Source organism: Serratia sp. JSRIV006, assembly GCF_019968685.1.
In the GTDB taxonomy this organism is placed as follows: Bacteria; Pseudomonadota; Gammaproteobacteria; order Enterobacterales; family Enterobacteriaceae; genus Chania; species Chania fonticola_B.
In genome coordinates this window covers 2,815,645-2,873,315 of sequence record NZ_CP074137.1, presented here as the reverse complement: position 1 = coordinate 2,873,315, position 57,671 = coordinate 2,815,645, and the positions used below count along the sequence as shown (strand labels likewise).

The following is a 57,671-nucleotide window of genomic DNA, read 5'->3' as shown; positions in this document are numbered from 1 at the left end:
CTACGTGGATGAACATAATGCCTCGCAGATCACCCCTTACCAACTGGCGTTCTCCTATGGCATCGTCGAGTTTGATCCCGCCACGCCCCATAGCTTGGAAACCTTGCTGGCAGAAGGGGACTCCACCATGTACCGGATCAAGAAATCCAAGTGTATGCGGAGTTAATCGGCAAGTTATTCGCCGCACCAAAATGATGTACAGACCGCAGACAGGGGAGACAGATGTTCAAGGACATGGTGAACACTTTTCTTGCGAGATGAAAAGCCCAGACTCGGTACGTACAGCGACATGCGGCGAGAGCCCAGCCCGCAAAACCGATGCCTATGGGGCATCCAAACACTCTACTCTGTAGATCTCAGAAATCACCTTCATCGTTGCGTCTTCGATCGTTCCTTCATTTCGGCATAAAAACCAGCCGTTATCTGCAATTTCTCGCTCGAACGCCTTGGTACAAGCGACATGATCTTCCAGCTTATAAATCACAGTACTACTTAGCCCACGCGGTCGGGCCGCGGCCCTTGCCCATGAAATATCAGCCGCAGTAACAACCCCGACATGCAGGTCTGGTGTTCGCACGTTTCGTTCAATGTTAAGCTGTAAAATCTCTGCAAATGGAACCATCCGGCGAAACGCCGCATCCGATGGGTACCAGCGATCCATCAAGATAATGCTGTCCGGTGGCTGTTTAGTCAGGACTTGCTGGGAAATCCAGGCACGGCTATCAGCAAAGCGCTCACAAACCTCCAATTCTAAATCCAGGGTGGGATTTCTGGCGAGCTTGTTAACGAGGGCCATTGTTTCCCTCCTGTAGGGATCGCTTTTTTTCTCGCAAAGTCGGATCACCTTCTTGTTGTCTGCCCTTAGTACTTTCGTAATGGCCTCCAAAAGTGTGGTTTTACCGGCTCCCTTGGGCCCATCCAGAGAAATAAATAGCTGACGACTCATTCTTTAAATGACGATGGATATACGGTTTTTGTAAAGCTTGAATCTGGCAAAAGCATCTTACATTCCTTCGTATGAATAACGCGCCTCTTCTCGTTCGTCGGAGCCGCCTGGCGCGTCAGCGCGAACCGAATAGAGGGCTCTTATAAACAGACACTGAAGAACCTTCTGGCAATGATTTTAACTCACGGGTCTAAAACCCAGGATTACAGCCGTTTTATGGTCATTGCCCATATGTTGTGACCTGTGCGGTGTAGTTTAAGGGATCCGCTTAGAAAACGGAAAACATCCCACGTTAAGCCTGTTTTTAAGCCGATAGGCGTTGACGGGCCGCTATGAGCGAACAGCGGACGCTTGTACTTTTGCCCTCCCCATAAACTGACAACATAATGGCGGCATTTCATTCTTGCTAATGATCATTTGCCCGTTGACCCAACAGAAGTTGGATCACCGGGAGATTCTTGGTTTTCTTGTAGATCAGGTAAGGTTTTGTTCTTCTGATGGAATGTGTGCTGAAAAGCGAATCTTCGAGACCAAGCTTTGCTATCCATCCATGAAAAATACGGCTGTATTGTCGGGTTGAGATATGTTGGCAAGAACCGACCCGTGATTGGAACAAGTAGTCTTTACTGTGCAAATTGCCTAGCTTAATCAATGCTGCAACTGCTTCTCTTGTCCCTTTGGTTAACTCAAACTGGACAGGGCTACCGGTCTTTTGTTGTAACACCGTTGCTCTGCTTGAAACAGAACCGCTATATGCAACATCCGATACTTTAAGCTTAACCAGATCGCAGCCCCGAAGCTTACTATCCAAAGCCATGTTGAACAGAGCCAAATCGCGCGTTTTACCTTCCAGCTCAAGTCTGATGCGGATCCCCCAGATTTGGGATATCTGAAGCGGCTTTTTTTGGCCGATGATACGATTTTTGTTCCACGGTGACGTGTTCATAATCAAACCTCCTGAGGTGTGGGAGATTTGATTATGGCTGTCCCTCGAGAGCGAATTGCTACCTTTGACAGTTGTCCCCACTCTAAAGCCCTGAGCTACTGAAAATAGGGGAATGGTGGACGACCTTGATCATGATATCCTATTCTAGGAATAGCTATCGCAAGCAGTGTGCTCCCTGTGGTCGCGGGACACACAAAACGCTGCGCTTATTTGGTCGGCCCTGTTGCCGGTGTTATAACTCTGAAGAGGAATCTATGATCCAATATTTTTCTGAAAAAAATACCCTTGAGAATAGAGCATTACAAATATGGCAAATTCTTATCGGATTCGCTTATGAGCGTAAGATAACTACATATGGAGAGATTGCTGATATTCTTGGTTATAAAGGTGCAGGTACAATGGATCGTCAACTAGGTCATATTCTTCACTTTTGTGCTCAAAACAAATTACCACCATTAAGTGTATTGGTTGTAAATTCTGAGACAGGATTGCCTGGAGATGGGTTTGATACGATGGGTGATTTACATAAACAGAGAGAAAAAGTATTTAATTTTCACTGGTTTGATATTATTCCACCAACGCCAACTGAGTTGGCTTCAGCGTGGAAAATAGCAGAACAAAATGGCTTTCGTGTCCAGTTATAATAACCCAATGCAATTGACGGTAATGCTCCCAACCTACTGATTAGCTGTGTCATGTTAGATTTAAGCTGACAGGTTTAGTAGATAGAACACCATCAAACCTGACAGTCTGGTGTGAGCGAAGTAGACTTTCTGGCATATGGTGATTGTCGTCATATGCCAGGGAAAATATGATTGTTAAAGGTTGTGGAGGTATCAACCTGGAGCTATAGATGGCGGATTTTCATAGCTCAATGGACATATCCATGCAGCGTAGATCTGTTTGAGCATGTCTTGATGGACATGTACTTTGCTTAATCCTACCCATCGTAGTTACCTCAAATCATCTCTGGGAAGATCGGCGGTATTTCAATCAGTTGCTTTTCTTGGGAGTTGGCATCGATCAGCGCAAACGCCGCCTGCAACATCTTGTTGACGTCCTGCTTCACCATCACGATGTCATGGCCTAACAGCAGTACGAAAGGGTCCCAGTCAAAGCAGCCCATCACTGGCTGCTTATCACCGCGATAGCCAGACGCCACCAACCAGCGCATCACGCCTTCGAGCGAGATCGTCGAGTTGACGAATAGCCCGGTTTGCAGATCGCCGCCTTGAGCCATAAAGGTCTTCATCGCCAGTTCGGCCTTGTCTGGGGAATAGCCGCAGGCCAACAGGTTCTCTTCGATGACCTCAACGCCTAACTGCCGGTGGGCATCTCTGAAGCCGCGCAGGCGTTCCGTGGTGTTATGGTCAACCCCGCGCCCGCCAACAAAGATCAGTGGCTTGAGGTAGCCCAGCCGTTTTTCACAGTTGGCCAGAATTCGTAACGTCAGCTCTTTGGCACCGGCATAGTTATCGGTGATCACCGAAGGGGCGAGGGTGCCTGGCAGATCGAGATTCAACGTTGAAATACCGGAAGCAGCGCAGATCTCGGTGATATTGTCGGGGGCGGTGGCACCGGTGGAGATGATCCAGTCAACCTGATAGGAAAGCATGGTGCGCGCCGCTTCGATTTCCAGTTCAGGATCGCGGCTGGTGCAGGTAATCACCGGGAACAGGCCGCGTTCACGGGCCATCGATTCGAATAGCTCGACGATCGAACCGAAATAACGGTTGTCATACTTGGGGACGATCATGCCGATCATGGTTGATTTACGGCGGCGCAGCAGGCTGGCCTGCTGATTGACGGTATAGCCTTGTTCTTCGGCCAGGCGCAGGATTTTATCTGCCAGTTGGGCGCCAATGCGGCGCTTTTTCCAACTGCCATTGAGCACGGCGCTGACCGCACTTGAGGAGGCTCCGGCTAGTTCGGCCAGATCGTAAATCGTCGTTTTTTTTGCTTTGAACCCAGTCACAAATTTCGCTCCCCAATTTTCTATATCTTGACAGTAAAAATAAAAAGTAGCAATTATGCTCAATCGATTGAGCGTCGTGAGCAAAGAGTATGACACGGTGCGTAAACGTCCCCTCACCCCAACCCTCTCCCACAGGGAGAGGGGGCTGGCACGGCGTTAAGGTCAGGTGCGGAAGTGCGTTTCCAACCCTTGCAAATATCAGGCTGGGTCAGGAAAAGGGGTACGTTTTAGCCCTTGCGATTTAGGTGCTGAAGTTAGGCTCGATAGATAATCCGTGGCACGTTCGGTTCCCACAGGGAGAGTGGGCGGTACGGCGTTGAGGTCAACGGCGGTGGTGCGTTTCCAACCCTTGCAAAGATAAAGCCGGGTAAGGAAAAGGTACGTTATAGCTCTTGGTACGTTATAGCTCTTGCGAGTTCGGTGCTGAAATCAGGCACGGGAGCAAATCCGTGGCACGTTCGGTTCCCACAGGGAGAGTGGGCGGTACGGCGTTGAGGTCAGCGGCTGTGGTGCGTTTCCAACACTTGCAAATATCAGGCTGGGTCAGGAAAAGGGGTACGTTTTAGCCCTTGCGAATTCGGTGCTGAAGTTAGGCTCGATAGCTAATCCGTGGCACGCTCGGTTCCCTCTCCCTTTGGGAGAGGGTTAGGGTGAGGGGCAATATTGACAGCCAAATTTCTTAACTCGATGAACTCACACGCGGTGACTTCGTCGTGAAAATTTGATCTCTTGTTTAATAAAGGAACCCAACCATGACAGATTTCACCCAATTGAATTTCTCCCTCAAAGGTAAGGTCGCGGCGATCACCGGCGCGGCCTCGGGTATCGGCCTGGAGTGTGCGCGTATTTTCCTGCAGGCCGGGGCTAAAGTGGTGCTGATCGACCGTGACCAGGAAAAGCTGCAACGCCTGACCGATGAACTTGGCGAAAACGCGTATCCACTGGTCATCGATTTGCTCAACCCGCAGCAGGTTTCCGGCATGCTGCCCGGTATTTTAGCGGCGGCCGGGCGACTCGATATTTTTCACGCCAATGCCGGCGCCTATATTGGCGGCCCGGTGGCAGAAGGGGATCCGGACGTTTGGGATCGCGTGCTTAATCTCAATATTAACGCCGCGTTCCGTTCTGTGCAGGCAGTGCTGCCGCATCTGATCGAGCAAAAGTCTGGCGATATTCTGTTTACCAGTTCGATTGCCGGGGTCGTCCCGGTGATCTGGGAACCGATTTATACCGCCTCAAAATTTGCCGTTCAGGCATTTGTGCACTCCACACGCCGACAGGTGTCCCAATATGGTGTGCGGGTTGGCGCCGTGTTGCCGGGGCCGGTGGTTACCGCGCTGTTGGACGATTGGCCAAAAGCCAAGATGGAAGAGGCTCTGGCCAACGGCAGCCTGATGCAGCCAAGGGAAGTGGCCGAAGCGGTATTGTTTATGGTAACGCGCTCGAAGCATGTCACCGTACGTGATCTGGTGATCCTGCCAAATAGCGTCGATCTCTGATAGGTGAAAATGATGAACAATCAACAGCAGGTCGTTATTGGTGTCGATGTGGGTTCAGGCAGCGCACGGGCAGGGGTTTTTGATCTCTCGGGTACCATGTTGGCGCATGCCAGCCAAGAGATCACCCTGTTCCGCGGTCCGGAAAATTATGTTGAACAATCCAGCCGTGAGATATGGCAAGCGGTGTGTGCCAGCATCAAGCAGGCGGTTGCCGCATCCGGTATTGCCCCAGACAATGTGGCAGGCATCGGCTTTGATGCCACCTGTTCCCTGGTGGTACTCGATGCAGACGGCAACCCCCTGGCAGTAGGGCCATCTGAAGATCCCGACCGTAACATTATTGTGTGGATGGACCATCGGGCCACGGAGCAGGCCGAGCGGATCAACGCCACCGGACATCCGGTGCTCAACTACGTTGGCGGTAAAATCTCCCCAGAAATGGAAACGCCCAAGCTGCTTTGGCTGAAGGAGAACCGTCGTACGGTCTACGATAGCGCCTGGCAGTTCTTCGATCTGGCCGATTTCCTGACCTGGCGTGCCACTGGGGACTTGGCTCGCTCCGTCTGTACGGTGACCTGCAAATGGACCTATCTGGCCCATGAGAAACGTTGGGATCCGGACTATTTCCGTACCATCGGCCTTGAAGAGTTGGCAGACGAAGCGTTCCGCCGTATTGGGGATCGCATCCAAGAGCCCGGTACGCCTTGTGGCGAAGGCTTGACGACAGAAGCCGCCAAAGAAATGGGATTAGTAGTGGGCACGCCCGTCGCCGTGGGCTTGATTGATGCCCATGCTGGCGGGATTGGTACCGTCGGTGTCGGCGGTGGCGTCACCAATAACCTGGCTTACGTGTTTGGCACGTCGTCCTGCACGATGACAACCACGCAAAACCCGGCCTTTGTTCCAGGCGTTTGGGGGCCATATTACTCTGCAATGGTGCCGGGATATTGGTTGAATGAAGGTGGGCAGAGCGCGGCGGGGGCGGCGATCAAGCAGTTGGTTTCGTTCCACCCCGCGGCACCAGAGGCAACGGAGCAGGCTAAGGCATTGGGTATTTCACTGCCAACCTTGCTGGCCGATTTGGCGCTGACCAAAATGGTTTCTGCGTCGGAAGCGGCAAAACTCGCCAATGGCCTGCATGTGGTTCCCGAGTTCCTTGGCAACCGCGCCCCCTTTGCCGATCCCCATTCCCGTGCCGTGGTTGCCGGGTTGGGTATGGAAAGCAATCTCGATAATCTGGTGGCCCTGTATGTTGCTGGCATTTGCGGGATTGGCTATGGACTCAGGCAAATCCTCGATGCCCAGTCTCAGATGGGCGTCACCGTTGAGCAGATCGTGATCAGCGGCGGGGCTGGCCGTCATCCGTTGGTGCGGCAGTTGCTGGCGGATAGCTGTGGTTGCGCCGTGCTGACAACCAAGGCGGAAGAACCGGTATTGCTGGGGTCGGCTATCCTGGGTGCTGTGGCGGGGAAGGTTGCCGCCTCGGTGGAGCAGGCGATGGCGCAGTTTTCCGAGTTGGATAGCCAATATCAACCGAATGCGGATTTCCACCCGTTGCACGCTAACCGCTATGAGGCCTATAAGCTGTTGCAAAGCGCGGCCAAACGGATCCGTGAGGAGCTGCAATAAGTCTGGAAACTCGAGGGGCGCAGCCATGCTGCGCCCCTACGTATTATCTTCTGCCGCTTCCTTCAGTAACCATTCGCTAAATATTTCCATCGCCGGGGTCATTGCCTTCGATTTTAAATGGGTTAACCAATAACTGCCCATGTTGATTTCGGTAGCAAAAGGGCGCACCAACTGTGCGGTGGCGAGCTCCCGGGCAAACATTTTCGCTGGGGCTAACGCCACACCACCGGAATGGATGGCGCTCTCGATCATCAGACGGGATGAATCAAAGATGGCGCCATTCACTCTCACCGCCTGCAGGCCAGCGGCGGCAAACCAGTTTTCCCACTCTTCAGCACGGTAAGAACGCAGCAAATCCTCCTGCAGCAGATCGGCAGGGGTAACGATCCGCTTAGCCGTAGCGGGGGTACACAACACGGTCAACGGAGCATCAAACAGCATTTCGTTATGGGTTGATGGCCACAAACCGGTACCAAAACGGATGGCGAAATCCAGCCCTTCGGCGGCCAGATTGACGACGTTATTGTTGGTGCGCAACCGCAGTTCGACAAAAGGATGCTCTTGCCTGAACCGATCAAGACGCGGCAACAGCCAGCCCACGGCAAAGGTGCCAACGGCGGCCACGGTGAGCACCTCCTGGAATTGTCCCCCTTCAAACTGCCGGAAGGCTTTTTCAATATGACCAAAGGCGTCGGTTAACACGGCAAACAGCGCCCGTGATTCCTCCGTCATTTCTAAACCACGGGGTAAGCGTTTAAACAGCACCATGCCCAGGCGTTCTTCAAGCAGCCGCACCTGTTGGCTAACGGCGGCCTGGGTAACATAGAGCTCCAGCGCTGCCCGTGTGAAACTCAAATGTCTGGCAGAGGCCTCAAAAGCACGTAGGGCATTCAGGGGAAGATTAGAGCGCATGGGTATTATCCAAAAGATTTTCTTTATGCTAGAGAAAATTCTTGTCGCTTGTCAATAACGGCCTAACAGAGGATATTTCCCGCCATCCGAAAAGAACTCCGCTGCGTTAATCCATTTTATGTGAGGCAAAACATGGTTAGAAATACATTACGTCAAACCACCCTGATGGTCGCTACGGTTATGCCGTTGCTGTTCGGTAGCGCACCGTTATGGGCGCAACCCGCTAATGCCAAGGCCAATATTCAGCAGCAACTGTCTGACCTGGAGAAAAACTCCGGTGGCCGCCTGGGCGTGGCGCTGATCGATACCGCCGATAATTCGCAGATCCTGTATCGTGGGGATGAACGTTTTCCCATGTGCAGCACCAGCAAGGTGATGGCAGTGTCGGCGTTGTTAAAACAGAGCGAGACGGATAAAAATCTTTTGGCTAAGCGGATGGAGATCAAACAATCCGATCTGGTCAACTACAACCCGATCGCCGAAAAACACCTGGATACCGGGATGACCCTGGCCGAGTTCAGCGCCGCCACTATCCAGTACAGTGACAACACGGCGATGAACAAGATCCTTGAGCATCTTGGCGGCCCGGCAAAAGTGACAGAATTTGCGCGTACTATCGGCGATAAAACCTTCCGTCTCGATCGTACCGAACCCACTTTAAATACCGCCATCCCGGGTGATAAGCGTGACACCACCTCGCCGCAGGCGATGGCAATAAGCCTGCAAAACCTGACCTTGGGCAAAGCGCTTGCTGAACCACAGCGTGCTCAACTGGTTGAATGGATGAAGGGGAATACTACCGGCGGAGCCAGCATTCGCGCAGGTCTGCCAACCACGTGGGTGGTCGGTGATAAAACCGGCAGCGGTGATTACGGTACCACTAACGATATCGCCGTGATTTGGCCAGCTAACCACGCACCGTTGGTGTTGGTGACCTATTTCACGCAGCCACAGCAGAATGCCGAAGCCCGCAAAGACGTGTTGGCTGCGGCTGCTAAAATTGTCACCGCAGGACTTTGAATCGGGGATATTCATCGCGTAGATGCGCAGTGATTTTTTCAGCATAAAAAAGGCCGGAAAATCCGGCCTTTTCCGATCACGCCTGGCGATTAGTAATCAATGGCATCGCGGATAATCGGGCAGGTCATACAGTGGCCGCCGCCACGGCCACGGCCCAGCTCACTACCGACAATCTCAATCACCTCAACCCCTTCTTTACGCAGTTGGGTATTGGTTTTGGTATTACGGTCGTAAGCCAGCACCACCCCAGGAGAGAGCGCCACCATGTTGTTGCCGCTGTCCCACTGTTGGCGTTCGGTGTCGTAGTCGTTGCCTTCGGTTTCCACCACCCGCAGTTTTTTCAGGTTCAGTGCTCCGGCAATGGCTTCAACAAAGGTGCCTTTATCGCGGCTCAGCTTCATGCCGGTTGGGCCAGAATCCGGGCGCAGCGAGAAGGTTTTGATCTGATTGACGATAGCCGGGTAGAGCGTCACTACATCGCGGTCGCAGAAGGTAAAGACCGTATCCAGGTGCATGGCGGCACGCAGTTTCGGCATGGCGGCAATCATCACTCGTTCAACGCCGGAATGTTTGTTGGCAAACAGCGCGGCGGCCAGCTGGGTGATCGCCTGATGCGAAGTACGCTCACTCATCCCAATCAGCACCGTTTTGTTGCCGATCGGCATCACGTCCCCACCTTCGAGCGTGGCGGTACCGTGGTGCACCGTTGGGTCCCCCCACCAGACGTTAACATTGGCTTCGCCAAAGTCTGGGTGGAACTTGTAGATCGCCGTGGTCAGAATGGTTTCTTCGTGACGGGCAGGCCAATACAGCGGGTTCAAGGTCACGCCGCCGTAGATCCAGCAGGTGGTATCACGGGTATATAAGGTATTCGGCAGCGGTGGCAGCAGGTATTCGGTAATGCCTACCGCTTCGCGGATCAGTTTCAGCTCTTCGTGGTCGGCATAGCCTTCTTTGGCCAGCTCGGTAGTGGAAAGGCCACCGATCAGCACCTCCGCCAACGCCCGTGGTGCCAGGCCATCAAGGAAGCTGCGGGTTTCATTCAAGATCCCCAGTGACACTTCATTAGGCACAATCTGCTGATCCAGGATCCACTTTCTGGCTTCGGGCAGCGCCAGGGTTTCAGCCAGCAGGTTGTGCATTTCCACCACGTCCACGCCGTGTTCACGCATCTTGGTCATGAAGTCAAAATGGTCACGCTTGGCGCGCTCAACCCACAGCACGTCATCAAACAACAGCTCATCACAATTACTCGGCGTTAGCCGGTTATGCGCCTTGCCAGGGGCGCAGACCATGACTTTATGTAATTTCCCTACTTCTGAATGAACACCAAACTTGGACTGCGTCTTTTTTTTAGTCGACATAATGACTTGCCTCGATCAGATTGTGATAACGCCAGTGGCAATGCTGTAGATTGCAGCAACGGCGGCGACCATAACGATTACAAAGAGCCCCATCTCGGCCGGGGTGAACACTTTTGCGTGCTGTTCACGTTTGGCCATAATGTATAGCAGCGTGCCTGGGCCATAGATGATGGCGGAGAGCAGCAGATACTTCATACCACCGGCGTACAGCATCAGCAGTGCGTAGAAGGTGGCGATCAGCGCGAAGATCAGATCCTTTTTATGATCGCGTTTGTCGGTTTCGTAGGTTTCGCCGGTCATGGCCAGCTTCAGCCCATAGGCACCCACCAACAGGTACGGGATCAGCGTCAGGGAACTGGTCAGTTCGAGCGCCAGTTGGAAGGCGTAATCACTAAACAGCGTCAGGATTAAGAACACTTGAATGGTGATGTTGGTCAGCCAGACGGCAGCAGAGGGCACCGCATTGCTGTTTTCGGTAGCGAATACTTTCGGCATACTCTTGCTTTTCGCGGCGGAAAACAGCACTTCTGCCGCCAGCAAAGACCAGGAGAGATAAGCGCCCAGTACCGAAACAATCAGGCCCACGCTGATGAAGATCGCCCCCCAGCGCCCAACGATAGCTTCCAACACGCCCGCCATCGAAGGTTGGCGCAACGCCGCCAGATCGGGACGGAGCAGCACGCCGTAAGACAGCATGGTGATCAGCACCAACAGGCACAGCACCCCGATGAACCCCAACACCGTGGCAATCCCCACGTGGCTGCGTTCTTTGGCATAGCGGGAATAGACGCTGGCACCTTCAATCCCCAGGAAGACGAATACCGTTACCAACATGGTGCTGCGCACCTGGCTGAACAGGGATTCGGGTTCCGCGGTCGGGACGATGGCGGCGGCGGCATGACCTACATAGCCGTAGTCGTTAAGGTGAGAGAGATCGCCCACGCTTGCCAAAGAGGCTGCAGAGGCTGCGGTCTCTGGTGTTCCCCAGAAGTTGAGTGCAAACACGTCACTTTTGAAGGCAAAGATCAGCACAATGATAAAGATGAGGATCGGCAGGATTTTGGCGATGGTGGCAATGGTGTTGATCGCCGCAGCGCTTTTAACCCCGCGCAGTACCAGAATGTGGAATCCCCAAAGAATGACCGAGGCAAACAACACCGCGGGAATAGTATTGCCGTCGCCAAATATCGGGAAGAAGGCCCCCAGGGTAGATTTGATCAGCACAAAGTAAGAGACGTTACCAATACAGGTCCCGGCCCAGAAGCCAAGTGCAGAGGCAAATCCTAGATAATCACCGAATCCGGCTTTGGCATAGATAAACACGCCGGAATCGAGATCGGGTTTACGTTGCGCCAGCGTTTGAAACACAAAGGCCAGCATTAACATCCCGCCGCCCGCAATACACCAGGCGATAATGGCACCAAACCCTCCCGTAGCGCGTCCAAAGGTAGCCGGTAAAGAAAATATACCGGCCCCTATCATGGAGCCCACTACCAGTGCGGTGAGTGACCATAGGGACAGTTTATTCGTTGATGAGCTCGTCATGGTTTTCCTTACTGACACCAAGTCAAATAAAGTATTGCGTAATTAAAGGATAACGTTACCAACCGACTTACGATTAAATCATAGTCATAACCGGCAAATTTTCCTGTCGCAAATAACTTTTTTCTTCAACATCAGCACTGTTGATTCCGATTGTAGGTGAAATGCTGTCGCCTGACGGAATAAAAAACCAATCACGAGAATATTCTTGATTAACAATCCTTTAAAGCTAATGAAATTAATGATAATGCTTTATTTTGGCGGGTTGTAACTTGCAGATATGATTGTATTTGTCATTTTTTTAAATAAAATCAATCACATAATAAAAAGTAGCGGGTTGTTACTGGCTTGGGGGCAATGTATTTCAAGCATAAAAATGCAGGTTGTATAAAAATAGTTAATATATCAAAACCTGTCTATCGGATTCTAGGAAAACTCCTATGATATGAGTAGTCATTCGGATCATGGTTAAAGATGCGCGTTGTGCAGTGAGTGTTAATGTACTAAGATTATTTTTATAAAAAACAGTAGGGTGTGTCACGTCAACCCGGTGATGGATGGAAAACCATGATCAACAATGTCAGCCAGCAGGCATTAAAGAGTTTAAGTTGTTTTGCCGCCGTCACCTTCTTCTCGACCAGCCAAATGTGTGCCTTCGAGTGTTTCCTCCATGCGAATACCATGGGCGTATTGTACTTTGTATCTATTATCGCCAAGCCGTTGTTTTTTATCATTATCGGTTATATGGATGAGGTGGAGAAACTCACCAGACAAGAAATCATGGTGAAAATAAAATCCATTATCCTGATCATGATTTTCTGGAACATTGTTTCATCCTTGATCAAAACCCAATACATTCATCAGGGATATATTCTACAAAATGGCATATTACTCAACATGGGGATCATCTATTTAATTTACCCCATCATCCTTAAGGGTATTAAACATTTGAAAATCACTGCGGCCGTGTTTGCCGGGCTGGTTGCCGTTATTGCCCTGTTGGACATTTTCAGCCCGTTGGATACCCAAGATGACCCGCTGTTTATCTCCAGTTATTCGTTTATTTGGGTCTGGGGCGGCTACTACATTATTGGCCATGTGCTGGGGGAAGCACCGGGTCGCAGGTTCACCAAAAAACCCAGCGTGCAGTGGGCCGCCAGGCTGCTGGTGATCCCCATCGGTATCTCCATGTATTTCTACGAACTTTACCTATCAACCCATACCCAGATCAGCGTCGCCGGCTGGTTTGTATTGGAGCACTTGCACCTGTTGGGCATGAGCCTGGCGCTGTTTATCCTGTTTGATAATATCGCCATCAAGAGCCGATTGCTTACCCGCGTCGTGGAGTTTATCAGCCCAGCGATGGTGGGCGTCTATATCGTTCACTACAGCGTGTTCTATTTCATTACTACGCTGTATGACTTTAATGACGCCACGCTTAAATTTACCTTACTGGTCCTGGTTTTTGTGGCCTCGGTATTGGTTTCACGGTTGTTGTTACTCAACCGCTTTACGGCTCGGATTATCTCCTTCTGACGGGGCAGCCACCGAGATATGGCGAATATTAAAGCCGGTGATGCCTAGTGCCAGAGTGATCAGCGGTGCGGCAATATTAAAGATGGCAAACGGCATGTAGGCCATGGTCGAGACACCCAGTACCGCAGCCATATAAGCGCCGCAGGAGTTCCAGGGGATCAGCGGTGAGGTGACAATCCCGGCATCCGAAACGATGCGCGACAGGTTCTCAGGGGCCAGCCCCCGCTTGGCAAATTCGGCACGGTACAGCCGGGTAGGTAGCAGCAGCGCAATATACTGATCGCCCGCGGCAATATTCAGCCCAATCGCGGTAGCAACCACCGAGGTAAACAGCTTGCCCACGGTTCTGGCCCGCAGCAGCAGCGGCGTAACCAGTTTGTTCAGCAGGCCGAAGTCATCCACCATAATACCAAACGTCACCGCGCCGATAATCAGCCAGATCGTAAACAACATGCTGTCCATACCGCCGCGTGACAGCAGGGCATCAATCTGTTCTATACCTGAGTTCTCCTGGAAGCCGGTCGCCATCGCCAGCCAGGCCGCCTTGATGGCCAACAGCGGGCTGGCAAGACCGGGTTCGACAATAAAGCGTTCGATCACCTGCGGTTGCATAAAGGACGTCATGATCCCCGCCATCAAGGCCGAGCACATGATGGCTAACGGGGCGGGCACCTTGGCTACCGATAATGCCAACAGGAAAACCAGCGGCAACAGGTTCCACGGGGTGATGTGGAACAGTTCGTTAAAACGGGTCAGTTCGTTGTTGGTGATGGTGGCATCAAAGGCACTGTGCTGATTTAGCCCTAACAGAATAAAACCGATCAGGGCAATGACCGCCGCCGGAATGGTGGTCCAAAGCTGGGCGCGAATATGTTTATACAATTCGACGCCGTTGAGCTGAGCGGCCAATACGGTACTTTCAGACAGCGGCGAGATCTTGTCACCCACGTAAGCCCCGGAAATTACGGCACCAGCCGTAATTTCTGGTGATATCCCCAGCATATTGGCCAGCCCAACCAACCCGACTCCCAAGGTGCCCGCCGTGGTCCAGGAGCTGCCAATACTTAAAGAGACGCCAACGCAGACCAAAAAGGCTATCGGGTAGAACCAGTTGGGGGTGATCATGATAATGCCGTAATACACCATGGTAGGAATGGTGCCGGACATGTTCCAGGTGCCAATCAGCGCCCCAACGGAAAACAGGATAAAAATGGCCCCCGAGATGGTGGCAATACCTTTGCGGCCAGACTCGGAAACCTCCTCCCAGCTATGGCCATTCTTCAGGATGACCATAGCGGTGATCATGGTGCTTAGGATGATGGCCACCTGCAAAGGACCGTTGACGGCTTCAAGTCCAAACAGAGCAACGGAAGATCCGACCAGCAAAATCAACGTCACTATCGGCAGTAGAGCATCCAGATAGCTTGGGGCTTTAACAGGGCGGGGAGTTTTAGCTGATTTGCTCATGGGCACGGCTCCACAGACAGTTAAGACAGGACAGTTCAGGCAACGGCGATACCTGCGGTAGCTACTGCGGTAAGTATAGCCATGGGCGGCATAGGGCAATGATTATTTTAATTATTGCGGGTCAGCGTTGAAGCTTTGTAAACGTGCAACGATCTGCCGATCCAGTGGCAGACAGCGGAAATCGGTCATGATCTGCAGCTCTGCCGCCGAATTGATGGCGGTAAGGTAGCTTTTTCGGAACTCGGTTGGCGTCATGCGGCAATATTTGTTAAAGGCAAAAATCAGCTGTTTATGGCCGCTGAAACCGCAGGTGTAGCTGATGTCGGTGATCGGGATATTGGTGTCTTTCAGCAGCAGTTTGGCCTTATTAATTCTGATCATGGTCAGATATTCTTTAAAATTGTAGCCGCTGATCTTTTTGAAGATACGGGAAAAGTGGTGGTAGCTGACGCCAGCGTGCTCGGCAATGGTGGCCAGGTTGAGCTCATCGTCAAAATGCTGGTTGATAAACTCAATACCGTATTTGACCAACTGTTGGTCTTTTTTCCTGACGCCAACCTGCTGTTGATCTGCCTGGTTTGGCGCTGCGGCGGCAAGCGTGCCCAACAGATGATAAACCAGGGCAATGCGGGTAAACGAGGGGGGTGCGGTGACCAGGTTATCGAGCAGGGCGATCACGGCATTGCTAATTTGCCGCTCTGTTGCGCGGTCGCCCTGATTAAATATCAGCGGGGCCGGATGGGTTTCATCAAACAGATGGGGGGAAAACTGGATGGTCAGCAGTTGGCTGTTTGGGGCGCGAGCTTCAAGAGAATGAATTTCATCCGGGTTGATATACAACATGCTGCCCGCACTGGCTACCGAGGTGGCATGGCCTAGGGTCACGGAAAACTCGCCGGACAAGATGCAGATCAGCTCAGGGGCAGAGTGCCAATGGGGTTCGCAGTAGTAAACCTCGGCGGCGAAAACGTTGAGCTTTTCGGCGTCAAACGAGATCAGTTCATAGCCGCTGCCCTCATGGATCGCTGCTTGCGCCTGCGGATGGGATTGCGGCTTGGGTTGCCGGGTGACAGAGAAAGGAAACATCGGCTTATTTATCCCCAGAGGCTGGTGATGAAAATACGGGGGTGGGATCTTTCTCCCTCACCCTAACCCTCTCCCCAAGGAGAGGGGACAGCCCGTGCCACCGTGTGATCCCTGTGTTCAACCTTTGCATCGAACCAACACCTCATACCTATCGCTCTTAACCAAATTACATCACCGTACCAGCTCCCTCTCCCTGTGGGAGAGGGTTGGGGTGAGGGGCTGGCGGCTCAATGGCTCCCAGCAGGCTCCGCTAATACAGCCTCCAACTCCTGCTGAGTAATAGCAATAGCCAGGAACTCCGTCAGGGCGATAAACAGGCCGCAGAACAGATCCGGAGCAATCGCGATGAGCTTTTCGCGCATCAGCGCCTCCGGCATGCCGTTTTTGCTGACCAATAACTTCACCACGCGGTCAAAAGCCGGCGGGGTAGCGATCAGCTGTTGCAACGAATTATCCACCTTTAGCGGTAAATAATAGGGCTTGGCGCACAGCTTGACCACCGTGCTCAGTGCAATATCCCGCGAAGAACGCGCTACGTGAAGCTGGTACTCGCCAGGATCGACCACCCAAGCGGCCATGCCTGGATGGAAACAGGCAAAGTCCGGCCATTCGAGCGTCATAGTCACCATTTTGCTTTCACCCGCCTCAAGGTGCACTTTGGCAAAGGCTTTCAACGCCAGGACTTCACGTGCCAGATCTCCCTGCGGTGCAGTCAGGTAAAGCTGTACGATCTCTTTACCGGCCCGATCGCCACGGTTGGTCACCTCAACGCTGACGGTTAAGGGCTGCCCCTCCTCAAGTTCCGTGACCGAAGTCGCCAGCTTGGCATAGCTAAACTGGCTATAGCTCAGGCCAAAACCGAATGGGAACTGCGGCGTCAGCTTACGTCGGTCGTAGTAGCGATATCCGACATACAGCCCTTCGCTGTAGTGATGGCGCAGGTTTTCACCTGGGTAATCGAGCCAGGCCGGAGTTTCTTCCAGAGTGTTAGGCACCGTAACCGTCAGCTTGCCACAGGGGTTGGCCCGGCCAAATAGAATATCCGCCACCGCACGGCCCATGCCCTGGCCCGCAAAGAAGGTCTCCAGCAGGGCTTTGCAGTCTGATAGCCAAGGCATCACCACCGCATCGCTGTTAGCCAAAACGACCACCACATTAGGCTGCCGTTTGGCTACCGCACGGATCAGCGCTTCATGGCTAGGCAAGATATTCAGATCCCGGCGATCGCCGTTTTCGCCATCTTCGCCAATGGCAGTGCTGACGAACACCACGGCAACGTCCGCCTTGCTGGCTAGCTCAACCGCATGTGCCTGCGCTTGCGGGTCGACGTGATTATCATCGGGTGTGCCGATGGCATAATCGATCTGGAAGTCGTTACCAGCCACCTCGAAAATTTCATCCAGCGGACGATCGAGCATGTAAGGCACGGTGGTAGCACAGCCCGAACCCTGGATCACCGGCTCCTGCGCCGGTTTACCCAATACGGCGATGGTGGTTTTCTTGCCGGCTTGCAGCGGCAGGATATTCCCTTCGTTTTTCAATAACACCATCGATTCGACAGCCAACTGTTGTGCCAAGCGATGATGTTGCGGGTAATCGGCCTTGGTGCCCGGCTTGCGGTGGCGCTGCACCTTGTCGAGCAGGGTTAACATCCGCAAGCAGGCAGTATCGAGAACCTCTGTAGGGATCTCTCCGCGTTCGATCGCCTGCAACAGCTCCTGTTTATCACGCTGGGTTTCCGGCATGGCCAAATCGTTACCCGCCAGCAAAGAAGCGGGGCGGTCTTTGATGCCGTACCAGTCGGACATCACCAGCCCATCATAACGCCACTCATTGCGCAGTACCTCGGTCAGCAACCAGTGGTGTTGCGAGGTTTGCACGCCATTGAGCCGGTTATAGGACGACATCACCGTCCAGGGGTTGGATTTGTCGATTGCCCGCTTGAATCCCGAGAGGTAAATCTCCCGCAGCGCCCGTTCTTCCACCACCGAATCCATTTCGGTACGGCGGTATTCTGAGTTGTTGGCGGCAAAGTGCTTCAGGCTGGCACCCACGCCACCGTCCTGCAGTCCGTTGATCAGAGCTGCGGCCACGTCACCGCTGACCACCGGATCTTCCGAGTAATATTCATAGCCACGGCCTGCCAAAGGCGTGCGACGAATATTGATCCCCGGCCCAAGCAGAATCCCTACGCCCATCTCCTGGCACTCTTTGGCCAACGCCTCACCCATTTGGTACACCAGATCCACGTCCCAACTGCAGGCGAGGGTTGAACCATTCGGGAAGCAGGTGGCCGGTTTGGATTTGCTGAACAGCGCCTCAGAGCCACCTTTTTGTTCTTCCTGCTCTACCTCGCCTGCGCTTTGGCCAATCACGGCGAGGAAATCGCTAATGTGCCAATTTTCCCCCTGTTCGATCTGGCTGGTGCTGTAACGGACGCCGTAGGTGCCATCCGTCATCACAATGTCGCTAATGCCATGCTGCGGGAAACTGGCTGTGCGCCACAAACCGCTACCGCTGAGCAGCGCCACTTTCTCTTCGGCAGTCATGGCGGCAATGATGGCGTGGAAATCTTTTTTCATAGGGATACCTGCTGGTTACTGCGCGCTCGCTTTGCGCAATTCAATGTCTTTGATGATATTTCGGTAGGTGTGCTCATCCAACTGGTAGAAGAAGATAAACAGCATCCCCAGGGCAAACATCAGGCCGGGGAACAGCGTCATCATCATATTGATGCCGTTGAGCGCGTTGGCGCTGATATGCTCGGACGAATAGTCAAAGTAATCGAGCATCAAGCCGGCACAGCCGCCGCCAATCGCCATGGCAATTTTGGTGATGAAATTAAAGAAGCCATAAATTGCCCCTTCGGTACGTACGCCGTGTTTCCATTCGGCATACTCAACGGTATCGGCAATCATCGACCACATCGCGACAAAGCCCATCCCCAGAGTAATGCTGTACAGGCACACGCCGGTCATAATCAGGTAGGCGTTATCTCCTGCCAGGAAGTATTGGAACAGCAAGCCGACAATCCCGATCAGCAGCCCCAACTGGACCATTTTCTTTTTGCCCATCAGGCTGATGATTTTTTCTGAAATCACCGTCCCCACCACATAGGCCGCAGATTGGATGATGAAGAATTTGGCGGTAAAGCTTTCATCCCCCAGGGTGTATTTGATGAAGTAGATCGCAATGGCCATCCATACCGTATAGGCGATATAGAAAAACACCGTGAACAGGGAAAGATGGATTAACGGCAGGTTGCCGGAAACGGCGGTGATCATCTCTTTAAGCGTGGGAGCCTGTTGATCTGGCGGGCTTTTCACCCGCTCTTTGGTCATGCCAAAGCAGGCCAGGAAGAAAAAGGTGGCCAACAGGCTAAAGCAGCTGACGGCAAACACATAGCCCATCTTCTGATCGGTAAACTGTGAAATCAGCATGTCGGCAGTGGTCGAGACAATCAAGTAACCCACGATGGCCAACACAAAGCGGTAAACCGACAGCGAAGCCCGCGAGCCTTCGTGCTGAGTCAGCATATTGGTCATGGCCGAATAGGGCGTGTTGACCGCCGTGTAGGCCAGGCAATAGAGGGTTTAGGTGATCAGCGCGTAATAAAATTTATAGTCACTGTCGAAGGTGCTGAAACACAGGACCGTCAAGATCCCCAAGGGCACCGCGCCGTACAGCAGGTAAGGGCGCAGCTTGCCGTGCCGGGTTTGGGTTTTATCAATAAAGTAACCGACAAAAATATTAAAAATCGCATCCAGTACACGGGCGATCACAAAGATCAGGCTCGCCTGTACCGCGCTGATGCCGTAAATATTGGTATAAAAAAACAGTAAGAACAGGGAGACAAAGCCAAACGATAGGTTGGAGGCCAGATCGCCGAAGCCATAGCCCATCTTTTCCCGTACGCCGACCTTCACATAACTGTCTGAGACGATTTCTGTTGTTTTCATTTTACTTACTCACTCAGGTTGATTCGCCTTGAGTATACCGAGAGCGCCAAGAGTGGCTTGCCAGCGGTTGTTTATACAGTTCCTATTTTTTGCTCGCCCCCGGCTTTGTCACGGAGTTGTGAGAATGCTCACAGGTATTGCTAAATCGAACATGTTCTATCGTAGGACGCACGCTCTTACACATGGCGTTTAGTGCACTTATAAACTGCATACCCTGCGTCTTCCGCCATGTCATGGTTTGCCCTAGGCTGACTGAAAATTTACTCAGGAGCCCAACCACCATGAAAACCGACGCACCAAACGTCCTATCTCTTTCACCCTCAGCCCTGCGTGGCGGGTTAATCAGCCTGGCCTTGCCAACGCTGCTTTCCTCGCTAGGCAGCAGCATCACCAACGTCAGCCTACCCACATTAGCGCAGGTGTTCGGCGCTTCGTTTCAAGATGTGCAGTGGGTGGTGATCGCCTATCTGCTGGCGATCACCACGCTAATTGTGGGCGTCGGGCGGTTGGGGGATATCATCAGCCGTCGCAAGTTGTTACTGGTCGGACTGGGCCTGTTGATGCTCGCCTCGCTGGGTTGTGCTGTCGCTCCGACCATCTGGTGGCTGATTGCGGCCCGCGTTGCGCAAGGGGTAGGGGGAGCAGTGATGATGGCCATCACCTTGGCGCTAGTTGGTGAAACCATCAGCAAGGATAAGGTCGGACGGGCTATGGGGTTGCTTGGCACCTTGTCCGCAGTGGGGACCGCGCTTGGCCCTACGCTGGGTGGCGTTTTGATTGCCGGGTTCGGCTGGCAGTCAATTTTCCTGATCAACCTGCCGCTGGGGGGCGTTGCGCTATTTTGCGTTTATCGCTATCTCCCGCAAACCGATCCGCAGCAGGTAACAAAACAGAGGAGCTTTGATTTCGTTGGAATGGCCTTGCTCGGTTTGACGCTGGCGCTATTTTCGCTGGCCATGACGTTAGGGCACGACCATTTCGGCTCGCTCAATAGCCTGCTGCTGTTGGGAACCGCCGTTGCGGCCAGCGCGTTCGTCTGGGTTGAGAGAAAAGTGGCAAGCCCGCTGGTCCAACTGGCCCTGCTGCGTCAGCCAATCCTGAACAGCGGCCTGCTAACCAATATGCTGGTGAGTACGGTGATCATGACGTCCTTCGTGGTAGGGCCGTTCTATCTTGCACACGGGCTAGAGTTAGCGCCACAGCAGGTTGGCTTGGTAATGTCCGCCGGGCCGCTGATCGCCGCATTGGCGGGTGTGCCATCGGGATATCTGGTCGACCGCTTCGGAGCACCGCGGATGATTAGCCTGGGATTACTTGGAGTTTGCCTGGGAGCATTAACCTTATCGATGGTGTCAGCCAGGCAGGGCGTTTTGGGCTATATCTTGCCGATCTGCCTGATCACCGCAGGCTATGCCTTGTTCCAGGCGGCCAACAACACGGCGGTGATGAAACAGGTTAACATCGAGCGGCGTGGGGTGGCTTCCGGTCTGTTAAATCTGGCGCGCAACCTTGGCTTTATCATCGGGGCTTCCGCCATGGGGGGCATATTCGCCTTGGCCTCGGCAGCCAGCGATATACGGTTGGGGAGCGCGGCAGGTTTACAGCTGACCTATCTGGTGGCCGCCGTTTTAGCGGGGCTCGGGTTGTTGATGGCGCTGTGGAGCCAGTTTTATTGCAAGGGGCAGCCTGCCACGCAAGAGTGACGTTGTCACACATTCTGCTGCCACTAACATCTCTTTCACAATAGTTCGCGGCTGCGCTACGATAATGTATCTGGCCCAGACTAACGTTAAGAGAGAAATGATGAACCAACCAATTGCCACCGTGGCCTTGGAAAAGGCCTATCGTTTGCTTAACCACGGCCCAACGGTGTTGGTATCCGCAGGCCACGACGGTGTTATTGACGTGATGGCCGCCGCCTGGGCCTGTGCGCTGGACTTCTCGCCGCCGAAGCTGACGGTTGTGCTGGACAAGATGACCAAAACCCGTGAGCTGATCGAGCAAAGTGGGTGCTTTGTGATCCAGATACCCACTGCGGCTCAGCTACAGCTGACCTATGAGGTCGGTAACCGCAGCCTGCATACCGAACCCGACAAACTGGCAAACTGTGGCGTCGAGTTGTTCAGCTTTGACGATCGGCCACTGCCTTTTGTGGCCGGATGCTCCGCCTGGCTGGCGTGTCGGCTGATCCCGGAGCCCCATAATCAGCAGGCCCACGATCTGTTTATTGGCGAAGTGACCGGTGCCTGGTCCGATACGCGGGTATTTAAAGATGGCCACTGGCATTTTGACACCGCCGAACCAGCACTGCGAAGCCTGCACTATATTGCCGGCGGGCAGTTCTACGCCATCGGTGAATCACTGATGGCCAAGGTGAAGTGACCCTTGCGAGAGGCATTAACAACGATTAAGCGGGTCATACAGTTGCACTGTTATCTTTAAGAGGGGCCGTGGGCGCAGCATGTGTGCGCATCGCTTTGTCATCAATCTTACCGCATGGCGTTTTTCCCAAATTCCATGCGGTCCCTCTATTCATAGCCTAAATATCTGATAACTTAATCCCACGCGTTATTTTATGGAAAATTGATCCCCAGGGAGACAGCGGTGCGTCATTTCGAATTCAAAGATGATAAATCAAACAAATTTTGGCAAATCGAGCAGTCGGACAGTGACTTAAACCTGCGCTGGGGCAAGATTGGTACGCAAGGGCAAAGCCAGACCAAGAGTTTTGATAACGAAGCCAAGGCCTCGGCTGCCATGACCAAGCTGGTGAAGGAAAAAACCGGCAAAGGCTACGTTGAAATCGCCGTTGATGAAAACGCCACGATTGGCGCCACAGCGCCAAAACCAAAGGTCGAACCAGCAGAAAAACCCCGCGCTGAGTCCATAAGCGATACCCCAGCAGAAAGTGCGCCTCCGGTCTCTGCTGCCACCATACTCTCGCAATCCGTGACCTCTTCGGACATCGCTAAACCTGCGGGCGAAACACCACCGTGGTTAGCCAATGGTGAACCGATTTCCTTACCGAAGAATTTAAGCGTTCAGGCATTGGCCAACCGCGCGCATCCGGGCGAAAAGCCAGAGCTAAACGATAAGCAGAGCTGGATCAAGCTTCGCAACCACCTCTATAAAAGTGACGATTTTCAGACTGACTTTGACTCTTCGTCTGCGGAGTTGCGCCAGACTTATGTTGCAAGCTGGCAACGGTTGGCCGATCAGCAGATGGACGGCACCATTGAGTCAGATGCGGTGTTGTTTGCCCTGGCATGCAATGCCGGTAGCAACCGTTATTACGGCGATAACAAGACAGATATCACCGACTTTTTAGTGGCCAGAAAGGGATTGCCGTACGCGATTGATGTGCTGTTACTGGCGCAAGGTATCTGTGTTGAATCAAACTGGGATAGTGATGCGCAAAAGCACAGTTACTACCTCAATACAGATATCGTAGATCCGCTAAGCGGTTCGTGGATGTCCCCTTATAGCTGCGCTGAGTTGCATTTCCGTAAGTTCCTGGCTTGTGCCGATGAGGCCGAATGGCAGATTTGCGTGGATAAACTGCTCGCGGGCTTGCCGCAGTTGCATGTCAGCCGCCAGCCGTTAATTGCTCTGTTGTTGCCTGAGCGCCCGGATATCGCCAACCGATTAGCCAGTGAGTTGCTTCAACAGGGGGATAGTGACGTCACGCCATGGCTACAGTTGGTCGCCACCGACGAGGCTGTCCTGAAGTCTTTAGGCGTAATGAGCCGCTCTACCTATCGTCATGCGGCATTCCTTAACTGTGAATTTAGTATCGCTACGCTGATTGCAGAGCGCGGCGTTAACGCGGTGCCAATCCTGGCCTACCAACCGGAAATAACCCTTACCGGTGATGCTCTGGCCTGTATTGGCACGCCAGCAGCAATTACCGCGCTGGCACAGGTTTCCGGCCAGGGTAAAGCGTTTCTGGCGCGGTTTATCGACGCCGCGCACCGCTGGCCGTTGGCATCGATCCCGGCGCTTGCCGAGCTGTTGGCCTCTAACAATAAAGACAGCGGCATGCTGAGCGCTTGCTTGAGCAATCTGCTGCTGGCCAATCCTGAGCAAGTGGCCCAGTTGCTTCCCTGGATGAGCGGGGCCGCGCAAGCCCAGGTGCAAGATTTGATTGCCCGCGTATCTGGCCCGGTTGAATTGGCCGATGAGGCTGATTTACCCCTGGTGCTGGTCAGCCCGCCTTGGCTACAGAAAAAGAAAAAACGCGAAGCGGCAGTCCTGGTACTTGAGCCACAGGTACTGGCACCGGTACTCGATTTAACCGATGAAGAGAAAAAACGGTGGTTAGCGCTGAATGGCTGGGAAGAAAAACGCTATCAGGCTGCCGCAAAAAATATGAATACGCTGGCCAATGAGCTGGGTTTCCAGATTTATCAATCAGGTAACAGAAAGAGCCAGAACGAAACGGCAGCCATTGCCATCAGAAACCGCGATACCCAAGGCCTGATCGATGCCTGGAAGGCTCAGCTTGAACAAACCAGTTGGTCAAACTTTAGTATGCGCTTTACCTCGCTGTTGCCCGATGAGATGGCACTGGCGTTATGGAGCAGTTTATCTACTCACCAATGTAGCGGTGAGGAGTATATGGTGGCCAAATTTGGTGAAGCGGCGCTACCTGGCCTGATCAACGCGGTGCGCTCTCGCCCAACAGAACTGACCAATGTCTGGGGCCACGTGGGCGCCAGCGAATTGGCCCCGCTGATTGCCCGTGCCTACCTCAAGCTGAAAACGCTGCGTAGCGAAGCCCAACAGTGGCTGTGTAAATATCCGCACCATAGCGCTATCGGCCTGATCCCTGCGGCATTAGGCAAAAAAGGGGAAGCCAAAGATTGTGCTACCTCGGCGTTACGGATGCTGGCCACGCAGGGGCACGAAGCGTTGATTATGCAGACCGGTGAGGCTTACGGCGATCCAGAGGTAACCGACGCACTGCGCGCTATGTTGGATGAAGATCCGCTCGATCGCTTCCCGAGTAAAATCAGCAAATCTCCTGACTTTTATCAACCCGCTGGCTGGCGGCGTCCGTTACTCAAAGCGAGTAAAAAAGCCCTGCCGGACAGCGCGCTGGAACATTTAGGTACCATGCTGCGTTTCCCGGTCAGTGAGGGGCTGTATGAAGGGATCAATCAGGTAAAACAGGCTTGCGATCCAGACTCACTGGCGGACTTTGCCTGGGATATGTTCTCAGCATGGTTATTTGCTGCAGCGCCGTCAAAAGAGGGCTGGGCCTTTATGTCTCTCGGCCTGTTTGGTACCGATGACACCGCACGCAAGCTCACGCCGTTTATTCGTGCCTGGCCGGGAGAGGCTCAGCACCAGCGGGCGGTTAACGGCCTGGAAGTGCTGAATCAGATTGGTTCCGACGTGGCGCTGATGCTGCTGAACGGTATCGCGCAGAAGGTCAAATTTAAAGGCTTACAGGATCGGGCGCGGGAAAAGATTGCGGCCATTGCCGAAGCCCGCGAGTTAACCATTGAGGAGTTGGAGGATCGTTTAGCGCCGGATTTAGGGCTGGATGAAAACGGCTCGCTGCGGCTGAACTTTGGCGATCGCCAGTTTACCGTCAGCTTCGATGAAACCCTGAAACCGTTCGTGCGCGATATGGATGGCACCCGCCTGAAAGACCTGCCGAAGCCGAAAAAGACCGACAATCAGGAACTGGCCAATGAAGCGGTGAACATCTTCAAGCTGCTGAAAAAAGATGCCCGCACCGTGGCCGCCCAGCAAGTGGTGCGCCTGGAAATTGCCATGTGCCAGCGTCGCCGCTGGACACCTGAGCTGTTCGAACTGTTCTTGGTGCGCCATCCGCTGGTTCGCCACTTGGTGCAACGCCTGGCTTGGGGCGTCTATCTGGTGGACGATGATTCTACACACGGCGGCAAATTGGTGGACTGTTTCCGCGTTGCCGAAGACGGCAGCCTGACCACCGCAGAGGATGATGAATACACCTTGCCGCAGGGCGATAACGTGCGCGTTGGTATTCCGCACGCGTTGGAGTTGCCTGAGCACCAGGCGGCAGGTTTCGGCCAGCTGTTTGCCGACTATGAGCTGTTGCAACCGTTCGTGCAGTTAGGCCGTGATACTTACAGCCTGACCGAACAAGAGCGGGAAAGCCGTGAGCTGCTGCGCTGGAAAGGGGCCGTAGTCCCCACTGGTCGTATTCTTGGGCTGGCTAACAAAGGCTGGCGCCGTGGCGATGCCCAGGACGGCGGCGCGATCATGGACTTTATCAAACCCATCGATCGCCGGTTAGGGTTTAGCCTGTCCTTTGAACCCTGCATTATCGTGGGCATGGTCGATGAATACCCTGAACAGACGCTGGAGACGGTGGTGATCGACGACGGCCAGTATTACTGGCAGCGAACCGAAGAACGCAAACCGTTCACTATTGTGGATGACATCGTCATCAGCGAACTGATCCGCGATATGGAAGCCCTGCGCGCCTAAGCTTGCCTTGATCCCGACGTATGTCGGGATCGTACCGCCTACCAAGAGAATCCATCCCTATGTCTGAACAACAAAAAATGCAGCGGCCACCAGCGGAAGTTCAATACGCAGAACAACTTGCCCTGTTGGCTGAATTGGATAACCAACCGCGCCCGCCGGGCTGGGCACTGAGCCTGAATGCCGCCCGGCGCTTTATTCTGGGTGACGAAAAGTTGGGCATTGAGCGCAAAATCGTTGCCGACGTGGCCTCGATTGAGCGGATGCTGGTGACGCTGGCGACTGGCCGCGGCCTGATGTTGGTCGGTGAGCCGGGCACCGCCAAATCCATGCTGTCTGAACTGCTGGCGACCGCCATTTCTGGCACCTCCAGCCTGACGATCCAGGGCGGGGCATCGATTACCGAAGATCAGATCAAGTATTCATGGAACTACGCCATGCTGATTAACGAAGGGCCCTCGTTGAAAGCGCTGGTTCCGGCACCGCTTTATCAAGGCATGCGCGACGGCAAAATCGTGCGTTTTGAAGAGATCACTCGTGCGCCGTTGGAAGTGCAGGACTGCCTGCTGGGCATGTTGTCCGATCGCGTGATGACCATCCCCGAGCTGAATGATGACCATAACCTGCTGTATGCGCAGGAAGGGTTCAACATTATCGGTACTGCCAACACCCGTGACCGCGGCGTGAACGAAATGAGTGCCGCCCTGAAGCGCCGCTTTGATTTTGAGACCGTATTTCCGATCATGGACTTCCAACAGGAACTGGATTTGGTGGCTACGGCCTCCAACCGGCTGTTGGAAAAGAGCGCCATTCCTCATACCGTCCCCGTTGAGGTGCTGGAACTGCTGGTCACCACCTTCCGCGATCTGCGCGGCGGTGAGAAATCAGCGGGTAAAGGCGGCGACAGCGCCATGGATCGGTTAACCGCCGTGATGTCGACCGCCGAGGCGGTGAACGTAGCCCATGCGGTGGGAGTGCGGGCGTGGTTTCTTGAACAACGCAGCGGTGAGCCTACCGATCTGGTGGAGTGTATCGCCGGGACGGTGGTCAAAGACAATGCGGACGATCGAGCAAAACTCAGGCGCTATTTTGAGCAGAAGGTCGCGAAAAAGCCCGGCAACCACTGGCGAGCCTATTACCAAGCCAGACACCGTTTGCCTTAAAGGCGCTGCGTAATGAATAAATCACCGGAAATCATCGGTATTCGCCACCATAGCCCGGCCTGTGCCCGGCTGGTAGCGGCGAGAATTAACACGCTAAAACCGCGCTACGTGCTGATAGAAGGGCCGATGGACTTCAACTCCCGGCTTGATGAGCTGTTTTTGCCCCATAAGCTGCCGCTGGCTATCTATAGCTATGGCGTGCCGCAACAGCCTGGGCAGGGCGTGCGCAGAGGTTCCTGGTCACCGTTTGCCGAGCATTCTCCAGAGTGGCAGGCTCTGCAACAAGCGCGGGCGATCAAGGCGGAAATACGCTTTATGGATCTGCCGGCCTGGCATGCTGCGTTTGCCGATATTGCTAACCGCTACGCCGATTTAGCCGATGCCGAACAGCAGCAACGGGCAGAGGATTTTGAACAGGCACTGAGCCAAGAGCTGGGCATTCAGGGGAGCGATGCGCTTTGGGATCGGTTATTTGAAGATCAGTGCGATGTGAGGGAGCTGGAACAACGTCTAAGCCACTATTTCGAACGGCTGCGCGAAGAGGTTCCCGGCTCGCAGGGCAACCAGGATCGTGAAGCAATGATGGCCCGTTGGATCCGCTGGGCCATGGATCAACGGGACGGCGCCGTGTTAGTGGTGTGTGGCGGCTATCACGCACCTGCCTTGATGAAGCTGTGGCAAAACCTCCCCAGTGAAGAACATGAGCCTGAGCTGCCCGCTATAAGCCAATGTTTTGACGATTGGCAAGGCGACGCTCAATACACCACCGGCTCTTATTTGGTGCCCTACAGCTATAAGCGGCTGGATGCTTTCACTGGCTATGCTTCCGGCATGCCGTCACCGGCGTTTCAGCAGTGGGTGTGGGAATTTGGCTTGGAACAGGCAGGACTATACGCTTTCCAGCGCATACTAGAGCGGTTGCGCAAGCTTAACCTTCCGGCGTCGACCGCTGATATGGGTGCAGTTTATCTACGGGTTCAGGCACTTGCGCGGCTGCGCGGCCACCAGTTGCCGTTACGTAATGACTGGCTGGATGCCATGGCCGGTTCGCTGGTGAAAGAGGCGATGGATGTCCCGCTGCCGTGGACCTATCGCGGCCCTTTACGGCCAGGAACCGAGCCCATTCTGGTACAAATGATGGCGGTATTGGCCGGAGAGTCTCACGGCAAGCTGGCAAACAATACGCCACGCCCACCGTTGTTGATTTCGCTGGAGCTCGAACTTGAACGGTTGGCGATTACGATCCCCTCAGAGGTCAAGCTCGACCTGCTTAAACCTGAAGATCGCCAGCGCAGCAGAGCCCTACATCAGTTATTGCTATTGGCGATCCCGGGCATCCACTGCCTGAAGGGCGTTGGGCAAGCCATGTCGGGTGAAATGAGCGAACACTGGCAGCTTCGAGCACCGCTTGAGCAGGTTGCTGCGCTGATTGAGGCGGCCTCCTACGGCGCTACGCTGTCTGATGCGGCACTGGCCAAGCTGGAAGAAGCCTTGCTGGAGTTGCACGGTAGCCAGGGGATGGTGGTGGCGCTGGTTAAATTACTGAATCAGGCGGCATTGGCCGGGCTGGCGGATTTCAGCAGCCGAGTAGTAGAACAGCTTACTGCGGCGGTGAGCCAGGAAGGGAGTTTTGAGGACATCGGCTTCGCGCTGGAAGCGGCCCACACGCTGTATCGCCACGGTGAAAGCGTGGGTATGCAAGGATCAGCGATCTTGTTGACGGTGATCCAGATAACCTTCGACCGCGCGCTGTGGCTATGTGAAAGCTATGGCAGCGTGAACCCCGCCGACAGCCATCGGCACATTGCGGCATTTCAGGCGATCCGTTTGGTGACGCGGGATCTGCTCGCACTGCCTGATACCGACCGCAATACGTTATTTCCCACGCTGGAAGCCGATCGCGCGCTCACCGTTTGGCAAAGAAAAGCCGCGTCTACCGATGCCGATCCGCTAAGCCGTGGTGCGGCTTTGGGCGCATTACTCAGCCTGAATGACACCCATCCTGATTCCGCATCGCCGATCGCACAGCCGCTAGCGCTGCTGGCCACCCTGGCAGCCAATAAAATGGGCGATGCGCTCAGCGGATTAATTGCGTTGGCGCGCCACCACTTGACCCAGGATTTAACCTTTGTTCACGGCCTGAACCAGCTGGTTACCGCATTGGACGACGAAGACTTCCTGCTGGCCTTGCCCGCGATGCGCGGTGCATTTGCCTGGCTGCCACCAAGGGAACGCGGTGAGTTTGCCCGTCAGATACTGGAACTTCATCAGGCGAGTCATCTACCGGTTTCGTCGTTAAATCGCGAAATTACTGCCGCAACGCCGCAGGAGATTGCCGCTATGCAGCAGGCAGAAAAGCGGGCGCTGGAAATCCTTGGCCAATGGGGGCTGGTGTAATGGCAAATCAATTGACTCCAGAGTTACAACGCTGGCGCTTGCTGTTAGGTGAAGCCGCCGAGGCCTCGCTGGGTGAACTAGACGATCACTATCGCTCAGTTGATAGCGCCCTGGAATGGCTGTATGGCCGAGATCCGGAACGTTTGGCCCGTGGTGAACGCGGGGCCAGCCTGGGTAAATCCAACCTGACCACGCCTGAGTGGATTAATGAGATTCAGCAACTGTTCCCTAAAGAGGTGATCGAACGGCTGGAAGTGGACGCGGTTGAGCGCTACGGCATTGACGATGTGGTCACCAATCTTGACGTGCTGGAACGTATTGAACCCTCGGAAGCGTTACTGAAAGCGGTGTTACATACCAAACACTTGATGAACCCGCAGGTGTTGGCCGCCGCACGCCGGTTGGTGGCGGAAGTGGTACGGCGGATCATGGAGCGCCTGGCGCGTGACGTACGTCAGTCATTTTCCGGCAGCCGCGACCGGCGCCGCCCCTCGCAGGCCAAAGTGGCGCGTAACTTTGATTTTAAACGCACCGTTGCCGAAAACCTGCACCGCTGGAGCCCGCAGCACGGCAAGCTGTTTATCGAAACCCCGGCGTTTATGAGCCGGGTTAAACGCCATAGTGAACGTTGGGACATCATCCTGCTGGTAGACCAGAGTGGTTCCATGGTGGATTCGGTGATCCATGCCGCCGTGATGGCGGCCTGCCTGTGGAATTTACCGGGCATGCAAACGCGGTTGGTCGCCTTTGATACCGCCGTGGTGGACTTGACCGCAGACGTCAGCGATCCGGTTGAACTGCTGATGAAGGTGCAACTCGGTGGCGGCACCAATATCGCCAAGGCGGTGGGTTATGCCCAGTCCTGCATCACCAATCCCCAACGCACGATCGTGGTATTGCTGAGCGATTTCTTTGAGGGCGGCAGCGAAAGTGAGCTGGTCCGGCGGGTGCGTACCTGCATTCAGACCGGAGCCAAAGTACTGGGGCTGGCGGCGTTGGATCATCAGGCCAATCCACAATACGATCGTGATATGGCTAACCGGCTGGTCGCGGTCGGCGCACAAATTGGCGCCATGACGCCCGGCGAACTGGCAGCCTGGCTGGCAGAAAAGGTACAAGGATGACTCAACGTTCCGATTTACTCGAACTCACGCCGGAAGCCCTGATGGCGTTAAGCAACGCGGGCTTCGTCAAGCGCGCACAGAAAGAGGTCGCAGAAGGAAAACAGCCTGAACTGACAGAGCGTCATGACGGCTGTATTGAGGCCAAGTTCGGCGACGGCAACCAAGTCACTTTTCCGCCAGGAAAAACCTTGCGGGATGCGGCCTGTAGCTGCCCGGCCAGCAGCATGTGCCGCCATCGGGTCACGCTGGTCCTGGCCTATCAGGCGTTACATGCTAGCGGGTTGCCCCCAGAAGCTGACGATGTTCAGCCGCAAGGACCTGTACCAGCTTGGTCACCGGCCAGATTTAGCGAACAGCTTAGTGATGTCCCGCTCTCGGTCATTAGCCGGGCGAAAAAGTTGATCCAAGGCAGCGTCGTAGTGCAGTTGAGCAAAGGTAGCGGGGCGCAAGCCACTCCGTCAGCGCGTTTACCGATGTGTGACGTGCGGTTTTTCTCCCGTAGCAGCCTGGCCCATGCACGCTGTGACTGTATTCAGGAGACGATTTGCGAACATATTGTGATGGCGGTCTGGGGTTTTGAACAGGCCGAGATCAGCCAGCCAGACTTTGAGCAGTTAACGCTGCAAATCCGCTTGCCTGACGGTGAACAGGAGCAGGCAAACGCCTTATTTGACCAGCCAGAGGCGGTGCTATTACAAACGTCGTTGGATAAATTGCTGCTCAAACTGTGGTCGGACGGCAGCAGCCAGCCAGAGAGGGCCATCAAACCGCTGATGGCGGAAGTGAGTCGCCATGCCCAGCAGCTTCAGTGGCGCTGGGTAAGCGAAAGCCTGGCAGATATTCAGCAAGGGATGGCCGATCAGCATAATCGTTCAAGCCGCTATCATCCGGTCGAATTCTTGCAGCGCATCAGCGGGCTTTCCGCCCGGCTAGTCGCGGCCAGGTGCATGGACCAACAGGCGCAGCAGCAGAGCTTACCACGCCTTCCAGCGGCTGAAATTCTTGGTCTGGGCGTCAAAGGTGAGATCCAACTGGAACATCTGAAACTGGTGTCACTCGGTGCACGTTATTGGGCCGACGAGCAGCAGGAAGGGGTGGATCTGATCTACACCGACCCGGACTCCCAAGCGCTGATGGTGATCGAACGCCAGTGGCTTAAAAATAGCGATCCACAAGGCGTGGCGACGCCGATAGGCAGCCGCAGGATTGCTGGTCACCCGGTAAAAAAACTGGCGGCTTGCCAGGTGATCACCAATGCCGCCAAGCGCCGGGCAAACGGGGCGTTGGACATTGCCAGCGGTAAGCAATATACCAGCGTGTTGCCGCTCTCTGCCCGTGCGTGGGAGCTGTTGGGGGAACCGCTCAGGCAGCCTGATGCCGCAGCGCTGAAACGTCATCTCCAGCAGGCATTGCCAGATTTTGTACGCCCCAGGCAGCCGATCGAACAGCTGCATATCTTACCGATTAGTGAGGTGCTCGACTGGTGCTGGGACCCGGCATTACAGTGCTTGCAGATTGATATCTTAAGCGGAGAGGATCGTGATGATAATTTTGTGACAGTGTCACTAAATTACGATAGTGCCACCCCTCAGGCTACAGAGCTATTGGCCAGGGCAATGCTCACGTCAGCAACTCCGCCACGGTTGATTTCAGGCAGGGTGAAGATCGAGTCAGGAAAGTTGTTTATCGAGCCGTTGGCCGTAGCCAGTGACACCCAGATATTCTCACTGTGCGCCGATGAGGCTGAGCCTTTTCCAATGGAGCGCCAGGCCGATCTGCAACAGCGTTCGGATATACAGCAAGCGTTGGCAGACACCGAAACGTTGCTGGCACAGTGGTTACAGCAGGGGATCCGGCATCTTGGGGGGCGTGGGATTGAGCGGGTGGAAATCCTGGCCGAGGCGCTAAATGGCTATGGCCTGATGCAGCTGTCTGCAGGGTTAAACGAGTTACCCGAGCGTATTCGCTCTAATAACCACACAGAATTAGTCCACCGGTTGATGACGATTTATCAAACGCTGCGCCTGGTGAAAGACCGGCAGAGTAATTGACTTTGACAGCGCCATGACAGTTCGACTAAGCTTGCCCCACTCATTTGGGGAGTAGCCTTCCTTCATCATGAAGGAGGATGTGTCAACATACTCAGCAAGTTGCTGTGGCACATCCGTCGATCAGATTGGCGAGACCATAGGGGTAATATTTCTTTTGGATTGGACGAGGAATATTACACCATGGTTTACAACGTCCAGTCGGTATTTCCATCATGACCCTTTTTTCTGTTTTATTCTCAAATTACCTCAGCAAAAAACCGGGCAAATTGAGGGCTAAAGGATGACACTGTCATTTTTTCAGCTCGCGATATCCTTAATCATCATCTTGATTGCCTCTGAAATTTTCACCAATGCCCTGGAACACCTTGGCGAAAGGTTGAAGATCTCTGAAGGGGTAACCGGTTCGCTTTTTGCCGCTATTGGCACCGCCTTGCCTGAAACCATGGTACCCATTTTGGCTCTGGTTGCCGGCACGTCGGCGGCTAATGTTAACGAAGAGATTGGCGTGGGGGCGATATTGGGCGCGCCGCTGATGCTGTCTACGCTGTCTGTCTTTTTGATGGCGCTGGCTGTGGTAAGACGGCGGGGTATTAACGGGGCAATCACCCCAGAGCCCACCGGGTTTATACGAGATACGCATTTCTTCCTGCTGGCTTTTGTGTTAGCCGCAATCGCCTTGTTCATTCCTGTAGAGATGAAAGTCGCCAGGATGGGCGTCAGCGTGTTGTTGGTCTTGCTTTATGTCACCTACATGGTAAAAACCTTACACGCGTCGAAAAAATTAGTGGCTGAAGGCAATGGAACCGCAGCAGATAACGTCATGTTCTTATCCCGAGTGGGATTGCCCACCACGCTATTCACCATCATCCTGCAAACTTTAATTGGTTTGGGCGTATTGGTGGCGGGGGCTTTAGGTTTTATAGACGGCGTTGCCGCAGTATCGGAAAAGCTTGGCATCTCTGTGTTGTTACTGTCATTGATTATCATTCCTATAGCTACCGAATTGCCAGAGAAGGTGAACAGCATTCTATGGATTCGCAAAGGGAAGGATACTCTGGCATTAGGCAATATTACCGGCGCAATGGTTTTCCAAGGCACCATATTACCCGCCATCGGGATATTATTGACGCCATGGCAACCCCGGCATGAAGTGCTGATCGGGGTGTTTATTACGCTTTCATCGGCATTTTGGCTGTGGATCAACGCCAGAAACAAAAATCTGAAAGTGTGGATGCTATTTATTAATGGGGCTTTCTATTTCGCTTATATTATCGCCTCAATCTCATTTAGCGGCTAAATAATTACCATCCCTGCAATCCGATGTAGGTCAAAGCGATAACCCTGCTCACTCCCCCACGGAACTGATTGCTCACAGACCTTGACCTTCCCCTTGTGGGAAGGTTTAAGCTTTTTGTTACCGAAACTTCCCAGGAGTAGAACCATGGCTTCCGTTTTCGTCCCATCAGGTTCCAATCAAGCGGCTCGTCTGAGCCTGCCGGTCGAAGGAATGACCTGTGCATCGTGCGTTGGCCGTGTCGAACGCGCTCTAAAAGCCGTTCCAGGCGTGCAAACAGCTACGGTCAATCTTGCCACCGAGCGGGCAGATGTCACCTTTAGCGGCGTGGCCGATCCACAAGCGACCGTTAGTGCTATCGAGAGCGCCGGTTACGCCGTCCGTGAAGAGACTACTGAACTGGCGATCGAAGAAATGACCTGCGCATCCTGCGTCGGAAGAGTTGAGAAGGCGCTGACACAACTTCCAGGCGTCCTCTCTGCCAGCGTCAACCTGGCGACCGAGCGTGCGCGGGTACGGCACCTCGCCGGGGTTATCTCCACCGCTGACCTTGAAGCGGCGGTTGTGCAGGCGGGTTACAAGGCACATCGTTTGTCTGCCGAAACGCCGAATGTGAACGATCAGGATACCGAACGCCGCGAGAATGAAGCGCGCGGCTTACGCCGCTCTTTGCTGATTGCGGGCATTCTCACTTTGCCGGTCTTTATCCTTGAGATGGGCTCGCACCTTATTCCCCCGATGCACCATTGGGTGCAAGGCGTTTTAGGTGAACAGACGAGCTGGTATATACAGTTTGTACTCGCCACCCTGGTGCTGTTCGGCCCGGGCCTGCGCTTTTTCCGCAAGGGTATCCCGGCGTTGTTGCGTGGTGCTCCCGATATGAACTCGCTGGTGTCGGTGGGTACGGCAGCGGCGTACGGCTATTCGGTGGTGGCGACTTTCATTCCCGAGGTGCTGCCTAAGGGAACCGCTAACGTTTACTTCGAAGCCGCCGCGGTCATCGTGACCTTGATCCTGCTTGGGCGCACGTTGGAGGCTCGCGCCAAGGGGCGAACGTCTCAGGCCATCAAACGGCTGGTCGGGCTTCAGGCAAAGACCGCGCGCGTTGAACGTAACGGCGATACCGTTGAGATCCCGCTCGATCAGGTGACCACAGGTGACGTGGTGTTCGTTCGTCCAGGGGAGAAGATCCCTGTCGATGGCGAGGTCGTCGAGGGGGCATCTTATGTGGATGAGAGCATGATCACCGGCGAGCCGTTACCCGTATCGAAGGGCGTAGGCGCTGCCGTTGTCGGTGGCACCATCAACAAGACCGGCGCTTTCAGCTTCCGCGTCACCAAGGTTGGGGCCAATACCGTGCTGGCGCAGATCATCCGCCTGGTTGAGGAAGCGCAGGGCTCCAAGCTACCGATCCAGGCGCTGGTCGATAAGGTGACCATGTGGTTTGTACCGGCAGTGATGGCTGCCGCCGCGCTGACGTTCCTGGTCTGGCTGATCTTCGGCCCGGATCCGGCGCTGACCTTTGCGTTGGTGAATGCGGTTGCGGTGCTGATTATCGCTTGCCCGTGCGCCATGGGGCTGGCTACGCCGACGTCAATTATGGTCGGTACCGGGCGCGCCGCTGAACTTGGCGTGTTGTTCCGCAAGGGGGAAGCCTTGCAGGCGCTGCGTGATGTGAGCGTTATTGCTCTCGACAAGACTGGCACCTTGACCAAAGGACGCCCAGAACTCACCGATCTCGTTCCCGCCAAGGGTTTTGAGTACAGCGAAGCGCTGGCTCTGGTGGCGGCGGTTGAAACCCGCTCTGAGCACCCGATCGCCGAAGCGATTGTGCTGGCCGCCAAACAGCAAGGCATCACGCTGGCCCCCGTTGAAGGCTTCGACGCCGTGCCGGGCTTTGGCGTAACGGCCAAGGTTGATGGCAGGGTGGTCTCCGTCGGTGCGGATCGGTTCATGACGCAGCTTGGCCTTGATGTGGCGAGCTTCAAGTCTGCCGCCCAGCGCCTGGGTGAACAGGGTAAGAGCCCGCTCTATGCCGCTATCGACGGTCGTCTGGCGGCGATTATTGCGGTTGCCGATCCGATCAAGGAAACCACGCCAGAGGCTATTAAGGCGCTGCACGCGCTGGGCCTCAAAGTGGCGATGATCACCGGCGACAATGCGGCAACGGCGGCGGCGATCGCCAAACAGCTCGGTATTGATGAAGTTGCGGCAGAGGTATTGCCCGACGGCAAGGTTGCTGCGCTGAAAAAGTTCCGGGCCAACGGGGCGCGAGTAGCCTTTGTGGGGGACGGTATCAACGACGCCCCAGCGTTGGCGGAAGCGGACGTAGGGCTAGCCATCGGCACCGGTACCGATGTAGCTATCGAGGCGGCCGACGTAGTGTTGATGTCTGGCGACCTGCGCGGGGTGCCGAACGCTATCGCACTCAGCCAGGCGACGATCCGCAACATCAAACAGAACCTGTTCTGGGCCTTTGCCTATAACGCGGTGCTGATCCCGGTGGCGGCAGGTGCGCTTTATCCATGGAACGGCACTTTGCTTTCGCCGATCTTCGCGGCGGCGGCGATGGCGCTCTCCAGCGTCTTTGTTCTCGGCAACGCGCTGCGGCTTAAGCGCTTCCAGGCTCCGATGACGGTTGAGGCTTCTAGCGGGACGGCGGAAAGCGGGGCGGAGATTATCCCCGTTACCGCAAGTAAATGACCGATGTCGGGCCATGGTGATGCCCCTCACCCTAACCCTCTCCCACAGGGAGAGGGGACCGACCGTGCTACAAATGGATTCAAGTGTTTACCTTAGCTCCGGAGCTTCGAGGCTGTGTAAGTTGATCTCCACACCTGACCGCAGCTCCGAATCAGCTCCCTCTCCTTGGGGAGAGGGCTGGGGTGAGGGAGACCAGTGACAATAACGCTAACTGTAGCCCTATGAAGGAGTGAACGATGAATATCGGTCAAGCAGCCAAGTCCTCCGGCGTTTCAGCCAAAATGATCCGCTACTACGAACAGACCGGTTTGCTCCCCTAGGCCATACGGTCGGATGCGGGCTACCGCCATTACAGCTCTTAGGACGTACATAGCCTGCGTTTTATCCGCCGCTCACATTCCACTGCGTCTAATCGGCACTACTTTCTTATAGTTAACACGCTTTCTAACGCACCACTTTGTAAAAACCTGTTGGTCACTGGTGTCACAACCACGTTACGGTTGACTGGTAGGATCTTGATCCCTTCACCCAGAAATACGGGAATGGTTGTGATATGTAATTGGTCCAATTCACCAGCATCGGCGAAAAATGCAGCGGACTGACCCCCTCCAACGACCCAAACATCCTTACCTTTTGCCGCCAGTTTTGCATGCCTGGCAATATCATTAGCATTGCCACAAACTTTACTTATGCCTGTGCCTTGCGGTATTGCCAGATCCTGACTTGTCAAAATGAACGCCGGAATATCTTGATAAGGCCAGTCGCCATGGGCATTTTCCATTATCCAGCTGTAGGTTTTTCCTCCCATAATCACTGCGCCAATACTCTGGTAGAAGTCATCATAGGGTGTAGCATCATCGCCTAAAATAAAATTAGTCAGCCAGTCAAGCTCATGATCCTGGGTGGCAATGTAGCCATCCATAGATGCTGCAACATAATAAATTAACTTCGACATTCGATATCCTTGGTTTGCTAAGCGGGCGCAGCATGCAGCGCCCCTACGTTTTGAGCCTGTTGGGTGTTGTCAGCAGTCTTGCGACTTGCGCTTCTTCGGCGAACTTCACCACTTTATCATCAGGCGTATTAGCATGCAGGCAAGACTGGATTCTGGGCTACCTCTTGCCTCAACGCCTCAAATGGGCACTGGCTGAATAAGCGGAGGATCGCTACTGGAGTCAAAGGGTTGAGTGCCAGCGAACGGTTAAACTGAAACAGGCTGCTGGCAGTGTCGTACAAATTGGTATCAGAAGCCGGAAATTCAGCATAGCCAAAGGTGCGGAACGGCGGCGTTTTATCGCGTACTTGAGGACACCTAACCGCGAGTTGTTCCACCCAACGAGAAAAGATTGGCCAATCTATCATGTCATCTTCCGTCAGTGCTGCCATACCGGCAAAGCACTCCTCGGTAAACACGTAGGGATGCTGCGCCAGCTTTTGCCATACGAGTCGGGCGCCTGGGCTCGGATTTGGATTAAGGAAAAACTGCCGGTTATGAGCCAGCCTGCTCAGGACAAACAGATCCATCGATTGACTAAGCTGGGTCAATATATGGCTGGATATGGCACGTTCCGCCAGTTCACCTCTGACCCATACATTGACGTCGTCCAGTAGCTCCATCATCAACGCTTCATCTTCATGATAGCGAGAAACCAGCCGGCACCTGACCAAATGAGAAGGATCTTTGGTCAGTGACTGCAACAGGGCTTTAGAGGGATTAACCAGCCGGAAAATCATATTTTCACGCACGGCCTCATCCGGATGATGAATAGCAATATTTGCCCAGCATGCTGGCCATGCCGGGTTGGCTGCCGACTTATCAAGGATAGGGCCAACGGGGTCCAAAAAATAGTCTGAGTACACTTTGTCCGCAGCGCGGTCATGGTCTGCTCTTGAAGCCATTGATTGGCTGGTAAGCCCCTCTACCAGCGTTGGATAGTGGGAATTCAACGCCTCCCATGCCAATGCCTCGCTGGCATACTGCCATGGTTGCCAACGCCAGACCAACTCTGGCCATACCATGCAAGGCACGATAAACGGCTGTTTGCTTTGCTGCGCCACCTGAATTTTCACATCCAGCGACAAGGCGGGCAGCACATCTAGCAGAACCTGAGTGGCGGTATCTTGCGCATTAGCGACGGCTTTTAAAAAACGATCTGGGAATGCCGCCCAACCGTGTTCAATCAGCAAGGCCGCAAAATCTGGCGCATTGAGGAGCTTACTGACGGTATTACTGCGGGCTTGGCCTAAGTCTGAGATGTCCATGGATCGCTGCTTTTGATTATTCCTTCAGTGGGGAAATACTATCCGATCGGGGATGTGGTGAATAGATGGGGGGATGCATTCTCCGAGCGAGTTCTCTACCGGGTGCTGGGAGGCGAAATTCACCACTTTGTTCATCCTTGTCCGCCATAAAGAATGTACTACTGTTAATAGATGTATCCGTGATGGAAGAAGCTTGGTATGGCAAAACCTTCGTTCCCCCGTTTGATTGCCGTGTGCCTGCTGGTCATTGCAGCCCCTTTGTCTGCTGTAGCGCTACTTGAGCTAACCGTTACTGAGAGAAAAACGTACAGAGTCACTGCACCGTATCTTTCAGGAGAAGAGGGCTCTCAAACAACACCACTCATATTTAAAGAGGTCATTTAAATGCTTAATAAGTCAGTGGCTATGGTATGTTTGTTAACAGTGGTGCCCGCATGTGTCGCAGGTGAAATAAATTTATACTCTATTAACACCGGCTCCTTTGTGTATCATACGATAAACAATGAGGGGCAATACACGGAGAACTTTGATAACAAATTTTTCTCCGTAGAACGAAAGTTTTCTGAGGATTCAAAATATAGTATTTTGGTTGGCACAATGAAAAACAGTTTCAATGACCGCTGTATCGCACTGGGTCTGCGAAGAGACTGGATGTCTAATGACTCTGGATGGGTTTTTAAGGGTGTTTACGGATATGTTGGTGAGTTCTTTTTTGATGCTTTCAGTCAATGTGGTAATGACGGCTCATATAAAAAGTTCAAGGATACTACCGGCGTGGGGTTCTCTCCCTATATCTATCATGCGGTTCAATACAACTTTACCAGCTACTTTGGGGTGGAAAGTGGTATTATTCTTCCCTCAATCTTTGTCGTTAGCGCACAATGGAGTTTCAGGTAGTTTTCAGCGACAGGCTTTGCATGTATGCACACTCGTGCTCTGTGCCAAGGGCCAGGCATCACACGGCAAACCAAACCATTAAAAAGGGATAACCTCTTGACCATACGCATTAGGCTCACTGTCGCACTAACATTGCTTACTGCGACACTGCCTGTATTAGCTAAAATGCCAGAAAACTTTGTCTATACCAGCTCAGGCGATCTTGAAGCGGCGTCAGTCATTATGGCGCGTAGCGACATTGGCGGTGCGCAGATCGTTTACAGTTGGCGCTCACTCGAACCTGAGAAGAACAAGTACAACTTTTCGCAGATTGAGCAGGATCTTGCTCGTCTTAAAGGAGCCAAGAAAAAACTTTTCATCCAGATCCAGGATCGGTTTTTCGAACAGAATGCCCGATACGTTCCTGACTATCTGATGAATGATGCCAGGTACGGTGGTGGGATATCGCCACAATTTGACAATCCTGGCGAAGGAAAGCCGATTGGCTCGGGTTGGGTGGCGCAGCAGTGGGATCCCGCTGTGCGCCAACGTTATCAGGCTCTGTTGGCAGCGCTTGCAGAGCGTTTCGATGGCCGAGTCTATGGTGTGAACTTACCCGAAACAGCCATTGATCTTGATGAGAAAAAGCTACCCAAGGGATTTACCTGTGATAACTATTTCGCAGGCGAAATGGAAAATCTCACCTTTGCGCGCAAGGTGTTCACCAAGTCACATGTGGTGCAATATGTTAATTTCTGGCCGTGCGAATGGAATAACGACCACAATTACATGGGGCGACTGTTTGAGTTCGCAAGTGCCAATAACATTGGGCTTGGCGGCCCAGATATTGTTCCCAACCGCAAGGCGCAAATGAAGAACTCCTATCCGTTCTTCAACAAATACAAAAATAAGCTGGTACTCGTTGCCATGGCGGTGCAAGAGCCGACCTTGACCTATAGGAACCCCAATACGGGCAAGCCATTTAGCAAGGATGAGTTTGTGCAATTCGCAGAAGACTATCTCGGTGCAGATATCATTTTCTGGAGCACGACGTCTCCCTGGTTGGCGAAGAAATAGGAACCAGTCGCCTAAGAAAAGAAAGCCTCACGGAGTAATCATGGGGGCAGGTCACGGCCCGTTATATTTTCCCCGGGAGGCTGAGCAGTTATTAATAAGCACCAGACGATCGAGTCGTTAAACGGGTAGGCCGATAGCTTTCAGGAAGTTTCCTCATATAAAAGGGCCTACTCCTAGATATCAGCGAATCCGCCGTAACCCCTCGGCATCAGTTTTGTGGCCATTCTTGCTTCAGCAATGCATAAATCAGTTCATCGCCCCATTGACCATCAAAGCGATCGTTCTGTCGTAAATGTGCTTCTTTGCGCATACCCAAGCGTTCGACCACGCCGATAGAGCCGCGATTGGCTGCATCAAGTCGGGCAAAAATGCGGTGGAAACCCACTTCGGTGAAGCCGCGTTCCAGCACCGAACGTACCGCTTCTGCCGCATAGCCTTTACCGGCATAAACCGGATTGAAGATATAACCGATTTCTCCTTGCAGTGCCGCGCTGCTGGCCAGTTTCAGTAACACTTCACCAATGAGTTCGCCGCTATCTTTCAATGTGACGGCACAATAAAAAGTGTCACCATCTTCACTAAAACGAGAGGCTACGGCCTTTGCCAACCGCTTTTCCATTTGCGCCTGCTCCGGCGGTGGAGCATACAAGTAGCGGTAGACTTCAGGCAGGCGATGGTAAGCCGCATAGGCGTGGAGATCGTCAGGGGTAAAGCGGCGTAGCCGCAGGCGCTCGGTGGAGAATGGCAGGGTAATCGAATGCAAGAAATTATCCTTTTCTAATTTGTTGTTATGGTGAAGGGATCGATACTACCAATGACCCGTTAACGTTCCAGCATAGAAAGAATATGATTTTTGGTAAGCGGGGCCAGTTGCACCTGCTGGTTGCTAGAAGGTTCAAACCATATCACTTCTTCGATTTCTGCAGCGGGTAGAAAGTGGGTCTCTTCGGTGCTGATTCTGAACATGTCAGCAATCAGCATGTGCCCAGGCTCATTTGCTGCGAGATCCGTAAAGCGCCCAAGTGGGATCATCTCATCAGGATTGAAGGAGGCATTCAGTTCCTCTTCCAGTTCACGTGCAAGTGCCACCTCTGGCCGCTCGCCGGATTCAATTTTTCCACCCGGTTGCATAAACCACTCCGTGTTGCGTTTTCTGACCAGAAGGATCCGGCCAGCCCGATCGGTGATGACGGCCGCAGCTATATGAATTTGCTTACTCTCTGACATTCTGAATCCCGTTGTTTGGTAGAAAAGCACCCCGCGTGAAGGCATCAAATGTACCAGAGAGGGGAGGGTGATTCCTAGCCTTGAATCGCCACGGATAATCTAGACACTTCTGAGCCGTTGATAATATTGATTTTCATATTCCGTCGGTGACATCTGATCACTCGAACCATGCCGACGCTTACTGTTATAAAACATTTCGATGTAATCAAAAATATCACTGCGGGCTTCTTCCCGCGTTCCGTAGATCTTTTTCTTTATCCGTTCACGCTTCAGTAGCTGGAAAAAACTTTCTGCAACTGCGTTATCGTGACAGTTACCACGACGGCTCATACTGCCCTCCAGTCCATGTGATTTCAGGAATGACTGCCATTCATGGCTTGTATACTGACTACCTTGATCAGAATGAACCAGCACCTGTTTTTGAGGATTACGCCGCCACACGGCCATCAGAAGCGCATTCAGGACAATATCTTTTGTCATCCGGGGTTGCATTGACCAGCCGATAACTTTGCGCGAAAACAGGTCAACAACCACGGCCAGATACAGCCAGCCCTCGTGGGTTCGGATGTAAGTTATGTCCGTTACCCAACGTTCATCCGGTGCTTCCGAGTTGAACTGCCGCTGGAGCCTGTTGGGTGTCACGATACTGGCCTCCCCTTTACGAGCTCTTGGGCTTCGGTATCCGACCTGAGCCTTTATCCCGGCACGCTTCATCAGCCGCCAGACCCGGTTAATCCCGCACTGTTGCCCGCTATCTCGCAGGTCGAGATGGATCTTACGATAGCCATAAACGCAACCGGACTCCAACCAGAACTGTTTGATTTGTCCTGTCAGCCTCATATCTGTCTGATGCCGTGGTGAATGTGGCTGCTGAAGCCAGGTGTAAAACCCACTTGGATGAACATCCAGCACCCGACAGAGCAGACGAACAGGCCAACAACAGGTGTTATCACGGATAAAGGCGTACCTCAGTCGGACAGCTTTGCGAAGTACGCCGCGGCTTTTTTTAATATGTCCCGTTCGTCAGTAACTCGTTTCAGCTCTTTTTGGAGTCGGCGGATCTCGGCCTGAGCATCTGACTGTTCTTTGTTGGTGGAAGAGTCAGGCCCGTACTTCTTTATCCAGGCGTAAAGGCTGTGGGTGGTGATGTCGAGACGTGTTGCAACGCTGGAAACAGAATGGCCACGATCAACAACCTGTTTGACCGCTTCAATTTTAAACTCTTCAGGATAACGCTTACTGCTCATGTGCACCTCTCTTTAGGCCATTTTAAATGACTCTGAGGTGTCTGTTAAACCCGTGGCGATTCAGTGTCACAAATTTGTCTGGTTTTGAATCCCTGCGAGACGATCTGGATTTAGCCATCATTGTGAGCCGTGGCCAACTGGATGACAGTGATTACATAGCCCGTCATCTGGTGACAATCCCTTGCACTATCGTTGCAGCCCCCTCCATCATTCAGCGTTATGGCATCCCTTCTCGTATACAGCAATTTGAAGAATTACCCTGCATTACCACGGTAAATGCACTTAAAGGTGCTCCTTGGCAGTTTATGAATAAAAAGGGGGGATTCGAGACGATTAAGGTTAAAGGCCATTACAGGGTAAACAGCGGAGAGATGGCAGGACGCGCGGCGGTAGCGGGTGTTGGTTTCGCCATTCTTTCGAGACAGGCCTGCCAACCCTACATCGACGATGGACGGCTGATCGAGATTAAGTTTGAACAACCGCCAGCCCCACTTCAATTGTTTGCACTTTATACTGACAGGCGTTATTTGCCAGCTAAAACGCGAGCGCTCATTGATTACATACAGCAGAATTTGAGCCATACATCCTTAGCAACCTAAGGCTACATTAAACAGCCACAGAGAGTCCTGGTGTTACAATAGTCTCTAAATGCACAATGTCCGCTTTTCGCTCATAGCCGACACGGTTCCGCCCAGTGGACAGGACAATGCCAGCATTGGACTTTGCAAGCACTACGCCGAGTTAATCAACGGGTGCAGGTCACGACACCACGATAGATACCTTCACTTTCAAAACGGGCAGGCATTACTGGCTTTGATCAACGCTTCGCTAATAGGATGAACAAAATGCAGCTCACTGGCATGCAGCATCAGCCGCGGCGTCCGTTCGGTGCCAGGTATTAGGAGACCGCCATACAGATCGCAGCCCAAAATAGGGTGTCCCAACTGCTGGCAGTGAATACGCAATTGATGGGTGCGCCCGGTCTCCGGGGTTAGCTCTACACGCGTCAAAGGCAGTAACGTCCCGTCTTCCAACTCGTGATTTAAGCGTTCAACGACACGATAGCGGGAGCGGGCGGGCTTGCCGTGGATTGAGCAAATCGACATCAGTGGGAACAACGCCGGGTCTTTGGCAATCGCAGCATCTATCACCCCGTTGTTGTCGTTCAGGTGTCCGCAGAGCAGTGCGCTGTAAACTTTGGTCACGGTGCGCTGGCTGAATTGCTGGCAGAGGGCTGCGTTGATAGTCTTATTGCGTGCAACCACCATCAGCCCGGAAGTACCGAAATCAAGGCGGTGAATCAGGGTGCAGCCGGGGAATATCTGTACCAACCGATGATGCACCGAATCGAGATTTTGCGGATTCTTCCCCGAGAGGCTGAGCAGCCCGGCGGGCTTATTGATGAGCACCAGGTGATCGTCCTGATAGAGGATCTCTATCTCGTCATGGCACGGTGGGGCAATAAAAGTATCGAAAATCGTAGACATCATGCTGCCGGATAGAGAGTGGATGTGGATAATAACGAATTTTCAGCAGGCTGGCGAATCTGGCCTTTAGCCTGATTGAGCAACGGTAATTTTTGATGAAAGTGATACTTGTACGACATGCGCAAACGGAATGGAATCAGCGCGGTATTATCCAGGGGCATATGGACAGTCCGGTGACTAAACGAGGTGTGCTTGAGACATCAGCTTTACTGGCAGCATTAACAGACGCCGCTTACCCTACAGACTGTGTCTACGCATCTCCCCTTGGGCGTGCCTGGCACATGGGGCAGGCACTGGCGGACCGTTTTCTCTGCCCGTTGGTTGCGGAACCTGCGCTGAAGGAGCAGGCATTCGGTCATTATGAAGGGATGACACGGGAACAAATACAATATGACCATCCCAGTGAAGCAGAGTCGCTATTTGGGCGAGATGCGCAATTTTGTGCCCCTGGCGGCGAGTCGCTGACGCAGGCTTCTCAGCGAGTTATCAATTTCTTGCACCACCAACAAGTGGTGGCTCCACACCAGACAATATGTATTGTATCTCATGGCCAAGTCAGCCAGGGAGTGCTGGCCTTGCTCAAAGAGGGAAGAATCGATAATTTTCTCCGTTATGCTCAACCGAACGCGAGCTACTCTGTTTTAGACCTGGTTGGGGATAAATGCGTCTCTCTGCGATGGGGGATCGCGACACATTTACTTAAGCTGTTGTGATTCGTCATGAACAATCATTAAAACCGGGAAAGGGCACCCGGTCACAATGTCGATACTCCGTAAATTATCGCCACAGCTAAATGTGCAACTGACCATTAATCAGCGTGCAGCTCTGCCCACCAATCCAAGGCTCACCGTCAATAAAGCGAACGCTAACCCGGCCATCGCGATGTAGTTGGGTGCCTTGTCGAACCTGATACCCCTGCGCCGTTGAACCACCGTCGGGGAAATTATTCTCCTTCAACAAACGGGCCAGGCATGCATTGGCACTGCCAGTCACTGGGTCCTCTACCAACTTACCCCCTTCAACCAGAAACGCTCGCATTTCATAGTCTGCTGGCTCACCCGATGAATAGGCACCATAAATCACCACACCATCAACCTCATGATCGGTTTGCAGCTTCTTAATCGTGGCATGATCCGGCGTCATCGTCAGGCAGGATTGAGCGCTTGGCAGACGTACCATAAGCCAGCGAATACCCATGTCGGCAATGACCGGCACCGTATCGGCTTCGATAACCGCAGGTTGAAAAGCGGCCATTAGCATTTCCCTTTCTGCTGCAGTCAGCGTTCGAAGCGTTACCGCCGGCGCAGCAAACGCCAGCGTTCCTTCAGCTAAGATATTGACCGCAACCAGACCAACCCCGCATTCTTGCATCACCACCCCCGGCTGTTTGGTCACCAGCCCAGCCTCCAATAATGCATGGGCCGTACCCAAAGTCGGATGCCCGGCAAAGGGTAGCTCTTTTTCGGGGGTAAAAATGCGCACCTGATAATCGGCTAGCGAATTAGTCGGTTTGAAAACAAACGTCGTTTCCGAAAGGTTGGTCCAGCGAGCTAACGAAAGCATCTGCATTTCATTCAAGCCCTCTGCTTCCAGGATCACCGCCAAGGGATTCCCCTGCAATGGCGAAGTGGTAAATACATCCACCTGTTTGTAGGCGCGAGGTTTCACATCATCTTTTCTGAGCATTTGACGTCATCCGCTAGGTATAAGGCTTGATGATAGCGCTATTAAATGACGCACATCAATTGCTAATACCTTAAAATGGTTGGGTTTTGTGATACGTTGGCACTCATTGAGGCAGCCCCGGAAATTAACAGAGGAATACTACATGCAGAGTTTATTTTCGTTAACCGCTGGCGCCTGTGTGCGTTGGCACGATTTGCCAGGCCAGGGTATCCCGATTGTGTTTGTTCATGGGCTTGGGTGCGCGTCTTCCTATGAGTATCCACGCATTGTGGCAGATCCGGCATTTGCGGGACGACGCGCGATTCTGATTGACCTTCCTGGATATGGCTTTAGCGATAAACCTCGTGATTTTGATTACAGCATTGCTCATCAGGCAGACGTTGTGATCGAAGTGATTACTGCATTGAATCTGTCACATTGCCATCTCTATGGTCACAGCATGGGGGGCAGTATCGCGATTGAAGTAGCAGAACGATTGGGTAAACGGATAGGTAAACTGGTGGTTTCGGAACCTAACTTTTATGCCGGTGGCGGCGTATACAGTCGCCTACTGGTGGAGAGACCGGAAGCTGAATTTATCTCGCATGTGTACGACGAAATGCTGGCAGACCACACATCCCCCTGGAAAGGTTCGGCCCAAAATGCGGCCCCCTGGGCAATGTGGCGGGGAGCCAAAAGCCTGATTGATGGAGCTTCACCGCCATGGATGGAGACTTTCCTCAATCTGTCCTGTTCACGCTCACTGATTTTTGGCGAACAATCCTTACCGGACCGTGACTTTGAGTATGTCAGCCATCAGGGTATATCTGTAGCAACAGTGCCACAAGCAGGGCACTCTATGTCCTGGGAGAATCCGTCGGCATTTGCCGTGGTGTTACACAAGGCATTTAACGATTGATTTAACACCATCGGTTATCATCCAAGCCAATAGAAAAACTTTTAACAGATGCTAAATTTTACCGTTTGCCGCCGATCATCAAGTTCTACAAACTAAGCGCGTCTGATAGAACCTTTAGCCCTCAATGATGGAAAAATAGCAATGTTGAAGAAATCCCTATCCTGTGTGCTGTTACTCGCCACCTCAGGTTCATTGTTTGCAGCACCGCAAACGGAAAAACAGATAGCCGACATTGTTAATCGCACCGTTGCGCCATTGATGCAAGAGCAGGGCATTCCCGGCATGGCCGTGGCGGTGATTTATCAGGGGCAGCCTTACTACTTCACCTGGGGATTGGCAGACGTTGCGGGCAAAAAGCCAGTCACGCAGCAGACCTTATTCGAGCTGGGTTCGGTCAGTAAAACGTTCACAGGAGTGCTGGGCGGTGATGCCATTGCTCGCGGTGAAATCAACCTAAGCGATCCGGCGAGCAAGTACTGGCCAGCACTGTCTGGCAAGCAATGGCAGGGGATCACCTTGCTGCACCTGGCAACCTATACCGCCGGTGGCTTACCGCTGCAGATACCGGAAAATGTTACCGATGAAGCATCGCTGCAGAATTATTATCAAACCTGGCAACCGCAGTGGGCTCCGGGCACCAAGCGCCTATACTCGAACGCCAGTATTGGCCTGTTTGGCGCACTGATGGTCAAACCGTCAGGCATGAGTTTTGAACAGGCGATGACCCAACGCGTGTTCCAACCGTTGAAGCTATCGCAAACCTGGATAAACGTGCCGCAGCAGGAAGATAAGCACTACGCCTGGGGCTATCGCGATGGGAAAGCGGTTCGCGTTTCTCCGGGCATGTTTGATGCCGAAGCCTACGGCGTTAAGTCGTCGATAGAGGATATGGCAAGCTGGGTTCAGGCTAACATGGCGCCTGCTAAAGTGAAGGATGCCTCGCTGCAGAAGGGGATTACGCTTGCCCAGTCGCGCTACTGGCATGCCGGTGATATGTATCAAGGTCTGGGTTGGGAAATGCTGAACTGGCCGGTTAAAGAGAAAACCGTGGTCGAGGGTAGCGATAATAAAAACGCACTGGCAGCGCTGAGCGTCACAAAAATCACTCCGCCAGCGCCACTATCAAGCGCCTCTTGGGTACATAAAACTGGCTCAACCGGTGGATTTGGCAGCTATGTAGCCTTCATTCCTCAACAGGATCTCGGCATCGTGATGCTGGCTAACAAAAATTATCCTAATCCTGTGCGGGTTGAGGCGGCTTATCGCATTCTTGAGGCGTTGCGGAAGTAATTGAATTAGAAGGGCGCAGCATGTGCAGCGGCCCTACATTTTTAGCCCAGCAGTCTCAGGGGGCATATTGTCCCCTGATCTAACCCAAGTCCAAGTTATTTTCCATCACAAAAACCAGATCAATCGCCTTAATCAAACTGGCAGCCTAGCTAGCTCTGTTCTATACGAAGGGTGATTATGGTTACTTAAAAAGCATTCGCTCACGTAAACCTTGAGCTTTATCATAAGTTTACTGCATACCTGATTGATTATCTTGACCTATCATTAATTTGTGGCAACATTCAGACACACCTTATCTAGGACAAACTTCAGCAAAAATTGGTTTTGATCTTGATTAATCACTAAGGGTAATCAATGACCGTAACTATTCTTATTGAAAGTTTATGCCAGTTGGGGATAGGTTGAATATCATAAAGTATATTATTATTTTTCAAAGGGATGTATTTTCATGAATATAAAAAGTTTATTTTTATCAGCATCTATTTTGGGTGCCTTACTTCTAAGTGGTTGTGCTAGTGTCCCACTTGCAACAGAGCAAGAGTCCGTACAAGCTAAAAGCTTCACAACTCCGGATGAAAATAAAGCTGGTTTGTATATTTATAGGGATAGTTTTGTTGGCAAAGCGCTAAAAAAAGATATCTATGTTGATGGTAAATGCATCGGTGAAACAGCAGATAAAACGTTTTTCTACACACAGGTAACTGGTGGGGAAAAGCACAAGATTTCAACGGAGTCAGAGTTTTCTCCAAATGACCTGTCCATCTTCACTGAGTCTGGAAAGAATTACTTCGTAAGGCAATATATAAAGATGGGTGCTTTTGTTGGTGGTGCTGGCCTCAGTCAGTCGACAGAAGAGGAAGGGAAAAGAGTGATCTCAAAGCCAGGAGTTAAGCTTGCCAAAGAAGGACGTTGCGACAACTGATACGACTCGGTAAAAGTAGCAAGGTGCCGTTGCCTTTAAAAGGTGGCACCTTAATCTCTCTGCTTGGGTATGCAAGTAGGGTGAATGTGGGTGATCTAACGCACAATCAATGACAAAACCCACCAAGTTCCTCAACTACCCCAGCGACTTTTCAGGTAATTGACTGCCTGCTGGGTCTGTGGCTGATTGAGATAGTTCTCTCTGAACAGGATCGTGCCTTTAATTTGCGATACGGACTCGTTCAAATCCAGCTGCTTTTGTAACTCCTGCACGCCACCGTTGACCATCCAATCTGGCTCGTTCTTTGACGGGATCCCAACTTTATACAGTGCAACGCCGATATAAAGACGCGTATTGGTGGAGGCCACCACATTCGCCCACCATTTGGCGAGCACATCATAACGGGCCGCATCACGCGCGAAGGGCCAATACAGCTGTGGGGCAATGTAATCCAGTAAACCAAGCTGTACCCAACTGCGGGTGTCGGCATAAGATTCATCATAGGCTGCAGCCCCTCGCGTATTGGAACCTGCCGCATCGTGTGAGTGGTTACGCCATACGCCAGAAGGGCTGACACCAAATTCAACGTCGGGCTTCAACTTCTTGATAGTCCGAGAAACTTGCCCAACCAATTGCTTAGTATTGTCTCGCCGCCAGTCCGCTTTGGATCCAAAATGTTGCCCATACTTTTTGAAGGTCTGGCTGTCGTTGAGCACGGATCCAGGGGACTCCGCATAGAAATAATCATCAAATTGCACGCCGTCAATATCATAGTTGGCAACCACCTCCGCCACGATGCTGGTGATCCAGTCCCGCACCTCCGGAATACCTGGATCGAGCACAAATCGGTCGCCTGCAATGCGGATCCAGTCGGGGTGTAGCACATAGACGCTGGCTGGCTGCTGCGACAATGTGCGGTTCAGTTTATCAATGGTTACTGGCTTGGTGTTGACGGATACCCGGTAGGGGTTAAACCAGGCATGGACTTTCATGCCACGCTTGTGTGCCTCATCCAGCATAAACTGCAGCGGATCATAGCCTGGGTTGTCGCCAATATTCCCCGTCAGCACATCTGACCATGGCAAAATTTTTGATGCCCAGAGCGCAGTGCCATCAGGTTTAACCTGAAAAAAAACGGTGTTGATACCCAGCGTCTGCAGTTTATCCAGCTTGCCTTTCAATGCTTCTTGCTGTTGGCGAATGCGGATTGCAGGGCTGTCGACATTGACGGATGTCACTGGCGGCCAGTCTAAGCGGGAAACGGTTGCCAGCCAGATGCCGCGCACGGGGTCCTGGCTTTGCTGTGATTTACCCGGTAGTGGCTGTTTTGCCACCGAAGGCAACGGAGTGACTAAGGATTTCGCAGGTTCGGAGGTGCAACTGGCCAGTGAAAGCACACCGGCAAGAAGTACGATTAGCTGTTTAACTTTGGTAAAGCTATGAGAACAGGCGATGATTCGCTCCGGCTTCTATTGATTACTCATTGGGATAGCCCCAACACAATCTTATCATTCTCTTATTATTCGAATTTTAGTCAATACCGGTAGGGCAGATTGATTGGACGCCAGCTGATTGTGGTGACCTGCTGCATCGTTTCCTCTCAAGGAGTTGGATTGGAGTATGGCCGTTAATCTGCCGTTTAAATCCGTTACACTATGATGTCTTCTATCCCAAGGATTTCACCGTTGTAGTGACTAACTTGTCCGATAAAGATCTCGATCTCAGTAAGTTATGTTTACAAGCGTCCTCTGCTAACAAATTACTCCTTCAATTTAACTAAAGAATCTTTTATGAACAAACGCCTATTTGCTGTTTTTCCCGCCATTATTCTTTCAGGCTGTGCTGCCACATGGGAACCGTTAGGTACGCCAACAATGACCCTGCAAGAGGCGAATAACCTTTGCGAAACTGAGTCATTAGCTCAGTACCCGGTTAAAAATGAGGTCGCTACCAGAAGCGTTGAAAAGCAGGTTTCATTGAAATGCAATAAAGATGACGATGGTTGTAATAGTAGTGGTTATAAATATGAAAATAAATTAGGCGTTGAAAGCTACCCCTTGGACGTGAATATAAATAGCCGGAAAGCCGCATTTACTGCCTGCATGGCAAAAAAAGGTTGGAAAAACACCAGCTGGCTATAAATAACAGGCCGCGTTTCTGAAGTCTGCATTTTTGATGCAAAGAGCTGTGCTCCAGGCTGATACAACGCCCGGAGCACAAAATGGGATTTTGCGGGTAACGAAATCTTTGGTGGGGACCGAAAATGCCACAATTTATTTAGTAAACTCCTCTTCTGTATCAACTCTATCGCAGATCACCTTTACACCAGAAAACGACACTGTACCAGCTCCCTCTCCCTGTGGGAGAGGGTTGGGGTGAGGGGCCAGTAAAGCCAGTGTCTCAAGCCGTGCCGGGGTCAAAGGCACTCTTGGTTGCGGTAGGGGCCAGTCAAACAGATGTCGGGCCGCCGTGGCGCAAATTTTCCCCTGGCAAGCCCCCATACCGCAGCGGCTATGCAGTTTGGTCGCTGCCCAACCCGTTTTGGCATCAATCTCCCCCAGCGCTACATCCTCACAGCGGCACAGGAAGGTGTCGGCTGCGCCGAGGGTTTTCAGCGTTGGGTTTAGTACAAAGGTTTGGCTGACTGCGGCGGCAAAGTGCTGCCATACATTCCGTTTTGCCAGTAGTGCCTGAGCACGTACGCTATTACCGCTGGCGGCATACCCGGCAATCGCGCCTTCCGCCAAAGCCAGTTCACTTCCCCCCACACCGGTACATTCACCCGCAGCATACAGGTTGGCCACGCTGGTTTGTTGCAATGCATCAACGGCAATGGCCGCATTCTCTATTCTGCACCCCAATAGCATGGCTAATTCGATATTCGCCACCAGCCCGAATCCACAGGCAAGTCGATCGCAGGCGATCGTACGAACCTGCTCCCCTTGTTGGACGCGAACTGCGGTCAGCCGCTGCTCGCCTAGCGCTTCCACTACGTAGCTATTGGGACGATAGCGGCGGTTAATCAAGCGGAATGACTGCCGTACTTTCACTGGCCAATGCCACAACCCGCTGGCGAATCTCGCCAGGCGTTTCATCGGGGCTTGTTCGGCCAGCAGTATGACCTTACCGCCCGCTTTGGTGACGCTATCGGCAACCGCGAGTAGCAACGGTCCGCTGCCAGCAATGACGATCCGTTCGCCTTGCAGCGATAAGCCATTTTTGAGCTGCGCCTGTAAGCCGCCAGCCCCTGTTACGCCCGGTAGCGTCCAGCCAGGGAAGGGCAATAACAGCTCGCGCGCACCGCAGCATAAGATTAAGCGCTGATAGTTGATCGTCCCGCAACCCTGGGCATTTTCATACAGCAGTTGCTGTGGTCCGCTTTGCGCCACGACTTTTGTCGCACTGAGCAGGGTGACGTTATCCAACGCCTCAACGGCTTGCCGATAGCGTAGGGCGATCGCGGGTAAGGTGACCGCTGGCCCATCACGCCAGATTTGCCCACCAGGCCGAGGGTTATCATCAAGCATGACTATGCGTTGCCGGCTTTCGCCTACGGCCAGCGCTGCTGCCAATCCGGCAGGGCCAGCACCAATAATCAACACTTCGCATTGCAGGTTGTTCATTTCTCTCCGTTCCTTTCGATACTCATCTCGGGTTGGCACAAGGTTTGGCAGGCCAACTGCTGTACGCCATTGATGATCACTCGGCATTCCTGGCACACGCCCATGCCACAAAAGGGCGCGCGTGGCTGCTGGCTGACGGAGATCCGGCAATGATCTTGTCCGCTTAAGCTGAGTGCGGCGGCCACGGTGATACCTTCCTGTACCTGATAAGGTTGCCCGGCAATGGTTAAGGCGATCAGTTTCATTGGTGGACCTCGTTTGTAGTGAACATTCGCGCGGCTCGATAAGGAGAGTCATCAATTGCTGTGCGCTGCTGTTGGATTTGTGCGACGATCAAGGCGGCGCTGCCCATTGCCGTGGTGACGCCCAGCCCTTCATGGCCCAGAGCCAACCACAGCCATGGATAAGCCGGGTGGGGTCCTAACAGGGGTAAACCATCCGCCGATGCTGCCCGAACCCCCGCCCAGCAGCGGATGATGCTCATGGTTGCCAATGCGGGCAGGAACTCTGCGGCACGCTTGAGCATGGTGGCGAGCAACGGCATGTCGATTGCCGGATCGAGCGAATCAAACTGGCGTGAGGAACCGATCAGCAGTTGGCCGGTTGGGCGAGCCTGAACGTTAAAGGCCACCGAGGTCCCATCAGAGGCATGCGCACTAGCCCCATAACCCAACTCAACCAATTGGTGCCTAACCCGTTGCGGGTATCGATCGGTGATCGCCAGTTGGCCTTTTTTCGCTCTGAGCAGCGGGGCTGGCAACAGCTTGTCGGCGTGTAATCCGCAGGCTAACGCTATCACCGGTGCGCTCAGTCGCTCCCCGTTGGCCAGTATCACCGCCTGTTGTTCCAACGCGACCACTTCACCGTAAACCCGCCGTACTGCATCCCCCGCATCTTCAACCAACCAGCGCGCAGCATTAGGGGCATAAATAATGCCATCCCCCGGCACGCGCAATCCTCCGGCCAAGCCGCTACGCAACATAGGTTCAAGCTGTGCGACTTGTTGTGAGTCCATGAGTTCACTGTTGACCCCAAGTGCTGCCATCCGCTGCTGCTTCACTTCGGCAATCGCCATTTCTTGCGGTTTTTCCGCCAACCACAGCGTACCGCAGCCGCGCCAGGCACAGTTATCCGGCATACGGTCCAGCACGCTGCGCCACAAATGTAGGGAGTAGGCACTCAGCGCCAGCTCTGCGGGGTTGTCATCCATGCAAACCAAATGGCCCATGCCCGCAGCGGTGGCGCCAGGGCGGCGATCGTCAATCAGTAACACTCGTAACCCTTGTTGTGCTAACTGCCACGCGCAGGCAGCACCGATAATGCCTGCGCCAATGACTATCACATCGGCGGTTGCCATTAACGTATCCCCCAGGCGAAAGCGTCACGCTCATCCAGCAACAGTTGGCTATCGGCGCAGATAAAAGCCTCCCCGCGAATAAACGGCGTCACGCGGTTGCCTTCACCAGGCTGGTAATATCCGCTGAATTCACTGCCGATCACGCTGGCCTGCCGCCATACTTCACCTGGCTGTAATTTACCGTCTGCCGCCAGGCAGGCGAGTTTGGCGCTGGTCCCGGTGCCGCACGGCGAGCGATCGTAGGCCTTGCCTGGGCACAACACGAAATTGCGGCTATCGGCACGTTGATCGGCGGCAAAAAGCTCAATATGATCGATGATCCCTCCGTCTTCACCGTAGATCCCCGCGTTTTCGAGCGCCTGCCGTACCGCCCAGCTAAAGGCCGTTAGCGCTTCCAGATTGTGGGTGTCGATCGCCAAATGATGATCGCTGATGAGAAAGAACCAGTTGCCCCCCCAGGCGATATCGCCGGCTACCTCGCCATAGCCGTCAACGGTCACGGCTACCTGCTGGCGGTAACGATAGGCGGGGACATTCTCAATGGTTACGCTGCCATCGGCGTGTAGCGTGGCGTTCACCGTCCCAACAGGGGTTTCGATCAGATGTTCGCCAGCGCTAATGCGCCCCAGGTAAGCCAGGGAAGTGATTAATCCAATCGTGCCGTGGCCGCACATGCCCAGATATCCGGCATTATTGAAAAATATCACCCCGGCCGCGGCTTGCGGTGAGCAGGGCGAGCACAGTAACGCTCCCACCAAGACATCGTTGCCCCGGGGTTCCAGAATGATGGCGCTGCGCCAGTCATCATAGCGTTGTGCGAAAAGCGCCTTTCGCTCGGCCATGCTGCCACTGCCCAGGTCGGGAAAACCGTCGATAATCAGCCGGGTGGGTTCACCGCCGGTATGGGAATCGATCGCTCGTAAGGTGATGAAGGGGGATGCAGGTATCATCGGAGCCTCTCAAGGTTAATTAATTGTTACTAACCACCTAAGACTGACCGAAAGCTACCCTTGCGGCTTGACCTGTTTCGGCAAAGGCCATGCCGAAATCAGCACAGTGCTAAATTGCCTGAGCGAACCCATCATTCAGAGGGTAATAAAAAGTATCTATTTATCAGAATATTAATTATTTTTCAGCGCCAAAATTTGATTAGATAGCCTGAAACCTGCCAAAAGTTTGCGGTGATCCGCATATTGGAAACAACGCGCTTGATAAGTTACAGAAAAGTTAATACTGATCCAGGTGAGTTAAAAATAGCCAATTATGACCACTTGCTGAAAAGGGTATTGCTATGCGATTAACCTCAAGCTTTCAGGCTCCTCCGCTCACTCCTTGCATTGTTGAGCAGCAACCACAAGAGTGCTTTGCTGTCGAACACCTCACCCAGTTCTGTGATGGGTTGGTGCAACAGCGTCCCCATTCGTTACATAGCGTATTGAACTCGCTGGCATTGATTGCGCCGCTGCTTAATGCCATTCCCAATGTGGTGTTTTTTATCAAGGATGCGCAGGCCCGCTATCTGTTGGCCAATCTCACCTTGGCCAAACGCTGTGGTTTTAAAACGGTGACGCCGCTATTGGGCAAAACCTCGGCAGACGTTTTCCCAACCCAGTTGGGTTCAGGCTATACCGAGCAAGATCTGCGGGTGTTACACCAAGGGGTACAGATCCAGGATCAGCTTGAAATGCACCTATACAGCGGCCGTGAAACGGGCTGGTGCCTGACGCAAAAGCTGGCGCTGTATGACCAGCAGGGCAAGATTATCGGCATGGCCGGGATCTCACATGATTTGCAGGAAGCAAAGGCTAACCACCCGGCCTATCAGCGATTGGCGGCGTTGGATGTTTATATCCGTCAGCACTACGGCAGGCCGATCGCGATGGAAGAGTTGAGGGCGCTGACTGGCCTTTCCGTGGCGCAAATCGAGCGCTACTGTAAACGTATTTTCCACCTGACGCCGCGCCAGATGATCCACAAAGTCCGGCTAGAGAAAGCCACAGAACTCCTGGCCAGTGATATGCCAATTACCGATATCGCATTGCAATGCGGTTATACCGATCACAGCGCTTTCAGCCGCCAGTTCAAGGCCATGACCGGTGCTAGCCCCCGCGATTTTCGGGCCACATTAGTTCCCTAATTAGCTGAAATTATGAATTTTATGATGCAACTGCGTCACAGGCTTCGCTGCGCGCAATTCCCCCTCATTATGCCAATTTCGTCCTCGCATTCGGTGAAAACCGTCAAGCCGCTGCCGAGAATACCGGTCAATCTGTTATTGAATTTCACCATAAATTAACCGGCAGTTAACATTTCAAGCAAAAGGGACCCATACGATGAGCAATAAAGCGATTAACTGGAGTGGGGTATTTCCGGCAGTCAGTACGCAATTTCGCAGCGATTTTTCTCTGGATCTTGATGCTACCCATGCGGTGATCAAAAACCTGGTCAAAGACGGTGTCTCTGGCCTGGTCGTCTGCGGCACCGTGGGTGAAAACACCTCGCTGACGATGCAGGAGAAACTGGCGGTGATCGAGGTGGCGAAAGACGCCGCACAAGGCAAAATACCGGTGATCGCCGGGATTGCCGAATTCACCACCGCCTTTGCACAGAATATGGCGCGCGAAGCGGA

The 57,671-nt window shown here is 53.2% G+C and carries 46 protein-coding genes, 4 pseudogenes and 1 riboswitch (2 of these 51 only partly in view); of the genes and pseudogenes, 28 read left to right on the top strand and 22 right to left on the bottom strand.

Going from position 1 to position 57,671, the window contains the following annotated elements; translation table 11 throughout:
- Window positions 1-166 carry the 3' portion of a sensor domain-containing diguanylate cyclase gene (locus tag KGP16_RS13295; protein WP_371822637.1) on the top strand. Its footprint begins 833 nt before the window's first position, so only the last 166 of its 999 coding nucleotides appear in the window; its start codon lies beyond the left edge, outside the window; its stop codon occupies window positions 164-166.
- Window positions 167-343: 177 nt separating this feature from the next.
- Here the strand turns inward: KGP16_RS13295 and KGP16_RS13290 are convergent.
- Together KGP16_RS13290 and KGP16_RS13285 are read right to left on the bottom strand one after the other, a co-directional pair.
- Window positions 344-946 (bottom strand): annotated as a pseudogene (locus tag KGP16_RS13290) (dTMP kinase); the annotation flags it as partial.
- A 406-nt stretch (window positions 947-1,352) separates the two neighbouring features.
- Window positions 1,353-1,892 carry a tyrosine-type recombinase/integrase gene (locus KGP16_RS13285; RefSeq protein WP_223499831.1) on the bottom strand — a complete coding sequence of 180 codons (540 nt, stop codon included), beginning with the start codon at window positions 1,890-1,892 and terminating at the stop codon, window positions 1,353-1,355.
- Window positions 1,893-2,146: 254 nt separating this feature from the next.
- Between KGP16_RS13285 and KGP16_RS13280 the strand changes: the two genes are divergently transcribed.
- Window positions 2,147-2,536, top strand: coding sequence for a hypothetical protein (locus tag KGP16_RS13280; RefSeq protein ID WP_223499830.1), 390 nt, complete (start codon window positions 2,147-2,149; stop codon window positions 2,534-2,536).
- 314 nt (window positions 2,537-2,850) lie between these two features.
- Here KGP16_RS13280 and KGP16_RS13275 read toward each other — a convergent pair whose 3' ends face one another.
- Complete coding sequence (locus tag KGP16_RS13275) at window positions 2,851-3,867, bottom strand: LacI family DNA-binding transcriptional regulator (RefSeq protein ID WP_059200838.1); 1,017 nt, start codon at window positions 3,865-3,867, stop codon at window positions 2,851-2,853.
- A 752-nt stretch (window positions 3,868-4,619) separates the two neighbouring features.
- Between KGP16_RS13275 and KGP16_RS13270 the strand changes: the two genes are divergently transcribed.
- Complete coding sequence (locus KGP16_RS13270; RefSeq protein WP_172413909.1) at window positions 4,620-5,366, top strand: SDR family oxidoreductase; 747 nt, start codon at window positions 4,620-4,622, stop codon at window positions 5,364-5,366.
- Between the two features lie 12 nt (window positions 5,367-5,378).
- Window positions 5,379-6,995, top strand: a complete 1,617-nt coding sequence (locus KGP16_RS13265; protein ID WP_037375922.1) for an FGGY-family carbohydrate kinase — start codon at window positions 5,379-5,381, stop codon at window positions 6,993-6,995.
- 36 nt (window positions 6,996-7,031) lie between these two features.
- Here the strand turns inward: KGP16_RS13265 and KGP16_RS13260 are convergent, their stop codons facing one another.
- Window positions 7,032-7,907, bottom strand: a complete 876-nt coding sequence (locus tag KGP16_RS13260) for a LysR family transcriptional regulator (protein ID WP_021177940.1) — start codon at window positions 7,905-7,907, stop codon at window positions 7,032-7,034.
- 132 nt (window positions 7,908-8,039) lie between these two features.
- Between KGP16_RS13260 and blaFONA the strand changes: the two genes are divergently transcribed.
- Complete coding sequence (gene blaFONA / locus KGP16_RS13255) at window positions 8,040-8,927, top strand: FONA family class A beta-lactamase (RefSeq protein ID WP_218519339.1); 888 nt, start codon at window positions 8,040-8,042, stop codon at window positions 8,925-8,927.
- An 89-nt stretch (window positions 8,928-9,016) separates the two neighbouring features.
- Here the strand turns inward: blaFONA and arcA are convergent, their stop codons facing one another.
- Together arcA and KGP16_RS13245 are read right to left on the bottom strand one after the other, a co-directional pair.
- On the bottom strand, window positions 9,017-10,291 hold the full coding sequence (arcA, locus tag KGP16_RS13250) for an arginine deiminase (RefSeq protein ID WP_021177942.1): 1,275 nt from the start codon (window positions 10,289-10,291) through the stop codon (window positions 9,017-9,019).
- A gap of 15 nt (window positions 10,292-10,306) precedes the next feature.
- Window positions 10,307-11,836 carry an amino acid permease gene (locus KGP16_RS13245; protein ID WP_218519340.1) on the bottom strand — a complete coding sequence of 510 codons (1,530 nt, stop codon included), beginning with the start codon at window positions 11,834-11,836 and terminating at the stop codon, window positions 10,307-10,309.
- A 564-nt stretch (window positions 11,837-12,400) separates the two neighbouring features.
- On the opposite strand from KGP16_RS13245, the gene KGP16_RS13240 reads away from it, so the two are divergent.
- Window positions 12,401-13,369: an acyltransferase family protein gene (locus tag KGP16_RS13240; protein ID WP_218519341.1), complete on the top strand. Its 969-nt coding sequence runs from the start codon at window positions 12,401-12,403 to the stop codon at window positions 13,367-13,369.
- Here the strand turns inward: KGP16_RS13240 and KGP16_RS13235 are convergent.
- The 4 genes and pseudogenes from KGP16_RS13235 to KGP16_RS13220 all read right to left on the bottom strand — a co-directional run bounded on the left by KGP16_RS13235 (window position 13,331) and on the right by KGP16_RS13220 (window position 19,881).
- Window positions 13,331-14,836: a Na+/H+ antiporter NhaC family protein gene (locus tag KGP16_RS13235; protein WP_223501482.1), complete on the bottom strand. Its 1,506-nt coding sequence runs from the start codon at window positions 14,834-14,836 to the stop codon at window positions 13,331-13,333. The genes KGP16_RS13240 and KGP16_RS13235 overlap by 39 nt on opposite strands.
- A 111-nt stretch (window positions 14,837-14,947) precedes the next feature.
- A complete protein-coding gene (locus tag KGP16_RS13230; protein ID WP_218519343.1) occupies window positions 14,948-15,922 on the bottom strand; it encodes an AraC family transcriptional regulator in 975 nt (324 codons plus the stop codon).
- Between the two features lie 227 nt (window positions 15,923-16,149).
- Complete coding sequence (locus KGP16_RS13225; RefSeq protein ID WP_223501481.1) at window positions 16,150-18,504, bottom strand: beta-glucosidase; 2,355 nt, start codon at window positions 18,502-18,504, stop codon at window positions 16,150-16,152.
- A gap of 15 nt (window positions 18,505-18,519) precedes the next feature.
- Window positions 18,520-19,881: pseudogene (locus KGP16_RS13220) on the bottom strand (MFS transporter).
- 281 nt (window positions 19,882-20,162) lie between these two features.
- Between KGP16_RS13220 and KGP16_RS13215 the strand changes: the two are divergent.
- The 10 genes and pseudogenes from KGP16_RS13215 to KGP16_RS13170 all read left to right on the top strand — a co-directional run.
- Complete coding sequence (locus tag KGP16_RS13215; protein ID WP_223501480.1) at window positions 20,163-21,584, top strand: MFS transporter; 1,422 nt, start codon at window positions 20,163-20,165, stop codon at window positions 21,582-21,584.
- Between the two features lie 100 nt (window positions 21,585-21,684).
- Complete coding sequence (locus tag KGP16_RS13210) at window positions 21,685-22,263, top strand: flavin reductase family protein (protein WP_218520385.1); 579 nt, start codon at window positions 21,685-21,687, stop codon at window positions 22,261-22,263.
- 222 nt (window positions 22,264-22,485) lie between these two features.
- Window positions 22,486-26,361 carry a DUF4132 domain-containing protein gene (locus KGP16_RS13205; RefSeq protein WP_223501479.1) on the top strand — a complete coding sequence of 1,292 codons (3,876 nt, stop codon included), beginning with the start codon at window positions 22,486-22,488 and terminating at the stop codon, window positions 26,359-26,361.
- A 59-nt stretch (window positions 26,362-26,420) separates the two neighbouring features.
- Window positions 26,421-27,521, top strand: a complete 1,101-nt coding sequence (locus KGP16_RS13200; RefSeq protein ID WP_223501478.1) for an AAA family ATPase — start codon at window positions 26,421-26,423, stop codon at window positions 27,519-27,521.
- Between the two features lie 12 nt (window positions 27,522-27,533).
- Window positions 27,534-29,918, top strand: coding sequence for a DUF5682 family protein (locus KGP16_RS13195; protein WP_223501477.1), 2,385 nt, complete (start codon window positions 27,534-27,536; stop codon window positions 29,916-29,918).
- The gene (locus KGP16_RS13190; RefSeq protein WP_209522960.1) at window positions 29,918-31,042 is read left to right on the top strand and encodes a VWA domain-containing protein; all 1,125 of its coding nucleotides are present in this window, start codon (window positions 29,918-29,920) and stop codon (window positions 31,040-31,042) included. Before KGP16_RS13195 ends, KGP16_RS13190 begins: the two co-directional genes overlap by 1 nt.
- Window positions 31,039-33,093 carry an SWIM zinc finger family protein gene (locus KGP16_RS13185; protein WP_223501476.1) on the top strand — a complete coding sequence of 685 codons (2,055 nt, stop codon included), beginning with the start codon at window positions 31,039-31,041 and terminating at the stop codon, window positions 33,091-33,093. The genes KGP16_RS13190 and KGP16_RS13185 overlap by 4 nt, the downstream gene beginning before the upstream one ends.
- A gap of 33 nt (window positions 33,094-33,126) precedes the next feature.
- Window positions 33,127-33,223, top strand: a riboswitch (yybP-ykoY riboswitch).
- Window positions 33,224-33,373: 150 nt separating this feature from the next.
- Window positions 33,374-34,390 (top strand): sodium:calcium antiporter, encoded by a 1,017-nt coding sequence (locus tag KGP16_RS13180; RefSeq protein WP_021806407.1) that lies wholly within the window; start codon window positions 33,374-33,376, stop codon window positions 34,388-34,390.
- 144 nt (window positions 34,391-34,534) lie between these two features.
- Window positions 34,535-37,090: a heavy metal translocating P-type ATPase gene (locus KGP16_RS13175; protein ID WP_223501474.1), complete on the top strand. Its 2,556-nt coding sequence runs from the start codon at window positions 34,535-34,537 to the stop codon at window positions 37,088-37,090.
- A gap of 236 nt (window positions 37,091-37,326) precedes the next feature.
- Window positions 37,327-37,449 (top strand): annotated as a pseudogene (locus KGP16_RS13170) (MerR family DNA-binding transcriptional regulator); the annotation flags it as partial.
- Between the two features lie 59 nt (window positions 37,450-37,508).
- On the opposite strand, the gene KGP16_RS13165 reads toward KGP16_RS13170, so the two are convergent.
- Both KGP16_RS13165 and KGP16_RS13160 read right to left on the bottom strand, forming a co-directional pair.
- On the bottom strand, window positions 37,509-38,045 hold the full coding sequence (locus KGP16_RS13165; RefSeq protein ID WP_223501472.1) for a dihydrofolate reductase family protein: 537 nt from the start codon (window positions 38,043-38,045) through the stop codon (window positions 37,509-37,511).
- 128 nt (window positions 38,046-38,173) lie between these two features.
- The gene (locus KGP16_RS13160; protein WP_223501471.1) at window positions 38,174-39,352 is read right to left on the bottom strand and encodes a hypothetical protein; all 1,179 of its coding nucleotides are present in this window, start codon (window positions 39,350-39,352) and stop codon (window positions 38,174-38,176) included.
- Window positions 39,353-39,550: 198 nt separating this feature from the next.
- Here KGP16_RS13160 and KGP16_RS13155 point away from each other — a divergent pair, with 198 nt between their 5' ends.
- The 3 genes from KGP16_RS13155 (at window position 39,551) to KGP16_RS13145 (ending at window position 41,305) form a co-directional block, all read left to right on the top strand.
- Window positions 39,551-39,736 carry a hypothetical protein gene (locus KGP16_RS13155; protein ID WP_223501470.1) on the top strand — a complete coding sequence of 62 codons (186 nt, stop codon included), beginning with the start codon at window positions 39,551-39,553 and terminating at the stop codon, window positions 39,734-39,736.
- Window positions 39,737-40,249 (top strand): hypothetical protein, encoded by a 513-nt coding sequence (locus KGP16_RS13150; protein WP_037375908.1) that lies wholly within the window; start codon window positions 39,737-39,739, stop codon window positions 40,247-40,249.
- Between the two features lie 96 nt (window positions 40,250-40,345).
- Window positions 40,346-41,305, top strand: coding sequence for a hypothetical protein (locus tag KGP16_RS13145; RefSeq protein ID WP_223501468.1), 960 nt, complete (start codon window positions 40,346-40,348; stop codon window positions 41,303-41,305).
- 208 nt (window positions 41,306-41,513) lie between these two features.
- Here the strand turns inward: KGP16_RS13145 and KGP16_RS13140 are convergent, their stop codons facing one another.
- The 3 genes from KGP16_RS13140 to KGP16_RS13130 all read right to left on the bottom strand — a co-directional run bounded on the left by KGP16_RS13140 (window position 41,514) and on the right by KGP16_RS13130 (window position 43,779).
- Complete coding sequence (locus KGP16_RS13140; RefSeq protein WP_059200821.1) at window positions 41,514-42,068, bottom strand: GNAT family N-acetyltransferase; 555 nt, start codon at window positions 42,066-42,068, stop codon at window positions 41,514-41,516.
- 59 nt (window positions 42,069-42,127) lie between these two features.
- Window positions 42,128-42,532 carry an NUDIX domain-containing protein gene (locus KGP16_RS13135; protein WP_071926111.1) on the bottom strand — a complete coding sequence of 135 codons (405 nt, stop codon included), beginning with the start codon at window positions 42,530-42,532 and terminating at the stop codon, window positions 42,128-42,130.
- Window positions 42,533-42,631: 99 nt separating this feature from the next.
- Window positions 42,632-43,779, bottom strand: a protein-coding gene (locus KGP16_RS13130; protein ID WP_223500153.1) for an IS3 family transposase whose coding sequence is annotated in 2 segments (ribosomal slippage) — window positions 42,632-43,542 and window positions 43,542-43,779 — 1,149 coding nt in all. Because the reading frame shifts where the segments join, the coding sequence is not laid out codon by codon here.
- Window positions 43,780-43,844: 65 nt separating this feature from the next.
- Between KGP16_RS13130 and KGP16_RS13125 the strand changes: the two are divergent.
- Window positions 43,845-44,378 (top strand): annotated as a pseudogene (locus KGP16_RS13125) (substrate binding domain-containing protein); the annotation flags it as partial.
- A 189-nt stretch (window positions 44,379-44,567) separates the two neighbouring features.
- Here the strand turns inward: KGP16_RS13125 and KGP16_RS13120 are convergent.
- Complete coding sequence (locus tag KGP16_RS13120; protein WP_209554323.1) at window positions 44,568-45,266, bottom strand: RluA family pseudouridine synthase; 699 nt, start codon at window positions 45,264-45,266, stop codon at window positions 44,568-44,570.
- 95 nt (window positions 45,267-45,361) lie between these two features.
- Between KGP16_RS13120 and KGP16_RS13115 the strand changes: the two genes are divergently transcribed.
- Complete coding sequence (locus KGP16_RS13115) at window positions 45,362-45,979, top strand: histidine phosphatase family protein (protein ID WP_223501467.1); 618 nt, start codon at window positions 45,362-45,364, stop codon at window positions 45,977-45,979.
- Window positions 45,980-46,055: 76 nt separating this feature from the next.
- Here the strand turns inward: KGP16_RS13115 and KGP16_RS13110 are convergent, their stop codons facing one another.
- Window positions 46,056-46,952, bottom strand: coding sequence for a PhzF family phenazine biosynthesis protein (locus KGP16_RS13110; RefSeq protein WP_209522982.1), 897 nt, complete (start codon window positions 46,950-46,952; stop codon window positions 46,056-46,058).
- 142 nt (window positions 46,953-47,094) lie between these two features.
- Between KGP16_RS13110 and KGP16_RS13105 the strand changes: the two genes are divergently transcribed.
- The 3 genes from KGP16_RS13105 (at window position 47,095) to KGP16_RS13095 (ending at window position 50,062) form a co-directional block, all read left to right on the top strand.
- Complete coding sequence (locus KGP16_RS13105; RefSeq protein ID WP_223499519.1) at window positions 47,095-47,850, top strand: alpha/beta fold hydrolase; 756 nt, start codon at window positions 47,095-47,097, stop codon at window positions 47,848-47,850.
- 141 nt (window positions 47,851-47,991) lie between these two features.
- Window positions 47,992-49,140, top strand: a complete 1,149-nt coding sequence (gene blaSFDC, locus KGP16_RS13100; protein ID WP_223501466.1) for an SFDC family class C beta-lactamase — start codon at window positions 47,992-47,994, stop codon at window positions 49,138-49,140.
- Between the two features lie 448 nt (window positions 49,141-49,588).
- A complete protein-coding gene (locus tag KGP16_RS13095; protein WP_223499517.1) occupies window positions 49,589-50,062 on the top strand; it encodes a DUF2846 domain-containing protein in 474 nt (157 codons plus the stop codon).
- A 131-nt stretch (window positions 50,063-50,193) separates the two neighbouring features.
- On the opposite strand, the gene KGP16_RS13090 is transcribed toward KGP16_RS13095, so the two are convergent.
- Entirely contained in the window at window positions 50,194-51,516 is a 1,323-nt protein-coding gene (locus KGP16_RS13090) for a glycoside hydrolase family 10 protein (RefSeq protein ID WP_371822712.1), read from the bottom strand.
- A 236-nt stretch (window positions 51,517-51,752) separates the two neighbouring features.
- Between KGP16_RS13090 and KGP16_RS27680 the strand changes: the two genes are divergently transcribed.
- Window positions 51,753-51,842, top strand: coding sequence for a hypothetical protein (locus KGP16_RS27680; RefSeq protein WP_253249445.1), 90 nt, complete (start codon window positions 51,753-51,755; stop codon window positions 51,840-51,842).
- 10 nt (window positions 51,843-51,852) lie between these two features.
- Window positions 51,853-52,203, top strand: coding sequence for a hypothetical protein (locus KGP16_RS13080; protein ID WP_039995080.1), 351 nt, complete (start codon window positions 51,853-51,855; stop codon window positions 52,201-52,203).
- Window positions 52,204-52,335: 132 nt separating this feature from the next.
- On the opposite strand, the gene KGP16_RS13075 is transcribed toward KGP16_RS13080, so the two are convergent.
- Genes KGP16_RS13075 through KGP16_RS13060 form a run of 4 tightly spaced genes read right to left on the bottom strand, consistent with a single transcriptional unit; the run spans window position 52,336 to window position 55,992 of the window.
- The gene (locus tag KGP16_RS13075; RefSeq protein ID WP_223501464.1) at window positions 52,336-53,685 is read right to left on the bottom strand and encodes an FAD/NAD(P)-binding oxidoreductase; all 1,350 of its coding nucleotides are present in this window, start codon (window positions 53,683-53,685) and stop codon (window positions 52,336-52,338) included.
- Window positions 53,682-53,930 (bottom strand): (2Fe-2S)-binding protein, encoded by a 249-nt coding sequence (locus KGP16_RS13070; protein ID WP_059200811.1) that lies wholly within the window; start codon window positions 53,928-53,930, stop codon window positions 53,682-53,684. Before KGP16_RS13070 ends, KGP16_RS13075 begins: the two co-directional genes overlap by 4 nt.
- Window positions 53,927-55,042: an FAD-binding oxidoreductase gene (locus tag KGP16_RS13065; protein WP_223501462.1), complete on the bottom strand. Its 1,116-nt coding sequence runs from the start codon at window positions 55,040-55,042 to the stop codon at window positions 53,927-53,929. Before KGP16_RS13065 ends, KGP16_RS13070 begins: the two co-directional genes overlap by 4 nt.
- Window positions 55,042-55,992, bottom strand: coding sequence for a 4-hydroxyproline epimerase (locus KGP16_RS13060; RefSeq protein WP_021806387.1), 951 nt, complete (start codon window positions 55,990-55,992; stop codon window positions 55,042-55,044). Before KGP16_RS13060 ends, KGP16_RS13065 begins: the two co-directional genes overlap by 1 nt.
- A 341-nt stretch (window positions 55,993-56,333) precedes the next feature.
- Here KGP16_RS13060 and KGP16_RS13055 point away from each other — a divergent pair, with 341 nt between their 5' ends.
- Both KGP16_RS13055 and KGP16_RS13050 read left to right on the top strand, forming a co-directional pair.
- Window positions 56,334-57,179 carry an AraC family transcriptional regulator gene (locus KGP16_RS13055; RefSeq protein WP_223501460.1) on the top strand — a complete coding sequence of 282 codons (846 nt, stop codon included), beginning with the start codon at window positions 56,334-56,336 and terminating at the stop codon, window positions 57,177-57,179.
- A gap of 196 nt (window positions 57,180-57,375) precedes the next feature.
- Window positions 57,376-57,671, top strand: partial view of a dihydrodipicolinate synthase family protein gene (locus KGP16_RS13050; RefSeq protein ID WP_021806385.1) — the start only. The gene runs 625 nt beyond the window's last position; the window shows 296 of its 921 coding nt (coding positions 1-296); its start codon is at window positions 57,376-57,378; its stop codon lies off the right edge, out of view.

What these genes read in the sequence shown, in the direction of transcription:
- KGP16_RS13285 (WP_223499831.1), bottom strand. Translation starts at nt 1,892, where the DNA reads ATGAACACGTCACCGTGGAACAAAAATCGTATCATCGGCCAAAAAAAG.
- KGP16_RS13280 (WP_223499830.1), top strand. Translation starts at nt 2,147, where the DNA reads ATGATCCAATATTTTTCTGAAAAAAATACCCTTGAGAATAGAGCATTA.
- KGP16_RS13270 (WP_172413909.1), top strand. Translation starts at nt 4,620, where the DNA reads ATGACAGATTTCACCCAATTGAATTTCTCCCTCAAAGGTAAGGTCGCG.
- KGP16_RS13265 (WP_037375922.1), top strand. Translation starts at nt 5,379, where the DNA reads ATGAACAATCAACAGCAGGTCGTTATTGGTGTCGATGTGGGTTCAGGC.
- KGP16_RS13260 (WP_021177940.1), bottom strand. Translation starts at nt 7,907, where the DNA reads ATGCGCTCTAATCTTCCCCTGAATGCCCTACGTGCTTTTGAGGCCTCT.
- blaFONA (WP_218519339.1), top strand. Translation starts at nt 8,040, where the DNA reads ATGGTTAGAAATACATTACGTCAAACCACCCTGATGGTCGCTACGGTT.
- arcA (WP_021177942.1), bottom strand. Translation starts at nt 10,291, where the DNA reads ATGTCGACTAAAAAAAAGACGCAGTCCAAGTTTGGTGTTCATTCAGAA.
- KGP16_RS13245 (WP_218519340.1), bottom strand. Translation starts at nt 11,836, where the DNA reads ATGACGAGCTCATCAACGAATAAACTGTCCCTATGGTCACTCACCGCA.
- KGP16_RS13240 (WP_218519341.1), top strand. Translation starts at nt 12,401, where the DNA reads ATGATCAACAATGTCAGCCAGCAGGCATTAAAGAGTTTAAGTTGTTTT.
- KGP16_RS13235 (WP_223501482.1), bottom strand. Translation starts at nt 14,836, where the DNA reads ATGAGCAAATCAGCTAAAACTCCCCGCCCTGTTAAAGCCCCAAGCTAT.
- KGP16_RS13230 (WP_218519343.1), bottom strand. Translation starts at nt 15,922, where the DNA reads ATGTTTCCTTTCTCTGTCACCCGGCAACCCAAGCCGCAATCCCATCCG.
- KGP16_RS13225 (WP_223501481.1), bottom strand. Translation starts at nt 18,504, where the DNA reads ATGAAAAAAGATTTCCACGCCATCATTGCCGCCATGACTGCCGAAGAG.
- KGP16_RS13215 (WP_223501480.1), top strand. Translation starts at nt 20,163, where the DNA reads ATGAAAACCGACGCACCAAACGTCCTATCTCTTTCACCCTCAGCCCTG.
- KGP16_RS13210 (WP_218520385.1), top strand. Translation starts at nt 21,685, where the DNA reads ATGAACCAACCAATTGCCACCGTGGCCTTGGAAAAGGCCTATCGTTTG.
- KGP16_RS13200 (WP_223501478.1), top strand. Translation starts at nt 26,421, where the DNA reads ATGTCTGAACAACAAAAAATGCAGCGGCCACCAGCGGAAGTTCAATAC.
- KGP16_RS13195 (WP_223501477.1), top strand. Translation starts at nt 27,534, where the DNA reads ATGAATAAATCACCGGAAATCATCGGTATTCGCCACCATAGCCCGGCC.
- KGP16_RS13190 (WP_209522960.1), top strand. Translation starts at nt 29,918, where the DNA reads ATGGCAAATCAATTGACTCCAGAGTTACAACGCTGGCGCTTGCTGTTA.
- KGP16_RS13185 (WP_223501476.1), top strand. Translation starts at nt 31,039, where the DNA reads ATGACTCAACGTTCCGATTTACTCGAACTCACGCCGGAAGCCCTGATG.
- KGP16_RS13180 (WP_021806407.1), top strand. Translation starts at nt 33,374, where the DNA reads ATGACACTGTCATTTTTTCAGCTCGCGATATCCTTAATCATCATCTTG.
- KGP16_RS13175 (WP_223501474.1), top strand. Translation starts at nt 34,535, where the DNA reads ATGGCTTCCGTTTTCGTCCCATCAGGTTCCAATCAAGCGGCTCGTCTG.
- KGP16_RS13165 (WP_223501472.1), bottom strand. Translation starts at nt 38,045, where the DNA reads ATGTCGAAGTTAATTTATTATGTTGCAGCATCTATGGATGGCTACATT.
- KGP16_RS13160 (WP_223501471.1), bottom strand. Translation starts at nt 39,352, where the DNA reads ATGGACATCTCAGACTTAGGCCAAGCCCGCAGTAATACCGTCAGTAAG.
- KGP16_RS13155 (WP_223501470.1), top strand. Translation starts at nt 39,551, where the DNA reads ATGGCAAAACCTTCGTTCCCCCGTTTGATTGCCGTGTGCCTGCTGGTC.
- KGP16_RS13150 (WP_037375908.1), top strand. Translation starts at nt 39,737, where the DNA reads ATGCTTAATAAGTCAGTGGCTATGGTATGTTTGTTAACAGTGGTGCCC.
- KGP16_RS13135 (WP_071926111.1), bottom strand. Translation starts at nt 42,532, where the DNA reads ATGTCAGAGAGTAAGCAAATTCATATAGCTGCGGCCGTCATCACCGAT.
- KGP16_RS13120 (WP_209554323.1), bottom strand. Translation starts at nt 45,266, where the DNA reads ATGTCTACGATTTTCGATACTTTTATTGCCCCACCGTGCCATGACGAG.
- KGP16_RS13115 (WP_223501467.1), top strand. Translation starts at nt 45,362, where the DNA reads ATGAAAGTGATACTTGTACGACATGCGCAAACGGAATGGAATCAGCGC.
- KGP16_RS13110 (WP_209522982.1), bottom strand. Translation starts at nt 46,952, where the DNA reads ATGCTCAGAAAAGATGATGTGAAACCTCGCGCCTACAAACAGGTGGAT.
- KGP16_RS13105 (WP_223499519.1), top strand. Translation starts at nt 47,095, where the DNA reads ATGCAGAGTTTATTTTCGTTAACCGCTGGCGCCTGTGTGCGTTGGCAC.
- blaSFDC (WP_223501466.1), top strand. Translation starts at nt 47,992, where the DNA reads ATGTTGAAGAAATCCCTATCCTGTGTGCTGTTACTCGCCACCTCAGGT.
- KGP16_RS13095 (WP_223499517.1), top strand. Translation starts at nt 49,589, where the DNA reads ATGAATATAAAAAGTTTATTTTTATCAGCATCTATTTTGGGTGCCTTA.
- KGP16_RS13080 (WP_039995080.1), top strand. Translation starts at nt 51,853, where the DNA reads ATGAACAAACGCCTATTTGCTGTTTTTCCCGCCATTATTCTTTCAGGC.
- KGP16_RS13075 (WP_223501464.1), bottom strand. Translation starts at nt 53,685, where the DNA reads ATGAACAACCTGCAATGCGAAGTGTTGATTATTGGTGCTGGCCCTGCC.
- KGP16_RS13070 (WP_059200811.1), bottom strand. Translation starts at nt 53,930, where the DNA reads ATGAAACTGATCGCCTTAACCATTGCCGGGCAACCTTATCAGGTACAG.
- KGP16_RS13065 (WP_223501462.1), bottom strand. Translation starts at nt 55,042, where the DNA reads ATGGCAACCGCCGATGTGATAGTCATTGGCGCAGGCATTATCGGTGCT.
- KGP16_RS13060 (WP_021806387.1), bottom strand. Translation starts at nt 55,992, where the DNA reads ATGATACCTGCATCCCCCTTCATCACCTTACGAGCGATCGATTCCCAT.
- KGP16_RS13055 (WP_223501460.1), top strand. Translation starts at nt 56,334, where the DNA reads ATGCGATTAACCTCAAGCTTTCAGGCTCCTCCGCTCACTCCTTGCATT.